The 54,341-nt window shown below is 71.5% G+C and carries 56 protein-coding genes, 3 pseudogenes and 1 riboswitch (1 of these 60 running past the window's edge); of the genes and pseudogenes, 31 read left to right on the top strand and 28 right to left on the bottom strand.

The genetic code is table 11. The annotated features are described in order from the left end of the window. The coding region (locus IG90_RS0123780; RefSeq protein ID WP_030588053.1) for an HAD-IC family P-type ATPase at nucleotides 1-771 on the top strand (771 nt) is incomplete at its 5' end. 52 nt (nucleotides 772-823) lie between these two features. Here the strand turns inward: IG90_RS0123780 and IG90_RS0123785 are convergent. The 3 genes from IG90_RS0123785 to IG90_RS0123795 are packed head-to-tail and all read right to left on the bottom strand — an operon-like array spanning nucleotide 824 to nucleotide 3,221. Continuing rightward, nucleotides 824-1,690: a 5-oxoprolinase subunit C family protein gene (locus IG90_RS0123785; protein ID WP_030588055.1), complete on the bottom strand. Its 867-nt coding sequence runs from the start codon at nucleotides 1,688-1,690 to the stop codon at nucleotides 824-826. After that, nucleotides 1,687-2,475: a 5-oxoprolinase subunit B family protein gene (locus IG90_RS0123790; RefSeq protein ID WP_078585347.1), complete on the bottom strand. Its 789-nt coding sequence runs from the start codon at nucleotides 2,473-2,475 to the stop codon at nucleotides 1,687-1,689. The genes IG90_RS0123785 and IG90_RS0123790 overlap by 4 nt, the downstream gene beginning before the upstream one ends. Then, nucleotides 2,472-3,221, bottom strand: coding sequence for a LamB/YcsF family protein (locus IG90_RS0123795; RefSeq protein WP_033894625.1), 750 nt, complete (start codon nucleotides 3,219-3,221; stop codon nucleotides 2,472-2,474). The genes IG90_RS0123790 and IG90_RS0123795 overlap by 4 nt, the downstream gene beginning before the upstream one ends. A 116-nt stretch (nucleotides 3,222-3,337) precedes the next feature. Here IG90_RS0123795 and IG90_RS0123800 point away from each other — a divergent pair, with 116 nt between their 5' ends. The 3 genes from IG90_RS0123800 to IG90_RS0123810 all read left to right on the top strand — a co-directional run bounded on the left by IG90_RS0123800 (nucleotide 3,338) and on the right by IG90_RS0123810 (nucleotide 6,995). Further along, nucleotides 3,338-4,039 carry an HD domain-containing protein gene (locus tag IG90_RS0123800; protein ID WP_030588065.1) on the top strand — a complete coding sequence of 234 codons (702 nt, stop codon included), beginning with the start codon at nucleotides 3,338-3,340 and terminating at the stop codon, nucleotides 4,037-4,039. A 216-nt stretch (nucleotides 4,040-4,255) separates the two neighbouring features. Beyond that, a complete protein-coding gene (locus tag IG90_RS0123805; RefSeq protein ID WP_030588070.1) occupies nucleotides 4,256-5,494 on the top strand; it encodes an outer membrane protein assembly factor BamB family protein in 1,239 nt (412 codons plus the stop codon). Nucleotides 5,495-5,627: 133 nt separating this feature from the next. Beyond that, a complete protein-coding gene (locus tag IG90_RS0123810; RefSeq protein ID WP_233436051.1) occupies nucleotides 5,628-6,995 on the top strand; it encodes a Cmx/CmrA family chloramphenicol efflux MFS transporter in 1,368 nt (455 codons plus the stop codon). On the opposite strand, the gene IG90_RS0123815 is transcribed toward IG90_RS0123810, so the two are convergent. Continuing rightward, nucleotides 6,971-7,261 (bottom strand): DUF4031 domain-containing protein, encoded by a 291-nt coding sequence (locus tag IG90_RS0123815; RefSeq protein ID WP_030588077.1) that lies wholly within the window; start codon nucleotides 7,259-7,261, stop codon nucleotides 6,971-6,973. The two genes, IG90_RS0123810 and IG90_RS0123815, sit on opposite strands and share 25 nt — an antisense overlap. Continuing rightward, nucleotides 7,258-7,626, bottom strand: a complete 369-nt coding sequence (locus IG90_RS0123820) for a hypothetical protein (RefSeq protein ID WP_030588080.1) — start codon at nucleotides 7,624-7,626, stop codon at nucleotides 7,258-7,260. The genes IG90_RS0123815 and IG90_RS0123820 overlap by 4 nt, the downstream gene beginning before the upstream one ends. A gap of 109 nt (nucleotides 7,627-7,735) precedes the next feature. Between IG90_RS0123820 and IG90_RS0123825 the strand changes: the two genes are divergently transcribed. The 4 genes and pseudogenes from IG90_RS0123825 to IG90_RS46090 form a co-directional block, all read left to right on the top strand. Beyond that, entirely contained in the window at nucleotides 7,736-8,653 is a 918-nt protein-coding gene (locus IG90_RS0123825) for a MurR/RpiR family transcriptional regulator (RefSeq protein WP_030588082.1), read from the top strand. Between the two features lie 59 nt (nucleotides 8,654-8,712). Continuing rightward, nucleotides 8,713-9,687, top strand: coding sequence for an N-acetylmuramic acid 6-phosphate etherase (gene murQ / locus IG90_RS0123830; protein WP_030588085.1), 975 nt, complete (start codon nucleotides 8,713-8,715; stop codon nucleotides 9,685-9,687). A 51-nt stretch (nucleotides 9,688-9,738) separates the two neighbouring features. Then, entirely contained in the window at nucleotides 9,739-11,313 is a 1,575-nt protein-coding gene (locus IG90_RS0123835; RefSeq protein WP_030588089.1) for a PTS transporter subunit EIIC, read from the top strand. 169 nt (nucleotides 11,314-11,482) lie between these two features. Next, nucleotides 11,483-11,716, top strand: a pseudogene (locus IG90_RS46090) (oxidoreductase); the annotation flags it as partial. On the opposite strand, the gene IG90_RS0123840 reads toward IG90_RS46090, so the two are convergent. Further along, nucleotides 11,713-12,327: a Uma2 family endonuclease gene (locus IG90_RS0123840; RefSeq protein ID WP_030588092.1), complete on the bottom strand. Its 615-nt coding sequence runs from the start codon at nucleotides 12,325-12,327 to the stop codon at nucleotides 11,713-11,715. The pseudogene IG90_RS46090 and the gene IG90_RS0123840 overlap by 4 nt on opposite strands. Before the next feature lie 375 nt (nucleotides 12,328-12,702). Between IG90_RS0123840 and IG90_RS0123845 the strand changes: the two genes are divergently transcribed. After that, a complete protein-coding gene (locus tag IG90_RS0123845; RefSeq protein WP_030588095.1) occupies nucleotides 12,703-13,056 on the top strand; it encodes a PRC-barrel domain-containing protein in 354 nt (117 codons plus the stop codon). A gap of 283 nt (nucleotides 13,057-13,339) precedes the next feature. After that, complete coding sequence (locus IG90_RS0123850) at nucleotides 13,340-13,654, top strand: hypothetical protein (protein WP_051860180.1); 315 nt, start codon at nucleotides 13,340-13,342, stop codon at nucleotides 13,652-13,654. A gap of 415 nt (nucleotides 13,655-14,069) precedes the next feature. Here IG90_RS0123850 and IG90_RS0123855 read toward each other — a convergent pair whose 3' ends face one another. Genes IG90_RS0123855 through IG90_RS0123865 form a run of 3 tightly spaced genes read right to left on the bottom strand, consistent with a single transcriptional unit; the run spans nucleotide 14,070 to nucleotide 15,220 of the window. Next, on the bottom strand, nucleotides 14,070-14,711 hold the full coding sequence (locus IG90_RS0123855; protein ID WP_030588101.1) for a hypothetical protein: 642 nt from the start codon (nucleotides 14,709-14,711) through the stop codon (nucleotides 14,070-14,072). Nucleotides 14,712-14,751: 40 nt separating this feature from the next. Next, nucleotides 14,752-14,988, bottom strand: a complete 237-nt coding sequence (locus IG90_RS0123860) for a hypothetical protein (RefSeq protein ID WP_030588104.1) — start codon at nucleotides 14,986-14,988, stop codon at nucleotides 14,752-14,754. Then, nucleotides 14,978-15,220, bottom strand: coding sequence for a hypothetical protein (locus IG90_RS0123865; protein WP_030588107.1), 243 nt, complete (start codon nucleotides 15,218-15,220; stop codon nucleotides 14,978-14,980). Before IG90_RS0123865 ends, IG90_RS0123860 begins: the two co-directional genes overlap by 11 nt. A gap of 271 nt (nucleotides 15,221-15,491) precedes the next feature. Between IG90_RS0123865 and IG90_RS0123870 the strand changes: the two genes are divergently transcribed. Next, a complete protein-coding gene (locus IG90_RS0123870; protein WP_030588110.1) occupies nucleotides 15,492-16,535 on the top strand; it encodes a LacI family DNA-binding transcriptional regulator in 1,044 nt (347 codons plus the stop codon). A 237-nt stretch (nucleotides 16,536-16,772) separates the two neighbouring features. Here the strand turns inward: IG90_RS0123870 and IG90_RS0123875 are convergent, their stop codons facing one another. After that, nucleotides 16,773-19,604 carry a glycosyl hydrolase gene (locus IG90_RS0123875; protein ID WP_030588114.1) on the bottom strand — a complete coding sequence of 944 codons (2,832 nt, stop codon included), beginning with the start codon at nucleotides 19,602-19,604 and terminating at the stop codon, nucleotides 16,773-16,775. Nucleotides 19,605-19,838: 234 nt separating this feature from the next. Between IG90_RS0123875 and IG90_RS0123880 the strand changes: the two genes are divergently transcribed. From IG90_RS0123880 to IG90_RS0123890, 3 genes are all read left to right on the top strand, one after another. Further along, nucleotides 19,839-21,143 (top strand): ABC transporter substrate-binding protein, encoded by a 1,305-nt coding sequence (locus IG90_RS0123880; protein WP_030588117.1) that lies wholly within the window; start codon nucleotides 19,839-19,841, stop codon nucleotides 21,141-21,143. A 116-nt stretch (nucleotides 21,144-21,259) separates the two neighbouring features. Beyond that, complete coding sequence (locus IG90_RS0123885) at nucleotides 21,260-22,180, top strand: carbohydrate ABC transporter permease (RefSeq protein WP_030588120.1); 921 nt, start codon at nucleotides 21,260-21,262, stop codon at nucleotides 22,178-22,180. Beyond that, nucleotides 22,177-23,094, top strand: a complete 918-nt coding sequence (locus IG90_RS0123890) for a carbohydrate ABC transporter permease (RefSeq protein WP_030588122.1) — start codon at nucleotides 22,177-22,179, stop codon at nucleotides 23,092-23,094. Before IG90_RS0123885 ends, IG90_RS0123890 begins: the two co-directional genes overlap by 4 nt. A gap of 79 nt (nucleotides 23,095-23,173) precedes the next feature. On the opposite strand, the pseudogene IG90_RS0123895 reads toward IG90_RS0123890, so the two are convergent. Next, nucleotides 23,174-23,377: pseudogene (locus IG90_RS0123895) on the bottom strand (helix-turn-helix domain-containing protein); the annotation flags it as partial. A 126-nt stretch (nucleotides 23,378-23,503) separates the two neighbouring features. Here IG90_RS0123895 and IG90_RS0123900 point away from each other — a divergent pair. Both IG90_RS0123900 and IG90_RS0123905 read left to right on the top strand, forming a co-directional pair. Continuing rightward, nucleotides 23,504-24,931 (top strand): GH1 family beta-glucosidase, encoded by a 1,428-nt coding sequence (locus tag IG90_RS0123900; RefSeq protein WP_030588128.1) that lies wholly within the window; start codon nucleotides 23,504-23,506, stop codon nucleotides 24,929-24,931. A gap of 806 nt (nucleotides 24,932-25,737) precedes the next feature. Continuing rightward, entirely contained in the window at nucleotides 25,738-26,331 is a 594-nt protein-coding gene (locus IG90_RS0123905; RefSeq protein ID WP_030588131.1) for a DUF417 family protein, read from the top strand. A 75-nt stretch (nucleotides 26,332-26,406) separates the two neighbouring features. On the opposite strand, the gene IG90_RS0123910 is transcribed toward IG90_RS0123905, so the two are convergent. Further along, on the bottom strand, nucleotides 26,407-26,637 hold the full coding sequence (locus tag IG90_RS0123910; protein WP_030588133.1) for a hypothetical protein: 231 nt from the start codon (nucleotides 26,635-26,637) through the stop codon (nucleotides 26,407-26,409). Nucleotides 26,638-26,843: 206 nt separating this feature from the next. Between IG90_RS0123910 and IG90_RS0123915 the strand changes: the two genes are divergently transcribed. Then, a complete protein-coding gene (locus IG90_RS0123915; RefSeq protein WP_233436049.1) occupies nucleotides 26,844-28,187 on the top strand; it encodes a TrkH family potassium uptake protein in 1,344 nt (447 codons plus the stop codon). Further along, nucleotides 28,180-28,869 (top strand): potassium channel family protein, encoded by a 690-nt coding sequence (locus tag IG90_RS0123920; protein WP_051860179.1) that lies wholly within the window; start codon nucleotides 28,180-28,182, stop codon nucleotides 28,867-28,869. Before IG90_RS0123915 ends, IG90_RS0123920 begins: the two co-directional genes overlap by 8 nt. A 175-nt stretch (nucleotides 28,870-29,044) precedes the next feature. On the opposite strand, the gene IG90_RS0123925 is transcribed toward IG90_RS0123920, so the two are convergent. Next, complete coding sequence (locus IG90_RS0123925; protein WP_030588141.1) at nucleotides 29,045-29,491, bottom strand: anthrone oxygenase family protein; 447 nt, start codon at nucleotides 29,489-29,491, stop codon at nucleotides 29,045-29,047. A 91-nt stretch (nucleotides 29,492-29,582) separates the two neighbouring features. On the opposite strand from IG90_RS0123925, the gene IG90_RS0123930 reads away from it, so the two are divergent. The 3 genes from IG90_RS0123930 to IG90_RS0123940 all read left to right on the top strand — a co-directional run bounded on the left by IG90_RS0123930 (nucleotide 29,583) and on the right by IG90_RS0123940 (nucleotide 31,496). Then, a complete protein-coding gene (locus IG90_RS0123930) occupies nucleotides 29,583-30,161 on the top strand; it encodes a TetR/AcrR family transcriptional regulator (protein ID WP_030588144.1) in 579 nt (192 codons plus the stop codon). Between the two features lie 464 nt (nucleotides 30,162-30,625). Beyond that, nucleotides 30,626-30,895 carry a hypothetical protein gene (locus IG90_RS0123935; RefSeq protein ID WP_030588146.1) on the top strand — a complete coding sequence of 90 codons (270 nt, stop codon included), beginning with the start codon at nucleotides 30,626-30,628 and terminating at the stop codon, nucleotides 30,893-30,895. Next, the gene (locus tag IG90_RS0123940) at nucleotides 30,888-31,496 is read left to right on the top strand and encodes a DUF6879 family protein (protein WP_030588148.1); all 609 of its coding nucleotides are present in this window, start codon (nucleotides 30,888-30,890) and stop codon (nucleotides 31,494-31,496) included. Before IG90_RS0123935 ends, IG90_RS0123940 begins: the two co-directional genes overlap by 8 nt. Nucleotides 31,497-31,548: 52 nt before the next feature. Here the strand turns inward: IG90_RS0123940 and IG90_RS0123945 are convergent, their stop codons facing one another. The 3 genes from IG90_RS0123945 to IG90_RS0123955 form a co-directional block, all read right to left on the bottom strand. Beyond that, the gene (locus tag IG90_RS0123945; protein WP_030588150.1) at nucleotides 31,549-32,790 is read right to left on the bottom strand and encodes a mannosyltransferase family protein; all 1,242 of its coding nucleotides are present in this window, start codon (nucleotides 32,788-32,790) and stop codon (nucleotides 31,549-31,551) included. A 129-nt stretch (nucleotides 32,791-32,919) separates the two neighbouring features. After that, on the bottom strand, nucleotides 32,920-33,411 hold the full coding sequence (locus tag IG90_RS42340) for a hypothetical protein (protein WP_078585346.1): 492 nt from the start codon (nucleotides 33,409-33,411) through the stop codon (nucleotides 32,920-32,922). Continuing rightward, nucleotides 33,404-33,904, bottom strand: coding sequence for a SigE family RNA polymerase sigma factor (locus tag IG90_RS0123955; RefSeq protein ID WP_030588154.1), 501 nt, complete (start codon nucleotides 33,902-33,904; stop codon nucleotides 33,404-33,406). Before IG90_RS0123955 ends, IG90_RS42340 begins: the two co-directional genes overlap by 8 nt. 467 nt (nucleotides 33,905-34,371) lie before the next feature. On the opposite strand from IG90_RS0123955, the gene IG90_RS0123960 reads away from it, so the two are divergent. After that, the gene (locus tag IG90_RS0123960; protein ID WP_030588156.1) at nucleotides 34,372-35,190 is read left to right on the top strand and encodes a hypothetical protein; all 819 of its coding nucleotides are present in this window, start codon (nucleotides 34,372-34,374) and stop codon (nucleotides 35,188-35,190) included. Nucleotides 35,191-35,246: 56 nt separating this feature from the next. Continuing rightward, on the top strand, nucleotides 35,247-35,834 hold the full coding sequence (locus tag IG90_RS0123965; protein WP_030588160.1) for a Uma2 family endonuclease: 588 nt from the start codon (nucleotides 35,247-35,249) through the stop codon (nucleotides 35,832-35,834). A 68-nt stretch (nucleotides 35,835-35,902) separates the two neighbouring features. Here the strand turns inward: IG90_RS0123965 and IG90_RS0123970 are convergent, their stop codons facing one another. The 11 genes from IG90_RS0123970 to thrC form a co-directional block, all read right to left on the bottom strand. After that, nucleotides 35,903-36,157: a hypothetical protein gene (locus IG90_RS0123970; protein ID WP_030588164.1), complete on the bottom strand. Its 255-nt coding sequence runs from the start codon at nucleotides 36,155-36,157 to the stop codon at nucleotides 35,903-35,905. Between the two features lie 74 nt (nucleotides 36,158-36,231). Continuing rightward, nucleotides 36,232-38,088: an ABC transporter ATP-binding protein gene (locus tag IG90_RS0123975; RefSeq protein WP_030588167.1), complete on the bottom strand. Its 1,857-nt coding sequence runs from the start codon at nucleotides 38,086-38,088 to the stop codon at nucleotides 36,232-36,234. Then, a complete protein-coding gene (locus IG90_RS0123980; RefSeq protein WP_030588169.1) occupies nucleotides 38,039-38,512 on the bottom strand; it encodes a lasso peptide biosynthesis B2 protein in 474 nt (157 codons plus the stop codon). Before IG90_RS0123980 ends, IG90_RS0123975 begins: the two co-directional genes overlap by 50 nt. Next, nucleotides 38,509-38,760 (bottom strand): lasso peptide biosynthesis PqqD family chaperone, encoded by a 252-nt coding sequence (locus IG90_RS0123985; protein ID WP_030588172.1) that lies wholly within the window; start codon nucleotides 38,758-38,760, stop codon nucleotides 38,509-38,511. Before IG90_RS0123985 ends, IG90_RS0123980 begins: the two co-directional genes overlap by 4 nt. Then, nucleotides 38,757-40,676 (bottom strand): asparagine synthase-related protein, encoded by a 1,920-nt coding sequence (locus IG90_RS0123990; protein WP_033894612.1) that lies wholly within the window; start codon nucleotides 40,674-40,676, stop codon nucleotides 38,757-38,759. Before IG90_RS0123990 ends, IG90_RS0123985 begins: the two co-directional genes overlap by 4 nt. A gap of 50 nt (nucleotides 40,677-40,726) precedes the next feature. Further along, nucleotides 40,727-40,849: a keywimysin-related RiPP gene (locus tag IG90_RS43740; protein WP_106972961.1), complete on the bottom strand. Its 123-nt coding sequence runs from the start codon at nucleotides 40,847-40,849 to the stop codon at nucleotides 40,727-40,729. 524 nt (nucleotides 40,850-41,373) lie between these two features. Next, on the bottom strand, nucleotides 41,374-41,508 hold the full coding sequence (locus IG90_RS46710) for a hypothetical protein (RefSeq protein ID WP_267958694.1): 135 nt from the start codon (nucleotides 41,506-41,508) through the stop codon (nucleotides 41,374-41,376). Nucleotides 41,509-41,654: 146 nt separating this feature from the next. Further along, on the bottom strand, nucleotides 41,655-43,277 hold the full coding sequence (gene groL / locus IG90_RS0124005) for a chaperonin GroEL (RefSeq protein WP_030588178.1): 1,623 nt from the start codon (nucleotides 43,275-43,277) through the stop codon (nucleotides 41,655-41,657). A 394-nt stretch (nucleotides 43,278-43,671) separates the two neighbouring features. Next, a complete protein-coding gene (locus tag IG90_RS0124010) occupies nucleotides 43,672-43,878 on the bottom strand; it encodes a cold-shock protein (RefSeq protein WP_003967346.1) in 207 nt (68 codons plus the stop codon). Between the two features lie 445 nt (nucleotides 43,879-44,323). Next, entirely contained in the window at nucleotides 44,324-44,602 is a 279-nt protein-coding gene (locus tag IG90_RS0124015) for a MoaD/ThiS family protein (protein ID WP_003967347.1), read from the bottom strand. 35 nt (nucleotides 44,603-44,637) lie between these two features. Continuing rightward, on the bottom strand, nucleotides 44,638-45,939 hold the full coding sequence (thrC, locus tag IG90_RS0124020; protein WP_030588181.1) for a threonine synthase: 1,302 nt from the start codon (nucleotides 45,937-45,939) through the stop codon (nucleotides 44,638-44,640). Nucleotides 45,940-45,958: 19 nt separating this feature from the next. After that, nucleotides 45,959-46,086: riboswitch (SAM riboswitch) on the bottom strand. Between the two features lie 153 nt (nucleotides 46,087-46,239). Between thrC and IG90_RS0124025 the strand changes: the two genes are divergently transcribed. Together IG90_RS0124025 and IG90_RS0124030 are read left to right on the top strand one after the other, a co-directional pair. Continuing rightward, nucleotides 46,240-47,190: a glucosyl-3-phosphoglycerate synthase gene (locus IG90_RS0124025; protein WP_030588184.1), complete on the top strand. Its 951-nt coding sequence runs from the start codon at nucleotides 46,240-46,242 to the stop codon at nucleotides 47,188-47,190. A 183-nt stretch (nucleotides 47,191-47,373) separates the two neighbouring features. Then, complete coding sequence (locus IG90_RS0124030; RefSeq protein WP_030588187.1) at nucleotides 47,374-48,783, top strand: alpha,alpha-trehalose-phosphate synthase (UDP-forming); 1,410 nt, start codon at nucleotides 47,374-47,376, stop codon at nucleotides 48,781-48,783. Nucleotides 48,784-48,847: 64 nt separating this feature from the next. Here the strand turns inward: IG90_RS0124030 and otsB are convergent, their stop codons facing one another. Beyond that, nucleotides 48,848-49,699 (bottom strand): trehalose-phosphatase, encoded by an 852-nt coding sequence (gene otsB, locus IG90_RS0124035; protein WP_030588190.1) that lies wholly within the window; start codon nucleotides 49,697-49,699, stop codon nucleotides 48,848-48,850. Between the two features lie 183 nt (nucleotides 49,700-49,882). Here otsB and IG90_RS42345 point away from each other — a divergent pair. The 6 genes and pseudogenes from IG90_RS42345 to IG90_RS0124065 all read left to right on the top strand — a co-directional run. After that, nucleotides 49,883-50,041, top strand: a pseudogene (locus IG90_RS42345) (LuxR C-terminal-related transcriptional regulator); the annotation flags it as partial. Between the two features lie 107 nt (nucleotides 50,042-50,148). After that, entirely contained in the window at nucleotides 50,149-51,093 is a 945-nt protein-coding gene (locus IG90_RS0124045) for an ABC transporter ATP-binding protein (protein ID WP_030588196.1), read from the top strand. Continuing rightward, nucleotides 51,090-52,070, top strand: a complete 981-nt coding sequence (locus IG90_RS0124050) for an ABC transporter permease (protein WP_030588199.1) — start codon at nucleotides 51,090-51,092, stop codon at nucleotides 52,068-52,070. Before IG90_RS0124045 ends, IG90_RS0124050 begins: the two co-directional genes overlap by 4 nt. Before the next feature lie 46 nt (nucleotides 52,071-52,116). Next, the gene (locus tag IG90_RS0124055; protein WP_030588202.1) at nucleotides 52,117-52,521 is read left to right on the top strand and encodes a GntR family transcriptional regulator; all 405 of its coding nucleotides are present in this window, start codon (nucleotides 52,117-52,119) and stop codon (nucleotides 52,519-52,521) included. Between the two features lie 383 nt (nucleotides 52,522-52,904). Next, nucleotides 52,905-53,531 carry a protein kinase family protein gene (locus IG90_RS0124060; RefSeq protein WP_051860177.1) on the top strand — a complete coding sequence of 209 codons (627 nt, stop codon included), beginning with the start codon at nucleotides 52,905-52,907 and terminating at the stop codon, nucleotides 53,529-53,531. Nucleotides 53,532-53,634: 103 nt separating this feature from the next. Beyond that, nucleotides 53,635-54,341 carry the 5' portion of a PP2C family protein-serine/threonine phosphatase gene (locus IG90_RS0124065; protein ID WP_030588208.1) on the top strand. Its footprint extends 565 nt past the window's final position, so the window shows 707 of its 1,272 coding nt (coding positions 1-707); its start codon is at nucleotides 53,635-53,637; its stop codon lies off the right edge, out of view.

A 54,341-nucleotide genomic window follows, 5' to 3' on the forward strand; every position in this document is an offset into this window, starting at 1 on the left:
GACGCCACCGGACCCCTCCCCACCCCCGAGGACTTCCAGAACATCCCCGGACTCGGCGTCCAGGGCATCGTCGAGGGCCACGCCCTCCTCGTCGGACGGGAGCAGTTGCTGGCCGAGTGGGAGATCCGTCTCCCCGACCGCCTCGCCGAGGCGAAGCAGGCCGCGGAGGCCGCCGGCCGTACGGCGATCACCGTCGCCTGGGACGGCGAGGCGCGCGCGGTGCTGGAGGTGGCCGACGCGGTGAAGGACACGAGCGCCGAGGCCGTCCGCCGGCTCCGCGCCCTCGGCCTGACCCCGATCCTCCTCACCGGCGACAACCGGGCCGTGGCGGAGTCGGTCGCGGCCGAGGTGGGCATCGACGAGGTGTACGCGGAGGTCATGCCGCAGGACAAGGTCGATGTGGTCAAGCGCCTTCAGGCCGAGGGCCGGGTCGTCGCCATGGTCGGCGACGGGGTCAACGACGCCGCCGCCCTCGCCCAGGCCGACCTCGGTCTCGCGATGGGCACGGGGACCGACGCCGCCATCGAGGCCGGCGACCTCACCCTGGTCCGCGGTGACCTCAACGCCGCCGCCGACGCGATCCGCCTCGCCCGCCGCACCCTCTCCACCATCCGCACCAACCTCTTCTGGGCCTTCGCCTACAACGTCGGCGCCCTCCCGCTGGCCGCCGCCGGACTCCTCAACCCGATGATCGCCGGGGCCGCGATGGCCTTCTCCTCGGTCTTCGTGGTCGGCAACTCCCTGCGGCTGCGCACCTTCAAGGGCGCGTGAGTCCCCGGGCACGAAGTCGGAGCGCGGCGGGGCCCCTGCGGTCCCGTCGCGCTCAGGCGCGTACGAAACGCAGCCGGGTCCCCGGCACCGCCTGCGCCGCCGCGGCGAGGGACCGTTCGGGGACGACGCCGACGACCGGGTAACCGCCGGTCGTCGGATGGTCGTTGAGGAAGACGACGGGCCGGCCGTCCGGCGGCACCTGGACCGCCCCCAGGACCATGCCCTCGCTGGGCAGTTCCCCCGTACGGGACCGCTCCAGCACCGGGCCCTCCGTCCGCAGGCCGATGCGGTTGCTGTGCGCCGAGACCCGGTAGGCGGCGGTGTGCAGCGTGCGGAGCGCGGCGTCGGTGAACCAGTCGTGCCGGGGCCCGGGGTGGACCGGGAGCACCAGCTCGGCGGGGGCGCCGGGCCAGGGGACGGGACCGGCGGGCGGCGGCGGGCCGCCCGGATCACCCAGCGGGAGTGCGTCGCCCTCGCTCAGCGGGGCGGGGCCGAGACCCGAGAGGAGGTCCGCCGAGCGGCTGTCCAGCACCGCTTCCGGCTCCAGCCCGCCCGCGAACGCCAGGTAGCCGCGCAGGCCGCCGACGGCGGGGCCCGCGTCCAGCACCGCGCCCGCGGGCACCCGCACCGGCGCGCCCCACGCCACCGGCCGCCCGTCGACCGTCACCCGGCAGCCCGCCCCGCCGACGACGGCCACGACCGGCCGGTCCGGGCGGACCGCGCACCCGGTGAGCGTGGTCTCCAGGACGGCGGCGTCCGGCGGGTTGCCCACCAGCCGGTTGGCCAGCCGGGCGGCGGGCGCGTCCAGGAACCCGGAGCGTCCGACCCCGAGGTGAGCCCAGCCGGGACGGCCCGCGTCCTGCACGGTGGTCAGCGCCCCGGCCCGGACGACGCGCAGGCGGGAGCCGGCGGGCGTCATCCGCTCCTCCGGAAGTCGCCCGCCCGGGGAGCCCCGGCCCGGGAACCGCCCGCCCCGGAACCTCCCGCCTCGGGCTCGCCCGCCCGGGGACTCGGCACCGCGCCGCCCTCCGCCCCCACCGCCACGAAACTGACCGGCGTCCCCGGCTCCAGCAGCGCCGCCGGTTCCCGGGCCGGGTCCCACAGGGCTCCCGGGTCCGGCATCCGACCGACGATCCGCCAGCCGCCGGGCGAGGGGCGCGGGTACACCCCGGTGTAAGGGCCGGCGAGGGCCACCGCCCCGGCCGGAACCCGGGTGCGCGGGGTCGTGCGCCGGGGCACGTGCAACGGCTCGGGCAGCCCTGTGAGGTAGCCGAACCCGGGGGTGAACCCGCAGAACGCCACCCGGAACGCGGTACGGGAGTGCAGGACGGCCACCTCGGCGGCCGGGACGCCCCAGAGCGCGGCGACCTCGGCGAGGTCGGGGCCGTCGTAGACGACGGGGATCTCCACCGCGTCGCGGCCCTCGCGGAGCAGCGGCGGCGTCCGCCACGCGGCGAGGTCGCGGGCGAACCGGTCCCGGGCGCCGGGCGCGCTCTCCGCGATCCCGTCGAGCAGGACGGTACGGGCGGCCGGGACGATCTCGCGTACGGCGGGGAGTTCACCGCGCTCGCGGCGGCGGAGCAGTTCGGCGTGGAAGGCCTCGGCGTGCTCGCCGTCGGCCAGCTCGACGAGCAGGGCGTGCGGCCCGGCGGGAAGGACGCGTATCTCCCGCACGCCGCCGGCGCCACCGTCGGAGCCGCTCACGCGAACGCCCGTACCGTGACGCCCGCTTCCTCCAGCGCGGCCCGCACCCGGCGCGCGAGGGCCGCCGCGCCCGGGGTGTCGCCGTGGACGCAGAGCGAGCGCGCCGAGACGGGTATCCGGCTGCCGTCCGCCCCGGTCACGGCCCGCTCGACGGCCATGCCGACGCTCCGGCGTACGACGTCGTCCGGGTCGTGCACCACCGCGGCCGGTTCGCCGCGGGGCACGAGGGTGCCCTGCGGGGTGTACGCGCGGTCGGCGAACGCCTCCTCGACCGCGGGCAGTCCGGCGTCGGCCGCGTGGGCGAGCAGCCGGGATCCGGGCAGCCCGAGCACGGCCAGGCTTCCGCCCGCGAGCCGGACGCCCGCGACGACGGCGGCGGCCTGGTCGTCGTCCCAGACGGCCCGGTTGTAGAGCGCGCCGTGCGGCTTCACGTACGAGACGACGGACCCGGCGGCCTCCGCGAAGACCCGCAACGCGCCTATCTGGTAGGCGATCTCGGCGGTCAGCTCGGCCGGCGGCACGTCCATGGACCGGCGTCCGAACCCGGCCAGGTCCCGGTAGGAGACCTGCGCTCCGATCCGTACTCCGCCGGCCGCCGCCGCATCGCAGACCCGCCGCATCACGGAGGCGTCGCCCGCGTGGAAGCCGCAGGCCACGTTGGCGCTCGTGACGCAGGCGAGGAGAGCGTCGTCGTCGGTCAGGGTCCAGTTGCCGAAGCCCTCGCCGAGGTCCGCGTTGAGATCCATCATCACGGGCGCACGGTAATGACAGTTCAGCGGAGCGACAAGGGGTGGTCCAGGGGGCGGTCCGGGGGCCGTCCGAAGGGCACAGGGGCGCGGCCCCCACGTCCTAGAGTCGTCCCATGACGGACAGTCCACGCCCACACGAAGCCGCTTCCCGGGACGCCGCTCCTCCCGACGCCGCCCTCCGCGACCGCTGGCACGACACGCTGCTGGCCGCGCGCGCCGGGGCGGACGGGCCCGATCCACTGCCGTACGCCGAGAACCTCCTCGCCCGCTGGGCCGAGCCGCAGCGCCGCTATCACACGACCGCCCACCTGATCACCGTCCTGGACCGCATCGACACGCTGGCCGGCCACGCCGACGACGTGCACGCGGTACGCCTGGCCGCCTGGTTCCACGACGCGGTGTACCGGCCCGACCGGACGGAGAACGAGGAGCGCAGCGCGGCCCTCGCCGAACGCGCGCTGCCCGAGGCGGGGGTGCCGGAGGCGGTGGCGGCGGAGGTCGCCCGGCTGGTCCGCCTCACCGTCACGCACGACCCGGCGGACGGCGACCGCAACGGCGAGGTGCTGTGCGACGCCGACCTCGCGATCCTGGCGGGCGACCCGCAGGAGTACGGGGCGTACGCGGCCCAGGTCCGGGAGGAGTACGGCTTCGTGCCGGACGCGGCGTTCCGGGAGGGCCGGGCGGCGGTGCTGCGGCAACTCCTTGGCCTGCCCAGGCTGTTCCGTACCCCGTACGGCGTGGCGGAGTGGGAGACGCGGGCGCGGCACAACCTGGCGACGGAGCTGGAGCTGCTGACGTCGTCCGGACCCCGCTGACCGGTGGCCGGTACTCCCTCCGACCGGTACTCCCGCTGACCCGCACTCCCGCCGACCGGTAAATGTTCCGGTTCGTTCACGGTGTCGTCCCGGTCGAGCCCTGGCCCGACCGGTGAAGGGCGATGAGCGCTAACGTCTCGCATCGCAGATGCACACACTCCGCAAAGGCAGCATGTGCGTCTTTCCGCTCACACGACTCCACGGGGGTACGGCTAGATGTCCAAGGGATACGGCAGCACGACGGTCGGCAGGTCTTCGCGGCGGCGCGTACTGCGGCTGGCCGGGGGCGGTCTCACGATGGCGGTGCTCGGAGCCGGCCTGACCGGCTGCGAGGACGAGCTCGCAACCGGCGGTGCGGGCGGCACTCCGTCGCCGCGCGGCGCTTCTCCCGAGGACGGCAAGGCCCCCGAGGACGGCCGGGCCCCCGAGCCGCTGTGGACGAGGACGACGTCGGCGCAGACCTACGGGGACAACGACGAACTCGTCACCGTGGACGGCGTGGTGATCGCGAGCGGTGATCCGCTAGCCGCCCTCGACGCGGCGACCGGCGAGGAGCGGTGGTCACTGCCCGGCGGCGCGGTGCCCGGTGCGCCGTTGCTGCTCGGCGCCGGCACCCTGTACCTGGCCAGCGGAGAGTACGACGGCAACGTCATCGGCTACGTACCGGGAACCGGCGAGGAGGCCTGGCGCAGCCACCTGGGCAAGGAGTACCGGCAGCCGAGGCCGGTCGCGGTGGACGCGGAGCAGGTCTACGTCATCGCGGAGATCCTCGAGGCCGACCACTCGTCCCACACCAACGTGATCGCCGCGCTGAACAGCAGCACGGGCAAGGTCGTCTGGAAGGAACAGCGCGACCTCGGCACCCAGCAGAACGGCGTCCACGCCGTCGTGCAGGGCCGCTACCTCGTCTACACCGACTTCAAGAAGAACCTCACGGTCCGCGACACCGCCACCGGCCGGCAGGTGTGGACGCACAAGACCACGAAGACGAGCTACGGCCCGTTCGCCGTCCACAAGGACCTGGTGATCGTCCCTCAGGGGCAGCGGCTCCAGGCGTTCGCCCTGTCCGACGGGTCCGAGAAGTGGTCCGTGGAGACCGAGCGGTTCACCTCCTTCCGGGAGCCGGCCCTCCTGGAGGACGTGCTCTACATCGCGGACAGCGGCCGGACGCTGTGGGCCGTCGAGCCGGGGACCGGCAAGAAGATCTGGCAGTCCACGGCCCTCAAGGACACGGGCGCGCACGTCCCGCGGCAGTTCGTCACGGTGGGCGGCACCCTCTACGGAGCCACCGAGCTCGACGAGAAGGGCGGCGTCCACGCCTTCGACGCGAAGACCGGCGCCCTGCGCTGGACGTTCAACGACAAGACCGGCGACTACCACGCGTGGCTGATCGCCACCGACGGCAAGCGCGTGTTCGCCCTGCACGGCAAGAAGCTGCACGCCCTTCCCGCGTAACGCGGACGCCCCGGGGCCGGGGACGTCGCAGCGGGCGTGCTTCAGCCTCCGGATTCCCCGGCGCCGAGGAATGCGGAGGCGTTCCCCGGCGTTGGGACGAGTCATGCCCGACTCTCTCGCCCGCCGCGCCCCCATGCCGCCGGCCGTATACGTTCTCGGTCTCTCGGTCTTCGCACTCGGCACCAGCGAGTTCATGCTGTCGGGCCTGCTCCCGCCGATCGCCGACGACATGAACGTGTCGATCCCGCAGGCCGGACTGCTCATATCCGCGTTCGCGATCGGCATGGTGGTCGGCGCCCCGCTGCTGGCCGTCGCCACGCTCCGGCTGCCGCGCCGCACCACGCTGATCGCGCTGATCTCGGTGTTCGGCCTCGGCCAGCTCGCCGGTGCGCTGGCTCCGACGTACGAGGTCCTCTTCGTCTCCCGGGTGGTGAGCGCGCTCGCCTGTGCGGGCTTCTGGGCGGTCGGCGCGGCCGTGGCCATCGCGATGGTCCCGGTGAACGCGCGGGCGCGGGCGATGGCCGTGATGATCGGCGGTCTGTCCGTCGCGAACGTGCTGGGCGTGCCGCTGGGGGCCTTCCTCGGCGAACACCTCGGCTGGCGTTCGGCGTTCTGGGCGGTCGGCGCGGCCTCGGCGGTGGCCCTGGCCGGCGTCGCCACGCGCATCCCGCACATCCCGCTGCCCGAGGCGAAGCCCGAGCTGAAGCGGGAGCTGGCGATCTACCGGGACCGGCAGGTCTGGCTGGCCATCGTGATCACCGCGCTCGCGGCGGGCGGCGTGTTCTGTGCGTTCAGCTACCTGGCGCCGCTGCTCACGGACGTGGCGGGGCTCGACTCGGGCTGGGTTCCGTGGATCCTCGGCCTGTTCGGAGTGGGCGCGCTGATCGGTACGGTGATCGGCGGCCGGGTCGCGGACGCGCACCTCTTCGGGGTGCTGCTGAGCGGCATCACGGCGTCCACGGTGTTCCTGGTGGCGCTGGCCCTGTTCGCCTCCAGCCAGACCGCGGTCGTCGCGCTGGCGTTCCTGCTGGGCCTGTCCGCCTTCTTCACGGCCCCCGCGCTGAACGCCCGGATGTTCAACGTGGCCGGGGCCGCCCCGACGCTGGCCGGGGCCACCACGACGGCGGCGTTCAACCTGGGCAACACGAGTGGCCCGTGGCTCGGCGGCACCGTGATCGACCTGGACTTCGGCTTCGCGTCCACGGCCTGGGCGGGCGCGGCGATGACGGCCCTGGCCCTGGCGGCGGTGGGGGTGGCGCTGCACCTCCAGCACGGCGGCGGCGAGGGCGGCCGGTCCCGCTCGCGGCTCATCGCGAAGAGCGCGGCGGCCCCTGAGAGCCTGTCGGGTGGCCTTCGACCGGAAAGCGGACGCGGCCCGGTGCGTACGGTTCCAAGGCGCCGAGATGCCCTGGTAGCTCCGCTACGAGGGCATTTCGGCAACGCCGGAAGCGTGCGTGCCAGGGCGTGGCCGCCCGATCAGAGGTCGCCCGACAGGCTCTGAGGCGCCGGCCGCCCCTTCGGCCTCCTCAGCCCCGCGTCCGTAAGACGCCTGACCAGCTCCTTCGAGCCGATCTCCCTCGCCCCGGCCCGCACCGCGTCCGCGTAGTGCGCCTCCGGCACGTCGTAGTGATCGCGCTCGAAGGCGCGGGGCGGGCAGCCGATCGCGGTGGCGAAGGCGTGCAGCTCCTCGAACGACACATCGCTGACCAGGTGCGACCAGAGGCGGCCGTGTCCGGGCCAGGTGGGCGGGTCGATGTAGAGGGTCACCGCCGCAGCACCCCGCCCAGCGCCCCCACCGGCGCCACCGCCACGGCCGCCTTGGTGCACACCCAGTGCGGGTCGGGCCCGAGCTCCGGCTCCACGTCGAGCGCGTGCGGCTCCTCCTCGGTGCAGACCGGGCACAGCGGCCACCGCCCGTACCGCTCCAGCAGCGCGTCCTGCACGTCCTGGGCGACCAGCCCGGCCACGAACTCCGCGCCCTCGGGCCACTGCTCCACCCACCACCGCCGGTGGGTCACCGCGTCCTCGACCAGCGAGACGATGTCCGCCTCTGCGACATCGCCCGCCGCCAGATCGGCCATGACGAGCGCGCGGGCGGTGTGCAGGGACTGCTCCAGGGGGTTCAACTCCATGCCCCCCATTGTGCGCGCCCGCGTGAGGGAACCACCCCCTGGAGGCGCCGCCTGAGGTCGGGACCGGAGGGGGGTTGACGCACCCCCGGGTTGAAAATATCTTTCAGATGTGACCCATGATGTGAAGGAAATTTTCAGCGGCGAATCCCCGCCGGCCCCCGCGGCCCTCGCCGCCAAGGTCCGGACCCTCGCCCCCTCCATGACCCGCTCGATGCAGCTGGTCGCCGAAGCCGTGGCGAGCGACCCGGCCGGGTGTGCCGCCCTCACCGTCACCGGTCTCGCCGAGCTCACCGGCACCAGTGAAGCCACCGTCGTCCGCACCGCGCGCCTCCTCGGCTACCCGGGATACCGGGATCTGCGCCTCGCCCTGGCCGGCCTCGCCGCGCACCAGGAGTCCGGCCGGGCCCCCGCCGTCACCGCCGACATCGCGGTGGACGACCCGATCGCCGACGTGGTCGCCAAGCTCGCCTACGACGAGCAGCAGACCCTCGCCGACACCGCCGCCGGGCTCGACACCGTACAGCTGGGGGCCGCCGTCGCCGCCGCCTCCACCGCCCGCCGCATCGACATCTACGGCGTCGGGGCCTCCTCCCTCGTCGGCCAGGACCTCGCGCAGAAGCTGCTCCGGATCGGGCTGATCGCCCACGCGCACACGGACCCGCACCTCGCGGTGACCAACGCCGTGCAGCTGCGCAGCGGCGACGTGGCCATCGCGATCACGCACTCCGGCTCCACCGGCGACGTCATCGAGCCGCTGCGGGTCGCCTTCGACCGCGGGGCGACGACGATCGCGATCACCGGACGGCCCGACGGGCCCGTATCGCAGTACGCGGACCATGTGCTGACCACGTCCACCGCGCGCGAGAGCGAGCTGCGGCCCGCCGCCATGTCGAGCCGCACGAGCCAACTGCTCGTCGTGGACTGCCTGTTCATAGGCGTCGCGCAGCGGACGTACGAGACCGCCGCGCCGGCCCTGGCCGCCTCCTACGAGGCCCTCGCCCACCGCCACAACCCCCGCACCCGCTGACCGCACCGGCCACGCACCACCCGTACGCGTACGCGACCGAGAAAGCAGAGCTGCCCCCCATGACCTCCACCACCGACGCGAACACCGACGGCTCCACCGGCTCCGCCGGGAGCTACGGCGAACTCCGCGCCCAGCTCGCCACCCTCACCACCGAGGCGTTCCGCCCCGAGCTGGCCGAGATCGACCGGCTGGCCACGCAGGAGATCGCCCGGATCATGAACGGGGAGGACGCCACCGTCCCGGCCGCCGTCGCCGAGCGGCTGCCGCAGATCGCCGCGGCCATCGACGCCGCCGCCGAGCGCATGGCCCGCGGCGGCCGGCTGATCTACGCCGGTGCGGGCACCGCGGGCCGCCTCGGGGTGCTGGACGCCAGCGAGTGCCCGCCCACCTTCAACACCGACCCGTCCGAGGTCATCGGCCTGATCGCGGGCGGCCCCTCCGCCATGGTCACGGCCGTCGAGGGCGCGGAGGACAGCAAGGAGCTGGCCGCCGCCGACCTGGACGCGCTGAAGCTGGGCGCCGACGACACGGTGGTCGGCATCTCCGCCTCCGGCCGCACCCCTTACGCGATCGGCGCGGTGGAGCACGCACGCGCACAGGGCGCCCTGACCATCGGACTCTCCTGCAACGCCGGCTCCGCGCTCGGCGCCGCCGCCGAACACGGCCTGGAGGTCGTCGTCGGCCCCGAGCTGCTCACCGGCTCGACCCGGCTGAAGGCGGGCACGGCGCAGAAGCTGGTCCTCAACATGATCTCCACGATCACGATGATCCGGCTCGGCAAGACGTACGGGAATCTCATGGTCGACGTCCGCGCTTCCAACGAGAAGCTGCGGGCCCGCTCCCGGCACATCGTGTCCCTGGCCACCGGCGCGTCCGACGCCGAGATCGAGGCCGCGCTCGCCGCCACCGACGGCGAGGTCAAGAACGCGATCCTCGCCGTCCTCGGCGGGGTCGACGGCCCCACCGCCACCCGGCTCCTCGCCGAGTCCGGCGGCCACCTCCGCGCCGCCCTCGCGGCCGTACGCACCACCTGACCCACCCGGGTACCCCAACCCCACCCCCCGCACAGCAAGGCACCGAGCACCATGGCCACTGAAGACAAGAACCGCGCCACCGCCGCCGCGATCCTGCCGCTCGTCGGCGGCGGGGCGAACGTCGCCTCCATCGCCCACTGCATGACCCGGCTCCGCCTCGGGCTGCACGACCGGTCGCTCGTCGACGACGAGGCGCTCAAGGCCCTGCCCGCCGTGATGGGCGTCGTCGAGGACGACACGTACCAGATCGTGCTGGGTCCGGGCACGGTCGCCCGGGTCACCCCGGAGTTCGAGCACCTGGTCGCGGAGGCTCGCGAGGCCGCACCGACCCCGGTCCCCGAGCCCGGTGCGGCGGCCGTCTCCGCCGAGGAGCTGGCAGCCCAGGGCGCGGCGATCAAGGCGCAGCGGAAGGCGAGGAACGCCACCCCGTTCAAGCTGTTCCTGCGCAAGATCGCCGACATCTTCGTGCCGCTGATCCCCGCGCTCATCGGCTGCGGGATCATCGCGGGCCTGGGCGGTCTGCTGGTGAACCTTCAGTGGCTGCCCGCCGTGACGCCCGCGCTGGCGGCGATGGCGTCCGGCTTCATGGCGCTGATCGCGGTGTTCGTGGGCCACAACACGGCGAAGGAGTTCGGCGGTACGCCGATCCTGGGCGGAGCGGTGGCGGCCATCATCGTCTTCCCGGGCGTCGCGAACATCGAGGCCTTCGGCCAGACGCTCTCCCCGGGCCAGGGCGGTGTGCTCGGCGCGCTGGGCGCGGCGGTCCTCGCGGTGTACGTGGAGAAGTGGTGCCGCCGCTGGGTGCCGGAGGCGCTGGACGTCCTGGTCACCCCGACCCTGACGGTGCTGATCTCCGGCCTCGTGACGATCTTCGGCCTGATGTACGTGGCGGGCGAGGTGTCCTCCGCGATCGGCACGTTCGCGGACTGGCTGCTGTCCAACGGCGGCGCGGGCGCGGGCTTCGTTCTCGGCGGCCTGTTCCTGCCCCTGGTGATGCTGGGCCTGCACCAGGCGCTGATCCCGATCCACACCACGCTCATCGAGCAGCAGGGCTACACGGTCCTGCTCCCGATCCTGGCGATGGCCGGGGCGGGCCAGGTGGGCGCGGCGACGGCCGTCTACTTCCGCCTCCCGCGCAACGAGTCGATCCGCCGCACGATCAGGTCCGCGCTCCCGGCGGGCCTGCTGGGCGTCGGCGAGCCCCTGATCTACGGCGTCTCGCTCCCGCTGGGCCGCCCGTTCATCACGGCGTGCGTCGGCGGCGCGTTCGGCGGCGGCTTCGTCGGCCTCTTCAACCAGCTCGGCGACACGGTCGGCTCGACGGCCATCGGCCCGTCCGGCTGGGCCCTGTTCCCGCTCCTGGACGGCAACCACGGCCTGGGTTCGACGATCGCCATCTACGCGGGCGGGCTGCTCGTCGGCTATCTCGCCGGGTTCGTCGCGACGTACTTCTTCGGCTTCGGCAAGGACCTGCTCGCCGAGTTCAACGTCTCCCAGGAACCGGCCTTGTCCACGGTCGCCGCCACCGGCGGCACCCAGCCCCGTCCCACGACGGCCTCCGGCGCACCCGACACCACGGACGGCCCCGGCCCCTCGCCGTCCAAGGCGCCGGCTGCCGTGGAGTGAACCGGGGCCTCCTGACGTCAGGAACTCCTCACGTGTCCGGTGGCCGCCGATCGACGGTGCGGCCCCCTTGTGCCCGCCAGGCACATGGACGAGGCAGGCGCGGATGCCGCCGTGGAGGCCTGTCATGCCGCGTTCCACGAGGCCGCCAGGACCGTGAGGGGTCTCGAAGCCGAACTGGGTCTTCCTCTCGGGCGACGACGCCGAGGCCCAGGCCGAGCGCACCACCGGCCGGCTGTTCACGGGCCTGGGCCGGCCCGCGTCCTCCCAGCTCGACATCGGCGGCATCACCACCGCCCGCGGCCAGGAACACTTCGCGTTCCTCTTCACGGGGATCGCGGGCGGGGTGGGGTCCCACACCTTCAACATCAAGGTGGTCACCCGCCCGCAGCCGAAAGCCCTCTAGGCAGCGGGCCCCGGGAACTCTTCCGTCGGAAGCCGCACATCGAACGGGGACGGCACGGCCAGCGGTTTGCCGAACGGCACCGCGTCCGTGTGCTTGTACGTGCCGTCCTCGTTCGGTTCCGTGAACAGCGTGACCAGCGGTCCCCGGGTGTCGAACCGGTCGATCAGCAGGTACATCGGAACGCCCGCGCGGGCATACGCGCGGTACTTCTTGGTGCGGTCCTCCCGGGCGTTCCCCCTGGACGTGATCTCGACGACGAGCAACGCCTCCGAGGCGTCCATCGGATCGCTGGTCTCCGGATCCGCGCCGGTGATCAACTCCTTCGGCATGACCACCAGATCGGGGACGTACAGCTTGCCGAGCGGGGCCACGTGGACGCCGAGGGTCTGATAGATCCCCAACCCGTCGGGAAGGCCCCGGTAAAGGCGGCTCTGCACCGCCTCGGCGATGCCGTTGTGGTGCGCGTGCGGCGGTGGTACCAAGACGATCTGCCCCTCGTCGATCTCGGCGCGCCACCCCTCGGGCACGTCCAGTTCACGCCATGTCTGCAGGAGGTAGTCCCACTCGCGCCCATCCGAAGCCTGGCCGTTCTCGACGAACGCTGCGGTCATCGCGGGTCCCTTCTTCCGTGGCCTTGCCGAGAAGCTAGATCGGGGGGTTCGCGGCTGTCAGCCGTTCCTCCCAGCGTCCCACGAACGGGTGGCCCGCACAGGAAGAGCGCGCGGCGGACGCCCGTCACGGATGATCCGCTGCCGGACGGAGGGAAATTGCCGACGCCCAGTCCGTCCCGCCGCGGGCGGTGGCCGACGGGGCCGGGTGTATCGCTGGTAGCCACTTCGGACCAGCAGTCGCTTCTGACCAGCGAATGCGGGGCCTCTCCCTGGGCACACGGAGTTCAGCGGAAATATCGCTCGGTGGACATGCCCGTAACGCATCGGTGATCCGCCGTGAGAATGGCCTGGGCGACGTTCGTGAAAGGAGCCACAATGAGCGATTCCCTGTGGGACTATCAGCCGTCGAGCGGCCTCACCGCGGGCGCCGATCTGACCGGTTATTCGGTGGAGGCGACCGACGGCAGTATCGGAAAGGTCGACAAGCACTCCGACGAGGTGGGCTCGGCCTATCTGCTCGTCGACACCGGAGTCTGGATCTTCGGCAAGGACGTCCTGCTGCCCGCGGGCACGGTGAAGCGCATCGACGCCGAGAACCGGAAGGTCTACGTCGACCTCACCAAGGAACAGGTCAGGGACTCCCCGGAGTTCGACCGCCACCGCCAGGCCGACGACCCGGGGTACCACGAGCAACTGTCCGCGTACTACCTGGCGTTCCGCATCATGTGACCCGGTGTACGCCCCCGAACGGCGGCGGGCCCGACCCCGAGGAGGGGCCGGCCCCGCCGCCTCACGGGTGGCGTCCTGTAGATGTGCGGCACCTCTGTCCGGCAAATGGGCGTGCGACCGAGGCAAGCCACTCCCATCCGGCCGGGGGTGCGAGTCAGCGCACGGCCAGGAGAGCGCATTGTGGCGCCTGTTCGTATGAACCAGCGTGTCCCGGCCCGCTGAGGGAACCGGGCACTGGTGAAGTCTGCTGCGTCCCTACCCTCCACTTCCTGGAAGGAAAAGCATGCTGTCTTTCCGTAAGACCTTCGCGGCCGTTGCTCTGGCCGCTGCCGCGCTGATGACCGGCCCCGGTATCGCCTCGGCCAACGACTACTCCGAGCGGGGAGAGGCGCCGACGCGCTACGTGCAGTGCAACGACTTCACCACACAGCACGGCGCGGTGAACGTCAACCAGGGCCCGGTCTGCGTCGACTTCGGTTCCTCCCACCGGCAGGAGGGGCACATGCACGGCGGCGGGATGAACTTCTCCTGCAACGCGGCCGTCAAGCAGTTCGGCGTGGTGAACGTCAACCAGGGCCCGGTCTGCGTCAAGTTCTGACTCGCGCACCGACGGGCGTGCTGCCCTGGACGCGACCCGAGGACGGCCGCCCGGGTGCGGCCGGGAAGGGCCGGCACTCACCGCTCATGCCGCTGCGGCCCACCCCACAAGGCAGCACCCGCTGATGAAGCCGGACACGTGCCGGGCCCGGACCTCGCGTGGAGGACCGGGCCCGGTGGCCTGTTCACCGTAGAGCGGTGACGACGTCCTTTGATGACGCGGCCGGGCCGAAGCGGCGGCGGGCAGTGGATTTCACTCCCTCAGGAGATCGTGGTGCGCACCGTGCCAGGTGACGGAAGAGCGTCGAAGAGGACCTTCGGGGCCACGGCACTGCGGGTGAACACGGTGAGCGCGGCCAGCGGGAACGCCGCCGAGCCCGCCCTCCGGGCGGACGGCGCTGCTTTCGAAACCCGCCCTAGACCACCAGGTCCGACCAGAACGGCACCCGGTCCCCGGCCGCCGGCTCCGGCCACCCGGCCGCCTCCCCCGCGCCTCCCGCCTCCACCGCGTCCGGGTCCACGAACTCCAGCTCCACCCACTCCTCCAGGTTCCGCCCGTAGTGGATGGTGTCCGCGCCGGCCACCGACAGCACCGGGCCTCCGAAGGCCCCCACTCCTGACGCCAGATACCGGTGCGCGTAGAGCGGGATCAGCTTCGGTACGGAGGCGAGTGCGGCACGCGCCGCCGCGACGGCCTCCGCCGGGTCCGCCGGGCGCGGCCCCCACCGGCCACCGGGAGGCCACCAGCCGTGCTCCACCGAGAACAGCAGCCCGTCCACCGGCCCCTCCAGCCGCCGCCGGATCAGGGCCGGGTCGCCGTCCCGCCAGTCGTTCCACGGATTCCGCGGCGACTCGTCCTCCTCGGGCGGCGCAGCCCGGTCCACCGGCAGCGCGGCCGCCAGGAAGCCCCGGTGGTCGTCGGCGAACACGATGCCGTACTCCGCCTCGATCCGGTCGAACTCCGCACCGCTCAGACCCGGCGCCAGCTCGCACACGCCCAGCTCCGCCAGGCGGCGCGCCGCCCGCGCTCCCGCCCGCATTCCCTCGTCACCGGTCATCGGGGCAGCGTAACGAGTTGCGACCGCACCCCGCCCGGCCTCAACGCGGCAGCTGCCCCTCCCTGTTGATCTCGGTCACCCGGGCCCGCAGCACCACTCCCGGTGACGCCGGCCGCACCGACTCCGGCGGGCATTCCCACTCCGGCCCGCCGCCGGGCGGCCGCAGCCGCACGTTCGGTCCCGACCTGCCCGCCACCCGGCCGACCCGACCGTCCCGCGCGTCCACCGCGAACGCGCCCGGCTCGGGCGTACCCGGCTCACATCCCTCACCCGTCATGGCCGCTCTCCTTCTCCGCCAGCACGGCGCACAGCCGCAACGCGGTGTCGATGTTGCAGCGGCCCAGGTCGACCAGGGGCGCCGGCTCGTCACCCGCACACGAGACCGGATCGATCCGCAGGGACGGCAGCTTCACTCCGAACTCCGCAAGCCCTTCCTTCAGCCGCTCCACGGCGTGCTCCGCCGTCCGTACGCGGTCCGCCGCCGCCCTGCGCCGCTCGATCGCTTCCATGCCGCACACCTTCCACTCTGAGTGATGGCCATGCATACCCAGCGTGTCCAACGCTCAGTTGGCCCGGAAGAGGCGCGGTTCCGGCGACCGTTCCATCGCCACCGATGGTCACCGCGCTCCCACCCCTCTACTGGAAGCGCTCTCAGGCCTGTCGGTGCCCGGCGTTAGGCTGTAGACGATCCGGCGGCGACACCGAGCACGCACACAGCGCGACGCGCACCCCGCGCACCAGCCCGCGTCTCGCCGCCCCTGTCGACGAGGAGCGACCGCCTTGCCCGAGCAGTCCCCCGGGTCCCGGCCCACCCTGGAAGCCGTCGCGGCACGTGCGGGTGTTTCCCGGGCCACCGCCTCGCGGGTCGTCAACGGGGGCGACGGCGTCCGCAAGCCGCTGGTGGACAAGGTGCTCCAGGCGGTCGAGGAGCTGGGCTACATCCCGAACCACGCCGCGCGGACGCTGGTCACCCGGCGGACCGGGGCGGTGGCCGTCGTCATCGCGGAGCCGGAGACGCGGTTCTTCTCGGACCCCTTCTTCTCCCAGCAGATCCGGGGCATCAGCAAGGAGCTGACCGCCCACGACACCCAGCTCGTCCTGCTGCTGGTGGAGGGGCCCGGCGACTTCGACCGGATCGCGCGGTATCTGTCCGGCGGGCACGTGGACGGGGCGCTGGCGTTCTCGCTGCACACCGACGACCCGGTGCCCGCGATCACCCGGCGGGCGGGGATCCCCGCGGTGTACGGGGGGCGGCCCAGCTGGACCGCCGACCCGGGCGACCAGGCCGTTCCGTATGTGGACGCGGACAACCGGGGCGGGGCGCGGCTGGCCGTGCGCTATCTGAAGGACCTCGGGCGGGAGCACATCGCGCACATCGGCGGGCCCTTGGACCAGACCTCGGCGATGGACCGGCTGGACGGCTATCGGGACGTGCTGCTGGACGTGGACCCGACGCTCGTCGCCGCCGGCGCGTTCACCGTGGAGAGCGGGGCGCGGGCGATGGCGGAGCTGCTGGACCGGCGGCCCGACCTGGACGCGGTGTTCGTCGCGAACGACCTGATGGCGTCGGGTGCGCTGCGGGTGCTGCGCGAGCGCGGGATTCCCGTGCCGGAGCAGGTGGCGCTGGTGGGGTTCGACGACATGGAGTCGGTGGCCGAGCTGACCGATCCGCCGCTGACCACCGTCAGCCAGGAGATCGAGGAGCAGGGACGGCTGATGGCCCGCCTGCTGCTGCGCGCGCTGGACCGCGACCGTACGGGCAGCGGCGACGTCCCCGAATCGGTGATCACCCCGACCACGCTGGTGCGGCGGGCCTCGGCGTGAGTCCGGCACCGGCGACGCATGAGTCGTGACCCCCGGGACCGGGGACGCGTTGGGTCGTGACTTCCTGAACCGGGGGCGCACGAGTACGGCGGGCCTCCGCCCTGAGGAGCCGGAGACCCGCCGCACGGATCACGCCCTTACGTCAGCGCCCTGCACGCGGGCGCTCAGCACGTAGGTGTCCTGTACGCAGATGTCCTCCGCGTCCGCGCCCTGCGCTTACAGGACTGTGCGTCCTGCTCACACGTACGGGATCCTCAGGACCGCCGCGTCCGTGCCGGTCTGCACCTGGGACGTGCCGTTGCCGAGCGCGTTCCAGATCTCCAGCCGGACCGTGCCGTTCCTGAGTTCGCCCAGGCTCCCGGTGGTCGTCCGCGCGCCGGCCGCCTGTGTGTACTCCTCCCAGCCCGCGACCGGGTCGGTCGCGAAGTAGCGGAAGGTCTCGGCCCGGTCGAACGTGCCGTCGCCGGTGAGGTCGTAGCTGACCCTGACCTGTGGGGCGAGCCCGACCTTGGTGCCCGCGTCCACCCGGAGGCGGAACGCGGTGGCGGCCCCGGCGGAGACCTTGCCGTCGACCTGCCTCACCTCGTAGACGGTCGGGCGGTACGGGGTGCCGTCCCGGTTCACACCGTCGGCCGAGGCGATGGTGTCCGCGCCGGCCGGTCCGGTGGTGGACGTGGTGAGGACGCCGCCGGTCTTGAGGCGGAAGGTGTTGCCGGTGGACGGGTCCGGCTCCCCGGGCTCCTCCGGGTCGGGGTCGCCGCCGCCGGGCCCCGTACTCGTGGCCGCCGAACGGGCCGGTACGGGAAGGGTCTTGCCGTCGGAGAAGGTGACCGTACGGGCGGTGGAGCCGTGGTTGTGGGCGGTGTAGGTGCGGGTGCCGTCCTTCGAGAAGACGGCGGAGGTGGGCAGGTCGCCGCTGACCGTCATGTCGGGCGCGCCGACCGTGTTCAGGGTGTTGATCCAGTGGTAGGTGTGCGCCCTGGACTCGCCCTGCTCCGGCTCGTAGTTCCCGTTCGCCCCGTCCCACTTGGCCTTCGCCGCCGCCGGGTCGGACAGCGACTCGAACTCCCAGAGCAGGTCGCGCCACTCCTGGGCGGGCCCGCCGTTCTCGCGCTCCATCTCGGCGATGTTCCGCTTGATGGCCGCCTTCTCGCGGGCCAGGTGGAGTGAACCGCCGGTCACCGGGAGGACGTTGATGCCGTGGATCTCCTCCGGGTTCGCGGTCCACCAGGTGGAGTACGCGCCGCCGCTGCCCCAGACCATGCCGACCGTGTCATGGCCGAAGGAGGCGGGGAAGACCTGCTGCGAGGCGTCGAACCAGTACTGCGTGATGGCCTCCGACTCCGTCGTCAGCAGGAAGCTGCCGAGGTCGCGGAGGGAGGTGTCGCCGGTCGCCGCGCCCCAGAGGACGAGCCCCGCGCTGAGGTTGACGGACTCCGAGGACGACTCCTGGTTGTTGCCCGCCGCGAAGCCCTGGTGGCCGGAGGCCCAGCTGTGGCCCGCGTAGACGTCGAAGCCGCGCAGGAAGGGGTAGGCGGAGTCGGTGCGGCTGGGGTTGGCGGCGTCGCGGATCAGGTGCTTGACCATCGTGCCCCAGGCCGGGTCGGCGGCCCAGGCCTGGTCGTACTGGGCGATGATCGCCGCCGCGTAGACGTAGTAGCTGTAGTGGAAGTGGTGGTCGTTGAGCTCGGTGTCGCTGCCGTACGAGGCCGGGTAGCCGGTGAGGGTCTTCCAGTCCTTGTCGTAGCTGAACTCACTGGCCCCGCCCGCCGTGAACCACTCCTGCAGCCGGCCCTTCATCAGGCCGAGGAGCTTGTCGCGGGTGGCGGTCTCGCCGATCTGGTCGGCGACGGGCACCAACTGGGCGAGGCGGCCGAGCGCCTTGCCGGTCCAGTAGGTGTCCGAGGCCCCCGAGAACGGGTCGGAGGCGTTCGCGACCTCGTCGAGATAACCCGTCAGCCGGGCCTTGTCGACGCCGCTGGATGCGGGCAGCGCGGGCACGACGCCGTTGCTCTTCTGGCTGGTGCTGAAGGACGCGGACTCGCGCACCTTCATCGTGCCGCGCGGCGAGACGTACGTGTACGGGGTCAGCGCGTCGGTGGTGTGCAGCCACTGGTGGCGGTAGAGGGCCTGGAGCGTGCCGCGCTCGGTGCCCTCCTTGGCCTCGGTCGTCAGGCTGTAGGTCGCCTTCACCGTGCCGCCGGTGGACTGCCAGGCCACCTGGGAGCCGGTGACGAAGCTGAAGGCGTACTTCCGGTAGGTCGCGAGCGCGTCCGTGGAGGGCAGCACGGCGAGCGAGAAGTAGTCCTTCCCGCCGAGACCCGCGGTGATCGTGGAGCCGGAGATGTTCCAGTCGCTGCCGGTGGGCGCGAAGAGGGCGTAGTGGTGCCCGGCGACGGTGATGCCGAGGACGTTGCCGTCGTCCGAGAAGACCGTGGGCGCGGAGGCGGTCGTGATGCGGGCGTCGCCGCCGGAGCCCTTGGCGTACACGAAGGGCATGCCGTGGCCGATGGTGGCCCGGAAGGTGCGGGAGCCGTCGGCCCAGTAGGGCGTGACCGTCCAGTCGGACCAGGCGTCGGCCTTGGTGTCGGGAGAGTTCAGGCCGCTGAGGCCGACGGTCAGGTCGGCCTTGTGGGCGTACTCGTACTGCCGGCCGTCGCCGACGATCGCGGGCGTGGTCGGGTAGCCGACCTCCAGTCCGCCGGAGGTCGCCTGGTAGGTGAGGGGGTGGCCGTACATGGGGGTGCTGTACGGGTTGTCGCCGTAGCGCTGGTAGGCGAGCGAGGACCACCAGTCGTTGGTCGGGACCGGCTTGTCCCGTGCGGCGGTGGTGAGCTTGGGGGTGACGGGGGCGCCGGTGTTGGTGGTCGGGCCCGACGTACCGGCGGGGCGGGTGTCGGTGTAGCTGCCGGCGCCGGCGGGGATGGTGGCGGCGGCAGCGGGCGACGCGGCGGGGCCCAGGCCCACGGCGGCCACGGCGATGGCGAGGAGCGTCGCCGCGGCGGGCCTGGGGGTGACTCTGGAGAAGAGTCCGGAGAGGGAGGTTCGCACGAGCAGCACCTCGATCATGGGGGGCGAAGAGCGCCTTCGAGAGCGCTCTCAAGTGTCAAGGAACGTAAAACTCCTGAAACGTGAGTGTCAAGGGAACGGACACGGAAGGCAGTTGGACGGGCGTTGCGCGTGACCCAAGCCGTTATGCGTTCGAGTCTTGACGGGGCGAGAGAGGTGGGGGACGCTCCAGACGCAGGTTTTGAGAGCGCTCTCAAGGCGCTCGGTTCATCCCGAAGCCAAGGGAGGCTTCCCATGCCCATCGCCCTAGCCGCCAAGAGAGCCACCGCCCGCCTCGGCGCGGTCGTCCTCGCCGGGGCCCTCCTCGCCGCCTGCGGATCCAGCGACTCGTCGGACTCCTCCGACAGCGCGGGCGGAAAGGTCACGCTCACCGTCGACATCTTCGGATCCTTCGGCTACGAGGAGGCCGGGCTGTACGAGGAGTACCAGAAGCTCAACCCGAACGTGACGATCAAGCAGAGCGACACCCAGGACGAGGCGGACTACTGGAAGTCGCTCCAGACCCGGCTCGCGGGCGGCGGCGGTCTCGCGGACGTGCAGGGCGTCGAGGTGGGCCGCATCGCGTCGGTCACCCAGCAGCAGGCCGACAAGTTCCAGGACCTGAAGGAGTTCGGGGCCGACAAGCTCAAGGACGAGTTCGCCGAGGCCAAGTGGTCGGCGGCGACCACCAAGGACGGCAGGATCCTCGGCCTCGGCACGGACGTCGGCCCCGAGGCGATGTGCTACCGCACCGACCTCTTCAAGCAGGCCGGGCTGCCCACGGACCGCGAGGAGCTCGCGAAGAAGTGGGCCACGTGGGACGGCTACCTGGAGCTGGGCAAGCAGTACAAGAAGAAGGCCCCCGCCAAGAGCGCCTGGCTGGACAGCGTCGGCTCGCTCTACGGGATCATGATCGGCCAGGAGAAGGAGCGGTACTACGACGCCTCCGGCGAGCTGATCTACGAGAAGAACCCGGCGGTCAAGGAGGCCTGGGACACCTCCGTGGAGGCGGCCGAGGCGGGCCTGAGCGCCAAGCTCGACCAGTGGTCCCCGCAGTGGAACCAGGCGTTCGCGGCCGGTTCGTTCGCGACGATCCCGTGCCCGGCCTGGATGCTCGGCTACGTCAAGGGCCAGGCAGGCGAGGCCGGCAAGGGCAAGTGGGACATCGCCAAGCTGCCCGGCGGGGCGGGGAACTGGGGCGGCTCGTACCTCTCCATCCCGCGTGCGGCCAAGCACAAGAAGGAGGCGTACGCGCTCATCGAGTGGCTGACCGCCCCCGAGCAGCAGGCGAAGGTCTTCCAGAAGCAGGGCAACTTCCCGTCCTCGACCGGTGCCATCGAGACGATCGCGGACGCCGAGGACGAGTACTTCTCGGGCGCCCCGATCGGCCAGATCTTCGGTGACGCGGCCAAGGAGTCCCCGGTCCAGGTGCTGGGTGTGCACGACCAGAACGTGATGCAGCAGATCACGAACGCGCTGAGCGAGGTCGAGCGCAAGGGGACGTCGTCGGACAAGGCGTGGCAGACGGCGAAGAAGGGCGTGGACAACGTGATCGGCTGACGCCGCTCCGTTTCCCTCCTCCCCTCCTCGCAGGGGCCGGTCCGCCCGCGCACAGCGGATGGGCCGGCCCCGGCCCCCGTACCCCTGGCTCCCCCGCCAGTCCGCCCCCCGTACCCCTGGCGCCCCCCGCCACTCCGTCCCTCCGGCGCACCTGGCGCAAGGCCTCCCCGTACGCCTATATCGCCCCCTTCTTCACCCTGTTCCTGGCCTTCGGGCTCTTCCCGCTCCTCTACACGGCGTTCGTCTCGCTCTACCGGGTCGAGCTCCAGACGAGCGGCGAGATGGAGTGGCGGGGCATCGCCAACTACACGGCGCTGTTCACCGACGAGTACTTCTGGATCTCGCTGCGCAACACGTTCACCATCGGCGTGCTGTCGACGGTCCCGCAGCTGGCGATGGCGCTGGGCCTCGCCCACCTGCTCAACTACAGACTCCGCGGCCGGACGTTCATCAGGACCGCGATCCTGCTCCCGTACGCGACGTCCGTCGCCGCAGCCACGCTCGTCTTCGCGCAGCTCTTCGGCCGCGACTTCGGGCTGATCAACTACGTGATCGGGCTGGTCGGCCTCGACCCGGTGGACTGGCAGACGGGGACGGTCGCCTCGCAGATCGCCGTATCGACCATCGTGATCTGGAGATGGACGGGGTACAACGCGCTGATCTACCTGGCGGGCATGCAGTCGATCCCGCACGAGCTGTACGAGGCGGCGGAGATGGACGGGGCGTCACGCTGGCGCCAGTTCATCCACGTGACGCTGCCCGGCCTGCGCCCCACCATCGTCTTCACGGTCATCATCTCGACCATCGGGGCGACCCAGCTCTTCGGTGAGCCGCTGCTGTTCGAGGGGTCGATCTCCGGCGGTATCTCGCACCAGTACCAGACCCTCGGCCTGTACATGTACGAGCAGGGCTGGGGCTTCTTCCACCTGGGCCGGGCCGCGGCCATCGCCTGGGTGATGTTCGTCCTGATCGTGGTGCTCGTCGGGGCCAACGCCCTGATCGCGCGCCGCCGTGCACGCAAGGAGGCCGGCCGATGACCGCGCTCGCCGCACCGCCGACCGCGCCCGGGAAGGGCCGCCCGCCGCAGGACCCGCCCCGCCGGCGGGCACGCAAGGGGGGCGGCGGGGCCGGCCGGACGATGAAGGGCGGCTGGCTCTCGTACGTGATCCTCGGCTTCGCCCTGCTCATCTCGGCGTTCCCGTTCTACTGGACGATCGTCGCGGCCAGCCGGTCCAACGCCGACCTGGCGCAGGTGCCGCCGAGCCTGCTGCCGGGCCCGAACCTGATCAGGAACTTCGACGCCGTCCTCGAAGAGGCGGACATCGGCAAGGCGCTGCTGAACTCGCTGATCGTGTCGGGGTCCATCACGCTCGGCACGGTCCTGTGCTGCACGCTGGCCGGATTCGCCTTCGCCAAGCTGAAGTTCCGGGGCCGGGGCGCGCTGCTGACGCTGACGATCGGGACGATGATGATCCCGCCGCAGCTCGGTGTGATCCCGCTGTTCATGCTGATCGCCGAACTCCAGTGGGTGAACCAGCTGCAGGCGGTGATCCTGCCGGGTCTGGTCTCGGCGTTCGGCGTCTTCTTCATGCGCCAGTACCTGGTGCAGTCGCTGCCGGACGAGCTGATCGAGGCGGCCCGGGTGGACGGGGCGTCGACGGCGCGGATCTTCTGGTCGATCGTGATCCCGATCGCGCGGCCGGGGATGGCGGTGCTCGGGATGCTCACGTTCATGACGGCGTGGAACGACTTCTTCTGGCCGATCATCGCGCTCTCCTCGCAGGAGCCGACCGTGCAGGTCGCGCTGCGTCAGCTCGGCGGCGGCTACGTCAACGACCAGTCGGTGATCATGGCCGGCACGCTGCTCGGCACGCTGCCGGTGCTGCTCGTCTTCGGCCTGCTGGGCCGGCAGATCGTCGGCGGCATCATGCAGGGCGCGGTGAAGGGCTGAGGCCCGTCCGCCTCACGCCCCGGCCTCCCTCCGTACGCCTCCGCCATCACGCCGTACGGAAAGCCGGTTCCTCGGTCTACTTCCACGAGGTGAGCATCGCGGAGGTGGCGTTGCAGTCGACCCGCTCCCGACGGAGCGTCCACGCCTCCGACCGCGCGGCGAGCGCCAGGTTGTAGACCTTCCGAGCGCACCCGAACGGGCGCGACAGCTCCGCTGCCTGCGCATCGGTCGGACAGAAGCGGTACGTGAACGCCCGCTTCACCTGGCTCACGGTCACGCTCACCGGCAAACCTGCGGGTCACAGCACTGCGATCCGCCCTGGCGGCGAATCCCAGCTCGTATCCCTGCTCCGCAGGAGCAGTGTTTCCTCCCCGAGCCAAAGCGCGGGGTATCCACACAGGAGGAAAAGATGACCGCTGTCGATGCCCGCCCGGCGACCTCCGCAGGCGTCGGCCCCGAGACCGGGGCGGGGCTCCGCTTCCCCACCGGATTCCGCTGGGGCACGGCCACCGCCGCCTACCAGATCGAGGGGGCTGCCACCGAGGACGGCCGTACCCCGTCGATCTGGGACACCTTCAGCCGCCTCCCCGGCAAGGTCCGCAACGGCGACACCGGTGACATCGCCGCCGACCACCTGCATCGGATGCCGGACGACGTACGCCTGATGAAGGAACTGGGCGTCACGGACTACCGGTTCTCCGTGTCCTGGCCCCGGGTCCAGCCGACGGGCCGGGGCCCGGCCGTGGAGCGCGGCCTGGACTTCTACCGCCGCCTGGTGGACGAGCTGCTGGGAGCCGGCATCAGGCCGGTCGCCACGCTCTACCACTGGGACCTGCCGCAGGAGCTGGAGGACGCGGGCGGCTGGCCGGAGCGGGACACGGCACAGCGGTTCGCGGAGTACGCGGGCCTGGTGGCGGGGGCGCTGGGCGACCGGGTGGAGACCTGGACGACGCTCAACGAGCCCTGGTGCGCGGCGTTTCTCGGCTACGGGAACGGGGTCCACGCCCCCGGCCGGACCAGCGACCTCGCCGCCCTGCGCGCCGCCCACCACCTGAACCTGGCGCACGGCGCGGGAGCCCAGGTCCTGCGTGAGGGTCTGCCGGACACCGCCGAGATCTCCCTCACCCTGAACCTCCACGCGCTGCGCCCGCTGACGGACACGGCGGCGGACCGGGACGCGGTGCGCCGGATCGACGCGGTGGCGAACCGGATCTTCCTCGACCCGGTCTTCCACGGCCGGCTGCCGCAGGACCTCGTCGAGGACACGGCGGCGGTGACGGACTGGTCGTTCGTGAAGGACGGTGACCTGGAGGTGACGTCCACCCCGATCGACTCGCTGGGCATCAACTACTACTCCCCCACAGTGGTCTCGGCGGGCACGTCGGAGTCCCCGTCGCCGTGGGCGGGCGCCGAGCAGCATGTGGCGTTCACCCCGGCGGCCGGCCCGCGCACGGCGATGGACTGGCCGGTCGACGCCGACGGCCTGTACGAGCTGCTGACCCGCCTCCGCGACGAACTCCCCGCCCTGCCGCTGCTGGTGACGGAGAACGGGGCCGCGTACGACGACTACGCCGACCCGGAGGGCGAGGTCCACGACCCGGAGCGGGTGGCGTACCTGGACGCTCATCTGACGGCGGTGCACCGGGCGATCGCGGACGGGGTGGACGTACGCGGGTACTTCCTGTGGTCGCTGCTGGACAACTTCGAGTGGGCGTACGGGTACAGCAAGCGGTTCGGCATCGTGCACGTCGACTTCGCGTCGCAGCGCCGCACGGTGAAGGACAGTGCGCGGTGGTACGCGGAGGTCATCGGGCGGGGAGGGCTGGAAGGCCGGTGACCGGGTGACCGGCTTACGGCTCCGTCGGGGCCCCGGGGCGCGCACCCCGGGGCCCCGACGCATGCCCGGCACGAGCCCGGAACGAACCCGGCCGCACCATACGGGCGATGCGCGCTTCCTCCCGGAATCGGTCAGGCTGCTTTCGGCCGGATGAATCACCGGTGGCACCCCCCGCACCGACGAGTAACGAGCCCGGTGGGCGACAGGTCGCCCACATGGCCCGAAGCGGCCGTTGGAAGTGGCGGCCGGCGTACGCCCCCGAGACACCCGGCCCCGGCATCGGCGGAACGGGGCTGCTCAGCCGAGGGGCGGGGAGGAACCCGGCGGGGCCGGTGAGCCGGATGACGGCCCGCGGGACCCGACGAGGACGCCACCGGTCGCCGCACGATCCACCGCACCGCACCCAACGCCCTTCACCCCGCTGCAACTTGGCGCGAATGCGTCCCCTCCGGCACGGGCCGCTCCGCAGGCCTCTTGACCTCCGGACCCCCGCCCGTATGGTCTAGACCAAGCAGTGAGCGGCGGTCGGCGGTGGCGGAGAAGCGCCGCCCCTGCCGCGCCCACGTACCCGGCCGGGCGCGTCAGACCTCCCATCCCCAGAACCGCAGCCGGCGTCCCGTGCACCGCGGATCGCCGGCTGCGGCTGACCACCGCCCCAGGAGCGGGCCCGAGCGAGAAGCCCCGTCGCCCCGTGCGCCGAAGCGACAGATCCGATGCTTCCCGCACCTGCCCCACAGGCGCCCGCGTACCCGCGCGGGCCGCCCATGCACGCTTTCCCACCCCCACGGACACAGCGGGAGACCGACATGAGGAGCCACACCGCCGAACCGGGCCTGCCCCCGCCCGGCAACTCACCCGGACCCCGGGCCCACCAGGCCGGTTTCGGCCGCGAGCACCACCCGGCACCCGATGCGCGAGCCCTCCAGCGGCTGGCCGTCCACGTCGACAAGCGCGCCCTCGTCCTGCTGAGGGGGACGGTCGGCATCGTCTTCGTCGGCTTCGGCGTCCTGAAGCTGTTCCCCTCGGCCAGCCCCGCGGAGCAACTGGCCGTCGAAGCGGCGACGAAGATGACCCTGGGCCTCGTACCGGAGACGGTCCTGCTGCTCTCCCTCGCCGCACTGGAGACGGCCATCGGCATCGGTCTCATCGTCGGCCGCCGCCTGTTGCGTCCCGCCCTCGTCGCGTTCTTCCTCCACATGGGCGGCGTGTTCTCGACCCTCTTCCTCCTCCCCGACGCGATGTGGCAGCCCCACTCGCCCGCCCCGACGATGGAGGGGCAGTACGTCGTCAAGAACGTGGTCATGGTGGCGGTGTGCCTGGTCGTGGCCGCGGACGCGTGGGGACGCGGGTCCAAGTCGTCACGGCGTCCGGACGGGGCGGACCGGACGACGGCCGGATGAGTGGAGCGCTGCCGCCCCGGACCGCTCCGGCCGGGGCGGCAGCATCACCAGCACCAGCGACATCACCGGCACCGGTCAACCGACGTGGGCCGGCACCTCGGCGAGCTGTCGCGGGGTGTCTGCGGGGCGAGGGCCGCGGAGCATGGTCGCTGCGATGACCGCCGCGACCACCAGGGTGACGGCGGTGGCGAGGAACACCGCGGAGTAGCCGTCGGTGAGGGCGGTCGCCCGGCCGGCGCCGGTCCCCTCGGATCGTTCGACGGCGCCGAGGTAGATCGTGGTGACTACGGCTGTGATCCGTCTCATAGTTCCAGTGCGGCGCTCCTGGTCCGCGCAGGGTTTCCGTCCCCGGCGCCGAGCGACGAGAGCGAGCCGGCCCGGTAGCGCATGGAGCAATCCTGGACCCGGCGGGGGCAGCAGGGAGGGTCCGGTGTCGAGAACGACACCCGTGGTCTCTATCGTCTCCCCGTGCGAAGAATCGATGCGCCTGTCCGCAGAGCGGGGGACTTGTTGTGGTGACGCGCCGGCGGCCGCTGCTCCGGCATCCGGCCCAGGTGGTGGTGGCCGGTTTCGCCTCGGCCGTCGCGGCGGGGGCGGGTCTGCTGATGCTGCCGGTGGCCAAAGCGGGGCCGGGCGGCGCCGGCGCGTTGGAGGCGTTGTTCACCTCCACATCCGCGGTGTGCGTGACCGGTCTGATCGTGGTGGACACCCCCGGCTACTGGAGCGGGTTCGGGCAGGCCGTGATTCTGGCGCTCATCCAGGTGGGCGGCTTCGGCATCATGACCTTCGCGTCACTGCTGGTTCTCCTGGTCTCCCACCGCATCGGCCTCAAAGCGCGGATGACGGCAGCCGCGGAGACCAAGACGCTCGGGCTCGGTGACGTCCGCGCGGTCGTGGTCGGCGTGGTCAAGGTCAGCCTGCTGCTGGAAGCGGTCACCGCCCTGGCACTGACCATGCGGTTCGCGATCGCCTACGACGAGCCCTGGCCACGAGCACTCTGGCTGGGCGTCTTCCACGCCATCTCGGCCTTCAACAACGCCGGGTTCGCCCTGTACCCCGACAGCCTGATGGGTTTCGTCACCGACCCGTGGATCTGCCTGCCCATCGCGCTGGCGGTCATCGCCGGCGGACTGGGTTTCCCCGTGCTGTTCGAGCTGCGCCGCCGGTTCAGGAAGCCGCGTGGCTGGTCCCTGCACACCAAGATCGTGCTGTGGGCCTCCTGCGTCTTCCTCGTGGGTGGATCCGCTTTCGTCACCGCGATCGAATGGTCCAATCCAGCCACCCTGGGGCCCCTCGACGTACCCGGGAAACTCCTGGCCGGATTCTTCCAGGGCGTCATGCCGCGCACCGCCGGGTTCAACAGCCTCGACACCGCTCAGATGAACCCCGCGAGCTGGCTGGGCACCGACGTGCTGATGTTCATCGGCGGCGCCAGCGCCGGCACCGCCGGCGGCATCAAGGTCACCACCTTCGCCGTGCTGTTCTTCGTCATTTACGCGGAGATCCGCGGCGAAGGCGCGGTCACCATCTTCCACCGCCGCCTGCACGGTGACCTCCAGCGCCAGGCCCTGACCGTGGTGCTGCTGTCCGTGGCCGCCGTCGCCACCACCACCGTGGCCTTCATGGTCTTCTCCGACCACAGTCTGGACCGGTCGCTGTTCGAGGTCACCTCGGCCTTCGCCACCGTCGGCCTGTCCACCGGCATCACCGCCGACCTCCCGGCCGGCCTGAAACTCATGCTGATAGCGCTGATGTTCATCGGACGGCTCGGGCCCATCACCGTCGCGTCCGCGCTGGCCCTGCGCACCCGCGTCCGCCTGTACGACCTTCCCGAGGAGCGACCCGTCATTGGCTAGGAAGACCGCCCCCAAGAAACGGCGCACGCGCCCGGAGAGCTCCGTCGTCGTCATCGGCCTGGGCCGCTTCGGCCGTGCGCTCGCCCTGGAACTCGTCGACGAGGACACCGAAGTCCTCGGCATCGACGAGCAAGCCGAAGTGGTCCAGTCCCTCGCCGGCTCCCTCACCCATGTCGTGCGGGCCGATTCCACCAAGGAGGACGCCCTGCGCCAGCTGGGCGTCCACGAGTTCGACCGCGCCGTCGTCGCCATCGGCACCGACCTCGAAGCCAGCATCCTCACCGCCTCGCTGCTGATCTCCTTCGGCATCAGGAGCGTCTGGGCCAAGGCCATCAGCGAAGCCCACGGCCGCATCCTCGCCCAGCTCGGCGTCCACCACGTCGTCTATCCCGAACATGACATGGGCCAACGCGTCGCGCACCTCGTGCGGGGGCGCATGCTCGACTACATCGAGTTCGACGACGACTTCGCCATGGTCAAAACCGCACCGCCCGCCGGCATCATCGGCCTGCCCCTGGCCGACACCGCCGTCCGCTCCCGCCACGGCGTCACCGTCGTGGCCATCAAGCGCCCCGGCGAAGGCTTCACCTACGCCACACCCGAAACCGTCGTGAGAGCAGAGGACACGATCATCGTGGCCGGACGCACCCGGGCGACCGAGCGCTTCAGCGAACTGCAGTAGACCGGCACACGCCCAGGTACGCCGCCGTCCGGAACCACGGACGGCGCGGGTTCGACCCTGCCCGGGCCCAAGGCGCCGAGATGCCCTCGTAGCGGAGCTACCAGGGCATCTCGGCAACGCCGGAAGCGTGCGTGCCAGGGCGTGGCCGCCCGATCAGAGGTCACCCGACAGGCTCTCAGGCGAGGGCGGCGACCAGCACGGTGAAGGCGGCGATGAGGACGGCTACGCGGACGTAGTGGTAGCGGTCCCAGCGGTTCATCTGCTCCTTCCAGTCCTCGGGCCGGTTCGCAGGGGTCCACGTCTTGCCCAGGTTGTTGATCGGAACGAGCAGCAGCACCGACATGACCACGCTGAGCAGCAGCAGCGCGCCCGCGGCGACGACCAGGGCGCTGCCGCCCTCGTGCCGTCCGGCGACGGCCCAGACCGCACTCAGGGCGAGCGAGCCGACGTACCAGAACGGCATGACGGCACCGAGCATCCGGCCCCCGTGGCTTCGGCCGAGCTGGGCGCTGTCGTCGGGCAGGGCGTCGAGGATCCGGTTGATGACGAAGGCGACGGAGAACTCCACCCCCACCAGCAGTCCGACGACCACGGTGGTGACGATCTCAAGTGCGTCGAGCATGATGACCCCTCCTGGAATCTAGCGGCGCTAGATGTTGATGCAACGCTAGCGCTGCCGCCGCTCGATTGTCTAGCAATGCTAGGATCGATTTATGTCAGTACAGGAACGCAAGGAGCGGGAACGGGCGGGACGCGAGCGGCTCATCGTGGCGACGGCCCGCGAACTCGCCGAGCAGCAGGGCTGGGAAGCGGTCACCACCCGTCGGCTCGCCGAGCGCATCGAGTACAGCCAGCCCGTCCTCTACAGCCACTTCCGCGGCAAGCGCGAGATCATCGGCGCCGTCGCCCTCGAAGGCGCCGCCGAGATGGCAACGGCACTGCGCGCCGCGACCTCGGCCACGGACGGCCCTCGCGCCCGGGTCGCCGCCCTCGCCCGCGCCTACCTGGAGTTCGCCGCACGCAACCCGGCGGTCTACGACGCCATGTTCCAGCTCGACGGCGGCCTGGCGTTCGCCGACGAGGCCACCCCGGAGCCGCTCAAGGACGCCTTCGCCGCCCTGCTGGAGACTCTCGGCGAGGTCGCCGGTGACGACGTCCACCCGGGGCTGTTCACCGAGCTGTTCTGGGCGGCCCTGCACGGCCTGGCCACCCTGACCCGGGCGGGACGGCTGCCGCCGGAGGACAGCGAGCGGAGGGTGGAACTGCTGGTGGACCGGCTCGCCGTGCTCTGACACGCGGAGTCAGGACACTCTGAGCAGCTGCGCCTGTTCGGTCATTCGCTGCGAACCCGAGTGCTTCACGCAGGGGTTCCGAGGTTGAACTCGTTGCGTTCTCAGCAGAGTGGACGTGATGGCCGATGAGCCTCTTCATGGAACACGATCCCCACGCGCAAGAGCCCTGCTTCATGAAGACCGTGCCAGGACGTGCCCGAATCAGGTCCCCAACTCCTGGTGCGCGTTCATCGACGCGCCCGTACAGCCGCGTCAGCAGGGACGGCTGCGGTTCCTCACCGGTCCTGCCTCCGCGTGGCGTGGCAGGACCGGGCCCCGACAAGCGCCCGGTGAACATCCTTCCCCAGGCAGAACACCAGACCCCATACAACTCACTCCAACAGTCCAAATCCCCTACTTGACACAGGTCTTGAGCAGATCGTCACTGGTAGGTTGGCCCGCTCAGCCAGAAGAAGGGCGACAGCATGGGCAGACCCTGGGAAGCAGATCCTGAAACTGGCTTCAAGAGACGTCTCGGAAAGTCGGCACTGGAGCTGGGCGCGACCAGCACCGGGCCCGAGTGCCCGGATATCTGGGAGTTGGAGAACGGCGACATCGCCGTGATCGGACGCGACCTGACCGACTCCCTGGGGACGCGCCTGCCCGACGGGGTCTCCATCAGTCGCGATGAGCGCCTCGTGGTCATCCCCCGGAGGATGCTCATCGCAGCGAAGGCGGACATCCCCCATGTTTGAGTGCTTCCGCAGCGGTGCCGGCGAAGTCCTCAAGAGGGCTGACTACCTTGCCGACTTCAGCCGGGTCTACGAGAGCAGCATCAGCCTGCTCGCCAAGATCGAGCGCGGTCAGACCTTCAGGGAGCCGGGTTCTCCCAGTTGGGAGGCCTTCGCTTCCGGCGACTGGGCCGGGGCCCTCCGGCTGATCGAGGACGAGCGGGAATCGGTCGCCGCGTACTTCCAGGACGCCACTCGACGCGGCCTGGTTTTCCGCAGACTTCGTGTCATCGAGTTTCCCGTGTCTCCCTACCTGCAGTGGGAGATGAACCTCTTCCGGCTCAGGTCGGAGCTGGGCGAAGAGATCCGTGTGCTGGACGCAGGAAAGATCTCCGACCTGGAACGTGACGCGCACGTGCCCGAGGTTGTCATCCTGGGAAGTTCGGTGATGTATGTCGTGCTGTACGACGACGACCTGAAGGGTTCAGGAGCACGCCGTTTCACCGACCCGGGCCAGGTCAGGAAAACGACCATGGAGTTCGAGGCCCTGTACACCCAGGGCGAGGAGTTCGCTGACTTCTTCGAGCGGGAGATCGCGCCGCTTGAGCCGCCCACCGTCCGCTGACGATGGGAACGCTGACCGCAGCAGCCGACGCACGGCCGCAGCCAGGATGGACTCACCCCGCCCACCGCCCCGTCAGAAACGTCAGCGCGACGACCGTCGTCACCGGCGCGGCCACGCACAGATACGCCGTCCTGAACCACGGCCGGCGCAGGCTCAGCGCCGCCAGGCCGATCCACAGCGGCCACCACAGCAGCGTCGCGCGCGGGATGGACGTGTACCAGTACGAGGTCCCCAGGGCCGACAGGCTGAGGGCCACGTACACCGCCTCGGGCCAGCGGCGGTGGCGTACCAGCAGCGCCACCAGCACCAGGCCCACCAGCATCGCCGCCAACTCCGCCTGGAACATGAACGCGTACCCCGTCGACTGCGTACGGTCGAACGCCCCGTGCCACGTGTTCGCCCACGCCTCCCAGGGGGTGTGGAACGTGCGGTACCAGCCCCGTTCCTGCGCGTGCTTCCAGGCCATCCAGTCGCCGGTGTGCGCGTGCAGATACCAGCTGTACGCGGCCGGGGGCAGCGCCGGAAGCACCGTCCAGCCCGCCGCCCGCCAGTGCTTCTCCGTCCGGGCCGACATGACGAACAGCAGCGCGATCGCGGCGGCCAGGAACAGGCCGCTGACCCGCACCGTCGTCGCCGCCGCCGTCAGTACGGCGGCGAGCGCCCAGCGGTGCCGCATGGCCGCGAGCCAGGCGGGCAGGGCGAACGCCAGGAACAGCGCCTCCGTGTAGCCGACGGCCAGGAACACCGCGCAGGGCGAGAGCAGGAAGAGGGCAACCGTACGGCGCCCCGCCGCGTCCTGCGGCAGATACGCCCGCGCGATGCGGGCCAGGGCCAGTACGGCCACCGCGCCCGCGACGAACGAGATCAACAGCCCGGCCGCCGTCCAGTCCGGGACGACCGTGTGCACGGCGCGGAGGAGGAGGGGGTAGCCCGGGAAGAACGCCTCCCGGTTGTCCCAGCCGCTCGTCCACGGACCCGCGCCGACGGGGAAGTAGCCGTCGCGCGCTATATGGAGGTAGTGGTTCGCGTCCCACTGCTGGAAGGGCGCGAGGACGGGCGCCGCCTCCCGCGTGCCGGGGCGGGCCGGAAACAGCCAGCGGGCGAAGTGGGCCGTGATCCCCAGGGACATCCGGGTCAGGAGGTAGAGCCACAGGACGGTGCGGTCGGCCGGGGTCAGGCGGTCGGCCGCCCGTCGAAGCCGCCCCGCCCGGGGCTCGGGCGGAGCGGACGCCCGGGGCTCAGGTGATGCGGGGCGGGCGGGAGAAGGCCGCAGCCCGCGGGAAAGTGTGGACAAACTCAGGCACCTTTCAGGCACGCCTCGTGGACTCGTCGAGGCATACGGAACCGCCCGGTGAGCCCGCCGGGGCACGGAAGGAGAAGAGGGATAGGAGGGGCGGGAAGGAGAAGGGCTACGGGGTGTGCGTCATCGCATCGTCGTGATCGCGTCGGTCGGCGGCGCGGTCGTCGCCGGTGGCGGCTGCGTCGTGTCCGCGCCCGTGCCCGTACCCGAACTCGTACGCGTACTCGTCGGCAGACCGCCCGGCGCGGTGGACCCGCCCACCGAACCGTGGGTCCCCCCGGTCTCCGCGCCCCCCGGCACCGTGGTGCTCGGCGTCGGCGGCAGTGACGGCGGATCCGTCGGCAGCCGGTCCGACGGTGCGGGCGACGGGTAGCTGGGCGACGGGCTCGTGGCCGGGGCGACCGGGTCCGGCCGTACCGGCAGCAGGCCCACCGCGACCGCACCGCCCCCGCCGACGACCAGGCACACGCCCACGGCGACCACGGCCATCCGCCGGCGCTGCGCCCGCATCCCGCGTTCGGTGATCCTCGACGCGGGGTCCGCATCGGATCGGGCCTGCCCGAAGTCACCGGCCTCCCGGAACAGGGACCGCAACGGATCCCGCGGTTCAGACATCAGGAGCCTCCTCGATGCGGGGGTCCCGCAGACGGTGCGCGAGCGCAGCCCGTCCACGGACCAGATGCGTCTTGATCGTGCTGGTGGAAAGCCCGGTCTCCCCGGCGATCTGCTCGACCGTGAGGTCGCACAGGTAGTGCAGGGTCAAGGTCCGCCGCTGCTGGCCGGGCAGGTCCCGGAGCGCGTCGACCAGCACCACGTGGTCCGGATCCGGCGGCGCGACGTGCTCCGCCGCACCGCTCCCCCGGCCCCAGGCATCCGCCGACCGCCGCCGGAAGCGCCACCGGCTCACCGCCAGCCGCCACGCGACCGTACGGATCCACGCCTCGGGCTGCCCGTCACGCTCCAGCCGCCCACGCCGGACCCACGCCTTGACGAACGCCTCCTGCACGACGTCCTGCGCCTCCTGGAGGTCGCCGGTCATCACGTACAACTGGCCTGTGAGACGCGCGACCGCCTGGGCGTAGAACTCTTCGAACTCCTCGACGGTCAAAAGTTGCTCCCGGATCTTTCGCTTCACCGGGTATACGCCCGGCACGCGGCATCCGGTCGACACCGCCAGCCATAAACACGAAGTGACGGTCGTCACAGAACCTGAACGACCCCGGAGCCATCGCTTCCCCACGCGCTTCCCGAAGCTCAAGCAGCGAGATCCGAGCGCTCTTAACAGTGATGGGGTGGATGGGTCAGTTGTCCCACCCGCCCACCCTGGCTGCGAAGTTGACAACTTGTGATCGAGTTGCGACGCACGGTCGTCAGGCTCTAGCGTGCGGGAAGACCACGACCAGGCAAAAGGACGACCCCCACCGGTGCTCCAACACCGATAGGGGTCTAGCCACCGAAGATCGGATCGGAACGACCTCCATGGCTGACAGCCAGCTTAGTGATGCCCCCCGCGCCCCGCACGGGACCCCGCCCGCGCGCCCTCCGGCCGCCCCCACGAGCCCGCCGCCGCACCCCATGGCCAACCCCGGCTACGGCAAGCGCTCCGCCCCCGGTGAACGTCCCCGTACCGAGCGGGACTTCGCCCATCTCCTTCCCCGTGACGCCGCCGTCGCCGCGTACATCGACCGGCTGCCCGACGGCTCCGACGTCTCCGTGAAGACCCTCGCCAAGCACCTCCCGTACGGGCAGTGCGCCCTGCGCACCACCCTCAACCGGCTCCAGGACGCCGGGCATCTGCGGCGCGGCAGCGAGTGCGTGATCACGGACGAGGTCATGCTCTGGGTGACCCGGACCTTCTTCTCCCGCACCGCACGCGAGGACGAGTGGTGGAACGCCTACACACGGGGCGACGCTCCGCCGGACGAACCCCGACGGCCCACCCGCTCACGGGCGTTCATCCTCCTCGCCGCCCTGGGGCGGACGGCCCCCGCGCTGACGCTGTCCGCCGCCGACTGCGTACACCTGGAACCACGGGTCGGCGAGTGGCTCGCGCGGGGTGCGACGGAGGCGGAGTTGCTGAACGCGCTCACCGCCGGGCTGCCGTCGCGCGTCCACCACCCCGCCCGCCTCGTCGAGCAGCGCCTGCTCGACAAGCTGCCGCCCGAGCGGATCCTGCCGGGGCCCCGGACCGTCCTGCGCACCCTCGAATGCGGCGAGTGCCAAGTCCCCGGCCCGCCCGAAGCACTCCTCGGAGGGCTCTGCCGACCGTGCCGGGGGCCGTCCCCGGAGCCGCCGATCGGCCCGCCGGGGGCCGTACAGCCGCCCGGCGTACGGGACCGGATGAACGCGGTCCGGGCCGGGCTCGTTCCCCGGTCCGAAAGGACATACCGATGACCGTCCAGCTCGTCCGCAGATCCGACGGGGCACGATGGAGGGGAGGAGGCGACGCCATGACCCCCAGCTCCGCCGATCACGCACCGCACGCCCAGATGTCCGTCGAGGAGTTCGAGCAGCTTGCCCGGACGGCCCCCGAGACCGTGACGCTTGAGCTCATCAACGGAAAACTAGAGGTCAAGCCCGTGCCTGACGGGGATCACGACGAGATCATCATGTGGGTCGCGATGCAGTGCATGCAGCAGCAGCCGGAGCTGCGGCTGTACCGCGAGCGCGGACTTCGGATCGGTGGATACCGCAACGGTCGCGCACGGCCGGACGGCACACTGGCCCAGGCTGGTCGCTTCGCCGGGGACGGCGAGTGGTCGGACCCTGACCGCGTACTCATGACCGTCGAGGTCACCTCGCACGACCACGACACCGACAGCCGCGACCGCGCGGAGAAGCGGGACGGATACGCGTCGGCATCCATTCCCGTCTACCTGCTCATCGACCGCGACGACGACACCCTTGTCGTCCACAGCGAGCCGGAGAAGGGCCGGTACAGGCAGCGGACGACCTTCGGGTACGGCGACACCGTTCGGCTCCCCGGTCCCGTCGACATCACCCTGGACACGGAGGAACTCAAGAACTACAGCGGCTGACCCGTCACTCGTGGCAAGCGCGCAGGGCCACGAGGGCCGAACCCTGAGGCCTCTGAGGCGTGAAGCGGTCAGAAGCCACCGGTGAAGGCGAAGAGGAAAGAGAGCGGGAAAAGCACACCAACGGCGCCCATGGACAGGCCGGCGATGCACTGACTGCGGTTGAACCTGCTGATCAGTCCGAGGACACCGAAGGTGATCGCGAGACTGCCGGCCAGGATGGCGAAGATGCCGAAGAAGAACGCGGCGATCAGCGCGAGGACCCCGAGGCCGAGCGAGACGGGCCCGTAAAGGGTTGCGGGGCTTTCGTCGGTTCCGGTTCCCATGTCTCCATCATGGCATCCGGCGTCCGAACCACCCCGAGCGGGCGCACTCATGCCGCCCCGCACCGCCCGGCCCCTCACCGCGCGTCCGCCGCCAGTTGCGTCGTCGCCAGCTCGCGGTACAGCTCGTCCCCGGCCATCAGCTCTTCGTGCGTGCCCGCCGTGCGGACCCGGCCGTCCTCCAGGACCACGATGCGGTCCGCGTGGCGGACGGTGGACAGGCGGTGCGCGATGACCAACACCGTCGTCTGATCGGCCATTTCGAGGATGACGTCGCGCAGCGCCTGCTCGTTGACCGCGTCCAGTTGCGAGGTCACCTCGTCCAGCAGGAGCAGACGGGGGCGGCGCAGCAGGGCGCGGGCGATGGCGATGCGCTGGCGCTCGCCGCCGGAGAGGGTGACGCCGCGGTGGCCGACCGCCGTGTCCAGACCGTCCGGCAGCCGGTCGACCAGGGCGTCCAGGCGGGTACGGGCCACCGCGGCCGCCAGCGCCTCGTCCTCGGCGTCCGGGGCGGCGAAGAGGAGGTTCTCGCGGAGCGTCCCGGCCAGGACCGGCGCGTCCTGTTCCACGTACGCGAGCGAGGCCCGCAACTCGGCCAGCGGCCAGTCGCGGATGTCCCGGTCGGCGACCGTGATCGTGCCGCCGTCGTGGTCGTAGAACCGTTCCAGCAGGCTGAACACCGTCGACTTGCCCGCCCCCGACGGGCCCACCAGCGCGACCAGGCCACCCGTCGGAACGTCGAACGTCACCCCCTTGTGGGCGGGGGCCCGCTCGTCCCCGTACCCGAACGTCACGTCCTGGAAAGTGACGCCCAGCGGGGTGGCGTCAGGCGGTACGCCCCCGAAGCCCGTCGCCGCTTCACCCGGCAGCGACTCCACCTCGTCGATCCGGCGCACCGCCGCGAGGCCGCTCTGCAAGCCCGTCCAGCCCTCGACCAGGCCGCCGATCGGGCCCATCAGATAGAAGAGGTAGAGCAGGAACGCGATCAGCGACGAGATCTCCAGCGAGCCGGAGGCGACCCGCGCGCCGCCGACGCCCAGCACCGCCAGGAACGCCAGCTGGATCGACATCATCATCGTGACGTCGGAGACCGACGACCACCGCGCCACCGAGACCCCCCGGTCGTGCGCGTGCCGGGCCGCCACCGCGACGGCCGCCGTCTCCCGCTCCTCCGCCCCGCTCGCCTTGACCGTGCGGAACGCCTGGAGCACCCGGTCCAGGGCCGCGCCCATCGCGCCCACGGACTCCTGGGCTCGGAGCTGGGCCCGCTGGATGCGCGGCATCAGCAAGGCCGTCACGGCTCCGATGCCGACGATCACCACCAGCGTCACGCCGAGCAGCGTCAGGTCCATGTAGGCCATGAAGCCGATCGTCCCCAGCAGCATCAGCACACTGTTGAACGACTCGACCAGACCGCTGGAGAGGACGGTTCGCAGGAGCGTCGTGTCGCTGGTGACGCGGGCCTGAAGGTCGCCGGGGGTGAGCCGGTCCACCGCCGGGACCTTCAACCTCATGATGCATCCCACCAGTTGGTCACGCGCACGGAGGACGACGCCTTCTCCCGTACGGGACATGAGGTAGCGCCCGTACGCGGAGAGGCAGGCCCCGGCCAGCACGAGGGCGGTCAGCGCGACGAGCGGGGCCACGGGCGAGCGGTCGGCCGCGAACGCGTCGACGGCGTACTTCGCCATCAGCGGCATCGCCAGCCCGGCCGCCGACCCGGTGAGCGAGAGGAGGCCCGCGCGGACCAGTACGCCCCGGTGGGGGCGGACCCGGGCGAGGAGCAGGCGCAGGGGGGACGGGCCGGACTCCGCCCCGGCGCCCTCCCCGGGGGGCGCCGGCTTCCCGGCGGGCCCCGGCCCCGCCGCCGGTGTCGCCGCGCCCTCAGGCGCTCTGCCCGCTTCCGCCTCCGTCGTCCCCGCCACCGCGCTCACCCGGAACCCCCTCGCCTACCGTCACCATCACCAAGGGACGCAGATCCGCCGGTTCCGCCTGCTCCCCGACCGTACGGCCCTCCGCCTGCACCCAAGCATGCGGCGAGAACGGCGGAGCCGCCCGCACCCCCGCGCACCAGTCGGGCCAGACGCCGGACATCCGGCAGGCCAGGGCGACGGCGACCGAGCGGGGCAGACAGCCGTAACGTCCAGCGCAGCGGCGGCTGGTGGCGACGACCGCCTCGATCACCTCCAGCGTCTCCGCGTACGAGGCCGGCCGCGCGCCCCGGGAGCACCTGGTCAGCACCCGGCGCAGCCGGCCGGGCTTCAGGCGGGCCAGGACGAACGCGGCGGCGACGGCCGTGCGCAGCCGCACCCCGCCCACTCCCGCGCCCCGGCGCGGCATCGTCATCTCGGTGGTCACGGGCGCAGGATCCTCGCCTCGACGAGCTGCCGGGTCAGCTCCGCGACGTCCGACTCCGCCTCGGCCCGCTCCACGTCGAACGCGGCGAGGATCCGCTCCACGGCGACCTCGGGGGTGTGTCCCGCGGCGAGAGCGTCGACGACGATGACGCTGGTGTCGTTCAACTGCCAGTAGCTGCCGTCCTTCTCGTCGAGGAGGACGCCGCCGTACTCGGTGGTCGTGACGGCGATGCCTTTTCTGAGCTTCACAGGGATGCCTCGCTGGTAGAGGGCCGATGGGGGGCGGGCCAGGCGTTCTCGGCCGTGCGGAGCCAGGTCTCCCCGGCCACGGTCGGGGAGATGGAGTGCTCGGCCAGGACCGGGGAGAAGGGCTCGGCGGCGAGCCTGAGCAGCCGGCCGGAGTCGACCAGGCCGTGTGCGGCGAGCCGGGAGTCCGTCCACAACTCCGTCAGTTCCGGGGCGTGTTCGCTCAGGCCCTGGTGTTCGTCGGAGGACATGTGGTCCTTCGTCGTCCGGGCCAGCAGCGCGTTTGGCACCACCCCGCGCATCGCCTCGGCGAGCAGCGGCTTGTAGCGCCAGGGGCTGACCCGCTCCGGCAGACGCACGGCGAGGGTCGCCTCCAGCACCCGGTCGTCGTAGAACGGCGCGGCGACCGGCAGCCCGATCGTCATGCCGACGTCCTCCATCGCCTGGAAGTGCCGGGCCCCCATCCGTACGGCGTCGATGTCCACATGCCGCCCGCGCCACGGGTCGATCGGCTCGGCGTGCTCGGCAGCGGCCCGGAACTCCTCGGTGATCAGGGCGCATCCGTGCTCGGTGAACCAGGGCCGCAGGGACTGCCGTACGCCCCAGGAGAGCAGCGGGGTCCGGGCGACGGGCTGGGGTTCGGTGCTGACCGCCCCCGCGATCCAGCGGGGGAACGTGGAGCGGGCCAGCAGGGCCTTCACCGTGGGCAGCAGAGGCCAGCCGAGCTGGTGGCGCAGGCCGCTGAGGTGGTTCCAGGCGGTGAGGGGGTTGCCGTGGAAGAGGTCCTGGTAGGCGTGGGGCAGGCCGAGGAAGAGTTCGTCGCCGCCGTAGCCGGTGAGGTGGTAGCGGGAGCCGGTGGCGTGGGCGCGGCTCAGGAGCAGGTGTGCGCGGGCGCGTCCGGGCGCGACGGGCAGCGGTTCGTCGTTCAGCTCGGCGGAGGTGGCGGCGAGGTCGGCGTAGAAGTAGGGGGCGTCGCCGGCGGGGATGACGTGGTGGTCCAGGGCGGTGGCTGCCGGCGTGCTCAGGTGGGCCGCCTCGACCGCCCTCCGCGCCCATGACTCGTCCTCGCTGTAGCGGTCCCGGGCGGCCACCGTCAGCAGGGACAGCGCCGCCGGTCCGGTGTCCCGGGCGGCGAAGGTGAGTGCCGTGGAGTCCATGCCGCCGGAGAGCTCGCAGCTGATCCGGTCCACGCCGCCGACGTGGGCCCGTACGGAGGCGGCGACGGCGTCACCGAGTCTTCGGGCCCCTTCCGCCAGGGAGAGTTCGCCGGGCGGCGGCTCCCACCAGCGGTACTCCGTGGGCCCGGGGGCAGCGGCCGTGCCCGGTGCTGCGGCGGGCAGGGCCAGGCCGTACCCGGCGCCGGTCTCGTGCACGCCACGCCACACGACGCGGCGGCTCAGGGGGTGCGGCACGAAGTCCAGCAGCCTCAGCGCCAGCGCCCCGTCGTCCAGGGGCGCGTCGGTCAGGCGGGCCAGGACCGCGGGGCGGTCGGACGCGAGGGTTCCGGCATCCGGGTGCCGGGCGTGGTAGATCCGGCGCAGTCCGGAGGCGGTGCCCCGGATCCACGTCTCCCCGGAGAGCCGGGCGACGACGTGGTACAGCCCGGGCAGCCGGGCGAGGCGGCGTTCCAGCCCGGCCCGGTCCCGGGCGCCCTCCAGGAGCCCGGCGAGCACCGCGTCGGGGACGCGGTCCGGGCCGATGAGGACGAGGGCGTCCGCGCCCCGGGCGAGGTGGCTGACCTTGCGGTGCAGCGGGCGGGCGACGACCCAGGGCCGGCCCGAGGGATGGGCGACGGTCAGGGCGTCGCCCGCCCGCGGGGCCGGCCCGGTCGCTTCCGGTGCGGGAATCCGCCCGGCCACCGCCGCTCCCGCCACGCTGTCCGGCAGGACGACGAAGTAGTCACGCAGCTGGCCGGGCATCTTCACCTTTCGGAAGTTCTCACACGGTGCACAGGAGACAGACCGGCGGATCAGACGATGCGCCGGGTCCAGTACTCCTTGTACGAGCCGACGAAGTAGCCGGCGGTCTTCTTCGAAAAGTCGCCCTGCTTGAACAGCGACGGCTTCACATAAGCCTTCTTCTGCAGCTTCATGACACCTTCCCTTCTGTACGGTTGACGACCGTTATGCCCAAACAACCTCTGCATAACTGACGTTACTCATGCGACTGGTGTTCACCACGTGAACACCCAGAGCCATCATGTCCCGCTGCTGAACCGGTACGCATGATTCCGACTTACCGTGCGAAGTTGGCTGGATAGCACGAGCGGCGAGATCCGGAGCGGGCCGCTCCGGGAGGTCTCCACCGGGGCCGGGACACCGGACGGCCGCCATGTGCAGTCGCACACCACCGTGGCACGGAGGGGCAGTGGACCGAACCAATGGCCGGCTGCGGTCACCGGACCGGGCAGTGAGCTGCCAAGAGAGGGAGCGGCCTGCGGGCGAACCGGCGAACCAGCCGGAACGGGCCACCGGGCGGCCTCACGTCCGCATTACCTCAGGAACCCGCGGGCGCGCCACCGCCATCGGCATCACCGGACCGACACGTGCTGCCGCACGGGCAAGGGCACGGCAAGTAGCCATTCGGCCACGCCGGCCGCGCGCAGCCACCCCGTGGCTACCGCCGGCGCGGCCGACAGCCGGCCCAGGCCGCCGTGCCCGCGCCCAGCAGCAGCAGCAGCAGCAGCAGCAGGATCATGCCGTAGCCGACGACCGTCGGGGAGTGGGCGTACCACCCTCCGCCGTCGAACACCTGGGTCGCGGTGATGGTTTCGGGGTCGGCCCGGCCGTCGTGGCCGGGAACGCCACAGGGGCGGCACCTCCGTGAAGGAGGTACCGCCCCTGTGGGACGCACTGCGACGTACTGGGACGTACGCAGAACTTCGATCGGCAGGCCGATCAGAAGTCCATGTCACCGCCCGGCATGCCGCCCGGAGCGGCCGCGCCGGCCTTCTCGGGCTTGTCGGCGATGACGGCCTCGGTCGTGAGGAAGAGCGCGGCGATGGACGCGGCGTTCTGCAGAGCGGAGCGCGTGACCTTCGCCGGGTCGATGATGCCCTCGGCGATCATGTCGACGTACTCACCGGTCGCGGCGTTGAGGCCGTGACCGATCGGCAGGTTGCGGACCTTCTCCACGACGACGCCACCCTCGAGACCACCGTTGACGGCGATCTGCTTGAGCGGGGCCTCCAGCGCGAGCTTCACGGCGTTGGCGCCGGTCGCCTCGTCGCCCGTGAGGTCGAGCTTCTCGAAGACGGCCGAGGCCTGGAGCAGAGCCACGCCACCACCGGCGACGATGCCCTCCTCGACGGCGGCCTTGGCGTTGCGCACCGCGTCCTCGATGCGGTGCTTGCGCTCCTTGAGCTCCACCTCGGTGGCGGCGCCGGCCTTGATGACGGCCACGCCGCCGGCCAGCTTCGCGAGGCGCTCCTGGAGCTTCTCGCGGTCGTAGTCCGAGTCGGAGTTCTCGATCTCGGCGCGGATCTGCTTGACGCGACCCTGAACCTGGTCGCTGTCACCGGCACCGTCGACGATCGTCGTCTCGTCCTTGGTGATGACGACCTTGCGGGCACGGCCGAGCAGGTCCAGGCCGGCGTTCTCCAGCTTGAGACCGACCTCCTCGGAGATCACGGTGCCACCGGTGAGGATGGCGATGTCCGCGAGCATGGCCTTGCGGCGGTCGCCGAAGCCCGGAGCCTTGACGGCGACGGACTTGAACGTGCCCTTGATCTTGTTGACGACCAGGGTGGAGAGCGCCTCGCCCTCGACGTCCTCGGCGATGATCAGCAGGGGCTTGCCCGACTGCATGACCTTCTCCAGCAGCGGGATGAGGTCCTTGACGCTGCCGATCTTCGAGTTGACGATCAGGATGTACGGGTCGTCGAGCGACGCCTCCATACGCTCCATGTCGGTCGCGAAGTACGCCGAGATGTAGCCCTTGTCGAAGCGCATACCCTCGGTGAGCTCGAGCTCCAGACCGAAGGTCTGGGACTCCTCGACGGTGATGACGCCTTCCTTGCCGACCTTGTCCATCGCCTCGGCGATCTTGGCGCCGATCTCGGTGTCGGCGGCGGAGATGGAGGCGGTCGAAGCGATCTGCTCCTTGGTCTCCACGTCCTTGGCCTGCTCCAGCAGAGCGGCGGAGACGGCCTCGACGGCCTTCTCGATGCCCCGCTTGAGGGCCATCGGGTTGGCGCCTGCGGCGACGTTGCGCAGACCCTCGCGGACGAGAGCCTGAGCCAGAACGGTGGCGGTGGTCGTACCGTCGCCGGCGACGTCGTCCGTCTTCTTGGCGACCTCCTTGACCAGCTCCGCACCGATCTTCTCGTACGGGTCCTCGAGCTCGATCTCCTTGGCGATGGAAACACCATCGTTGGTGATCGTGGGCGCGCCCCACTTCTTCTCGAGGACGACGTTACGGCCCTTGGGGCCGAGGGTGACCTTGACGGCGTCGGCGAGCTGGTTCATCCCGCGCTCGAGACCGCGCCGTGCCTCCTCGTCGAACGCGATGATCTTGGCCATGTGAAGTGGTCCTCCCGGACAGGGGTGGATTCTCCGGACCGAGAGGCGCCCGCGACGGACGGCCTGCCTGCGTGGTGGTTCCTTGCCCCACCGCGCCTGCGGGCCTCACCGGCCCGGTCCAAGTTTCTGTCACTCTCACCTGGAGAGTGCTAACGCCAATGATTAGCACTCGACCCCTGCGAGTGCAAGCGTCCCTCGTCGGATGTGGACCGGATGTGGACAGCGGCGGGCCTCCGCGCCGGGCGCGCGGGCGCCCGGTTCCGGGGGCGTGGACAGCGGCCGGCCTCCGCGCCGGTAGCGCGGGCGCCCCCGGAACGCACGTAGGGCCCGATCCCCTGATCCGGGGTCCGGGCCCTGCGTGCGTGAGTGGTGTCGTCGGTCGACCGCGCCGAGCTCAGCCGACGGCGAGCTTGACCATGTCGGCCTGGGGCCCCTTCTGGCCCTGCGAGATCTCGAATTCAACTCGCTGACCCTCTTCGAGGGTGCGGTACCCGTCCATCTGGATCGCGCTGTAGTGGACGAAAACATCCGCACCACCGTCGACCGCGATGAAGCCGTACCCCTTCTCCGCGTTGAACCACTTGACGGTGCCCTGAGCCATGCCTAACTCCCCTATTACTGGCCCTTGCACGGGACCGCACTTCGCGGACCCGGGTCGGAACTCACCCCCCGACAGGAGAGGGTGTGCGGCGCCGCAGCGCGTCGACCGCGGCTGAATGTATCCGCCCAACTGCCCTCTGCAACAGGTCAATCGGACGAGAATTCTGGGCACAGAGGAACACGCGAATATGCGGGTTTGCTGAGATTTGCGGGCAAGTCGGGCCAGGCAAAGGGCACTTATGCCACAAGCGGCTCACGTACTTTGGCTGCTTCTTATCGGGGCCGGGCGCATTCTCATATGCGGGCGGCACGGGCAGCGGATGGGGCTTCCCCAACTGTACCGTGCTCAACCATGCAGAATTGCCCCCTCCGCTTCTCTCGCGGAGGGGGCAACCGTGGTCACACAGAGGTGCGGTGGGGCCGCCGTCGGAGCGGCCCGGGGCGGTTCAGCAGCCGCCGGCGACCGCGGGGATGATCGAGACGCCCGCGCCGTCCGGCGTGGCCGCGTCCAGGCCGCCCTCGAAGCGCACGTCGTCGTCGTTGACGTACACGTTCACGAAGCGGCGCAGCTTGCCCTGGTCGTCCAGGACGCGGGCCGCGATGCCGGGGTGGTCCTTCTCCAGGGACTCGATGACCTCGGAGAGCTTCGCGCCCTCCGCCGGGACCTCGGCCTGGCCGCCCGTGTACGTACGGAGGATGGTGGGGATGCGGACCTTGACGCTCATGGTGGATGCCCTTCTCTTCCTGCGGTCTGGGGTGGTCAGGCGGAGCCGAGGCCCGCGGCGCGGAAGGCGTCCAGGCTCGGTTTGATCGTCGCCGTGGCCTGCGAGGTCGCGGAGACCGCGTCGAGCGTCTTCAGGCCGTCGCCGGTGTTCACCACGACGGTGGTGAGCGACGGGTCGATGACGCCGGCCTCGATCAGCTTCTTGGCCACGCCGAGCGTCACGCCGCCCGCCGTCTCGCCGAAGATGCCCTCGGTCCGCGCCAGCAGCTTGATCGCGTCGACGACCTGCTCGTCGGTGACGTCCTCCACCGCGCCGCCGGTGCGGCGGGCGATGTCCAGGACGTACGGGCCGTCCGCCGGGTTGCCGATCGCCAGCGACTTGGCGATGGTGTCCGGCTTCTGGGGCCGTACGACGTCGTGACCGGCCTTGAAGGCGGCGGAGACCGGGGAGCAGCCCTCGGCCTGGGCGCCGAAGATTTTGTACGGCCTGTCCTCGACGAGGCCGAGCCTGATCAGCTCCTGGAAGCCCTTGTCGATCTTCGTGAGCTGGGAGCCGGACGCGATCGGGATGACGATCTGGTCGGGCAGCCGCCAGCCGAGCTGCTCGCAGATCTCGTACGCCAGGGTCTTGGAGCCCTCGCCGTAGTAGGGGCGGAGGTTGACGTTGACGAAGCCCCAGCCCTCGCCGAGCGGGTCGCCGATGAGCTCGGAGCAGAAGCGGTTGACGTCGTCGTAGTTGCCCTCGATGCCGACCAGCTCACCGCCGTACACCGCGGCCATGACGACCTTGCCCTGCTCCAGGTCGTGCGGGATGAAGACGCAGGAGCGGAGTCCGGCGCGGGCGGCGGCGGCGCCGACGGCTCCGGCCAGGTTGCCCGTGGAGGAGCAGGAGAGGGTGGTGAATCCGAAGGCGCGGGCGGCCTCGACGGCGATCGCGACGACGCGGTCCTTGAAGGAGTGCGTCGGGTTGCCGGAGTCGTCCTTCACGTACAGGCCGCCGGTGACGCCCAGCTCACGGGCGAGGTTGTCGGCCTTGACCAGCTTGGTGAAGCCGGGGTTGATGTTGGGCTTCTCCGCGACGTCGGCGGGCACCGGCAGCAGCGGGGCGTAGCGCCAGATGTTGTCCGGGCCGGCCTCGATGCGCTTGCGCAGCTCCTCCGGGGAGCCGGTGGGCAGGTCGTAGGCCACTTCCAGCGGCCCGAAACAGGACGCACAGGCGAAAAGGGGGCCGAGCTCGAAACGCTCGCCGCACTCGCGGCAGGAAAGCGCCGCGGCGGGACCGAGATCGACGGCCGGGGCGGAAGAAGTGGTGCTACCTGCAACGGTCTGAACAGCCATGATGGCGGAGGTCCCTTTCTCCTCATCTTCCCTGCGACGCATTTCGCCGCAAGACGGAATTGGCACCTTCCCCACCGTGACCTCGCGGTCGGCAGGAGGGTTGCCGGGACTTCAACGGGCCGTTCCCTCAGTCCCTCTGGATGAGCTCTATGGCGCTGGATCTTCGATCCAGGCGTTTATGTGCGGTCCGACCCCGACATGCGACGGCCATACGCGTTGTTCAAGACTGTAACCGAAGCACCGGACCGTCGAGATGGCCGTCCGAACCGCGAGATGGATCACACACAGGGAGTGCCGACCGTGCTCGAAGAGGTGGAACGCTGGCTGACCAGGCGTTCCTGGTCGTCCGGCGACCGCCCGCTGAACCGGCTCATCGAAGCCCGGGACGCCGACCCGCACCGCACGTCGGTGAGCGTCGTACTGCCCGCGCTGAACGAGGAGGCCACGGTCGGGGCGATCGTGGCGACAATCCGCCGCGAGCTGATGGAGAAGGTCCGGCTGGTCGACGAGCTCGTGGTGATCGACTCCGGCTCCACCGACGCCACCGCCACCGTGGCCCGGGCGGCGGGCGCCCGGGTGGTCCACCGGGACGCGATCCTGCCCCGGATCCCGGCCCTGCCCGGCAAGGGCGAGGTGCTGTGGCGGTCGCTCCTGGTGACCGGCGGCGAGATCGTCTGCTTCGTCGACGCCGACCTGAAGGACTTCTCCGCGGACTTCGTCTCGGGCACGGTCGGACCCCTGCTCACCGACCCGGCCGTCCAGTTCGTCAAGGCGATGTACGACCGTCCGCTCGGCGACACCGCAGGTCAGGGCGGCCGCGTCACCGAACTGGTGGCACGCCCGCTGCTCAATCTGCACTGGCCGCAGCTGGCCGGCTTCGTGCAGCCGCTGGGCGGCGAGTACGCGGTGCGGCGGTCCCTGCTGGAGCGGCTGCCGTTCCCGGTCGGTTACGGAGTGGAGCTCGGCCTGCTGGTCGACGCGCTGCACACCGTGGGCCTGGACGCACTGGGCCAGGTCGACGTCGGCGTGCGCAGACACCGCCACCAGGACGGGCAGGCGCTGGGCCGGATGGCGGCGGCGATCTACCGCACGGCGCAGCTGCGGCTCTCCCGGGGCCATCTGGTGCGGCCCGCGCTGACCCAGTTCGAGCGCGGCGAGGAAGGCTTCGTGCCCCGCACCCACGCGGTGGACACGGAGGAGAGGCCGCCGATGCGGGAGATCGCGGAGTACGCGGAGCGCAACGCGGCATAGGGGCGTCGGCGGCGCGAGGCCGCCCGGGAGACGTGTGAGGGCATCGCCCCGCGGCGCAAGGCCCAGGAGACGTGTGAGGGCATCGCCCGCGGCGCAAGGCCCAGGAGACGTGTGAGGGCATCGCCCGCGGCACGAGGCCCGGGAGGCGTTTGACGGCTTCCCGAACGGGCTAGGTTCCGCTACATGGTCTCCGAGCACGCCGAACCCGAACCCGCCACCACCACCGCCACCGCCCAGGTCCTCGTCGCGTCCAACCGCGGCCCGGTCTCGTACGCACTCGGCGAGGACGGGACGCTCGACGCCAAACGCGGCGGGGGCGGTCTCGTCTCCGGGCTGAGCGCCGTCGACGACAAGCTGTGGGTCTGCGCGGCCCTCGGCGACGGCGACCGCGAGGCGGTGCGGCGCGGGGTCGGCGAGGCGGGCGTACGGATGCTCGACATCGACGCCGAGGTCCACGCCGACGCGTACAACGGCATCGCCAACTCGGTGCTGTGGTTCGTCCACCACCTGCTCTACCAGACGCCCTTCGAGCCGGTCTTCGACGCCGAGTTCCGCCGCCGGTGGGCCTCGTACGAGACGTACAACCGGGCCTTCGCCCGCGCGCTCGCCGAGGAGGCGGGCCCCGGGGCGTCGGTCCTGGTCCAGGACTACCACCTGGCCCTGGTCCCCGGGATGCTCCGTGAGCTGCGCCCGGACCTCAAGATCGGCCACTTCTCGCACACCCCGTGGGCGCCCGTCGACTACTTCCGGCTGCTGCCCGACGACATCGCCGAGCAGCTGCTGCGCGGCGTCCTCGGCGCGGACCGGGCCGCGTTCCTGACCCGCCGTTGGGCGGACGCGTTCATCGGCTGCTGTACGGAGATCCTCGGCGGGACGGGCCGGACGAGGATCGGGGTGCACGGCCTCGGGGCCGACGCCGGCTTCCTGCGCCGGCGCTCGCAGGAGCCGGACGTGGAGGAGCGGATGGCGGCGCTGCGGGAGGAGGTGGGCGAGGGCCGCAAGACCATCGTGCGGGTGGACCGCACCGAGCTGTCCAAGAACATCGTGCGCGGACTGCACGCCTACCGGGCCCTGCTGGACGCCCATCCGGAATGGCGCGAGCGCGTCGTGCACATCGCCTTCGCCTACCCCTCCCGGCAGGACCTGGCCGTCTACCGGGACTACACGGCGGCGGTGCAGACCCTGGCCACGGAGATCAACGGGGTTTACGGCACCGAGAGGTGGAAGCCCGTCGTCCTCCACGTCAAGGACGACTTCGCCCGCTCACTGGCCGCGTACCGGCTCGCGGACGTGGCCCTGGTCAACCCGATCCGCGACGGCATGAACCTGGTTGCCAAGGAGGTCCCCGTCGTCTCCGACCACGGCTGCGCGCTGGTGCTGTCGCGGGAGGCGGGGGCGTACGAGGAGCTGGGCGAGGACGCGATCGTGGTGAACCCGTACGACGTGACGGGCACGGCCGAGGCCCTGCACGAGGCGCTGACGATGAGCGGGGACGAGCGCTCCGGCCGCACGAAGCGGCTGGCCGAGGCGGCGACCGCGCTGCCGCCCCAGCAGTGGTTCCTGGACCAGCTGGAGGCGCTGCGGCAGGGGTGAGGGCTCGTGGGGCCGCGCGCGACGGACCGCGCGGCCCGGTGCCCCGCCGCCGTGGCCGTCCCGCCTACAGCCGCTCGGCCAGGGCCGCCAGGAAGTCCACCACCGCGGCCGGGCCCGGCACCGACAGGTCCGCGCGCTCGGCCAGTTCGGGCACCTCGGTGCTGCCGCTGCACACCAGGAGGCCGGGGATACCGTCCGGGCCCTCGGTCCGCAGCTTCTCCACCGCGGCGAACGCGGCGAGGTCCCCGAGGTCGTCGCCCGCGTAGATCACGGACTCGGCGTCCAGCTCGGCGACGAACGCGGCCAGCGCGACGCCCTTGTCCATGCCGGGCGGGCGCAACTCCAGGACCAGGCGGCCCGGTTCGACGATCAGCCCGTGCTTCGCCGCCAGCTCGCCGAGGGGCCCGCGCAGCGCCTCGAAGGCCGCCTGCGGGTCCTCGGCGCGCCGGGTGTGGACGGCGACGGCCTGGCCCTTCTCCTCGATCCAGGTGCCGTGCCAGGAGTCGGCCTCACGCAGGACGCGGGGGAGTTCGGCGCGCACCGCGGTGACGCCCGGGTGCGGGGCGGGGGCGTGGACGGTGCCGGTGACGGCGTCCCAGCGCTCGGCGCCGTAGTGCCCGAGCACGACGAGGTGCTCCAGGCCGGGGACGCCGGCGAAGCCTCCGTAACGCACCGCGACGCCCGCCGGCCGGCCGGTGATCACCGCGATGGCGGCGACCTTCGGCGCGAGCGCGGCGAGCGCGGTCACGGTGCCGGGGTGGGCACGGGCCTGCTCGGGGTCCGGGACGATGTCGGCGAGCGTGCCGTCGAAATCGAGGGCGACGACGGCACGGTCGGGCCGGGCGAGAACGGCGTCGAGCCCCTCGCGGCCGGCCGGGGTGGTCGGGTACGGCAGATGTGCGGAGTGGCTGCCCATGGGGCGAGCCTAAGCCCTGGACGGGTTGATCACGAGTGTGGATCACGAGCGTCGTGGGGCCGGCGCCGACTACTCACGGGTGCCCGGGAGTTCGACCGGCCGGGTCTGCAGCGCGAGCGAGGCCGGCAGGACGGCGGAGACGGCGGCCAGGAGCGCGGCGGCCGCGACGACGAGGCCGAGCCGGCGGAGGGCCGGTCCAACGCGTCCGTCGCCGAGGCCCTGCACGTCGGCGAGGGCACGGTCAGCAAGCACTTCGGGTCGGTCCTCACCAAGCTCGACCTCAACGTCTCGGACGCCACCAACCGCAGGGTGCTCGCGGTCCTGGCGTTCCTGCGCGGCTGACCCGCCACCGCACCCCGGCACACCTTCCCCGACCTGCCTCGCTTGACAGCCATTCCATCACGACACCATGATTCCATTAATTGACTAATGGAATCGAGGCGAGGCGCGTGGCAGACACGAGCACCCCGAACGCGACGTCCGGCAGCTGGGCACTGGAAGCCCGCGGCCTGGGCAAGCGCTACCGGCGCGGCTGGGCACTGCGCGACTGCTCCTTCCGGATCCCGGCCGGCCGCATCTGCGGTCTGGTCGGCCCGAACGGAGCCGGCAAGAGCACCCTGCTCGGACTGGCGACCCGGCAGGTGCAGCCGACGACCGGCGAACTGCGGGTCTTCGGCGTACCGGTCGACGACCCCGCCGTGATGCCCACATTCGCGTTCCTCGGGCAGGAGAAGCCGCTGTTCAAGCGGTTCACCGTGGCCGAGACCCTGCGCATGGGCGCCGAGCTGAACCCCGGCTGGGACGCGGTGGCGGCGGAGCGGATCGTCCGCTCGGGCAACGTCCCGCCGCACGCCCGGGTCGGCACGCTCTCCGGCGGCCAGCGCACCCGCGTGGCCTTCGCGCTCGCCTTCGGCAAGCGGCCCGACCTGCTGCTCCTGGACGAGCCGATGTCGGACCTCGACCCGCTGGCCCGCGACGAGATGAGCACCCTGCTGATGGCGGAGGCCGTCGAGCGCGGCACCACGGTGGTGATGTCCTCGCACATGCTGACCGAGCTGGAGGACATGTGCGACTACCTGCTGGTCGTCGCCGAGGGCCGGATCCGGATGGCTGGTGACGCCGACGCGCTCGTCCCGGCCCACGCGCTGGTCACCGGGGTGACCCGGGACGGCGCGCTGCCGCCCGAGCTCGACCTCCACACGGTCGTCGAGACCCGCCTCCAGGGACGGCAGTTCCAGGCGATGATCCGGCCGAAGGGCCCGCTCCCGACCGACTGGGAGACCGCCGAACCCTCCCTGGAGGAAGTCCTCCTCGCCCATCTCCGCTCCCCGGACGCACCCTCCCTCTACACCCAGGGCGCCCGCGTCGAGGCCGAAGGGACCCAGGCCGCATGAGCACCACCGTCACCGAGAAGCCCATCGAACCCGAAGCCGGCTCCCGCCGAGGCCTGTTGCACGGTCTGCCCTGGCTGGTCGTACGCCAGCACCGCACCGCGCTGGTCTGCGTCCTCGGCCTCACGCTGCTGTGCGCGCTCTGGATCGTGTACGAGCGCCACGAGCTGATCCAGCTGCTCGACGCGAGGGGCTGGCCCGAGAAGGACGCCGGCCAGCCGCTGGAGAACCACCGGGGCTACGAGTACATCACCTCCATCCTCGGCGGCCTCCCCCTGATCCTCGCCGTCTTCATCGGCGCCCCGCTGATCGCGGGCGACCAGGAGAACGGCACCGCGCAGCTCGTCACCACCCAGTCCGTCACCCGCCGCCAGTGGCTGATCGCCAAGCTGGCCCTGGCCTACACGCTCGCGCTGGTCTCCGGCCTGGTGCTCTCGGCCCTGTTCACCTGGTGGTGGAAGCCGTACCGCTCCGTCTTCCTCAGCGAGTGGATCGACGGCGTGATCTTCGACAACACCGGGCCCGTCCTGCCCGCGTTCCTCCTCTTCCTCACCGCGGCGGGCGTCACCATCGGCGTCCTGGTCCGCCGGGTGCTCCCGGCCATGGTGGTCACGTTCCTCTTCACGGCCATCACCACCATGTTCGTCTGGGACGAGGTGCGCGTACGCCTCGGCTCCACGCAGATGTTCACCTACCCGCTGGACGGCGAACTCCCGGACCGCTTCGCCGAGTCGTACGAGGTGGACCGCTGGGTCGGCAGTGCCGACGGGACCCTGTACGGCTGGGGCACCTGCGCCGAGGCGACCGAGAAGGCGCAGGACGCGTGCATCAGGGAGCACGGCATCGTCAACAGCGTCATCGAGTACCTCGACTACAGCCAGATGGCGGCGATGCAGTGGACCGCGGCGGGCCTCCTGCTCGCCGGAACGGCCCTGCTCACGGCCATCACCCTGTGGCGGGTTTCGCGCCGCCCGCTGTAGGTACGGCCCTCTCCCCCTACGTAAAGTGTCGGCAATCGAGCGGAAGGTGAAGTCCGTGGTCGTGTTCCGCATCGACCGGCGCGGTGGAGTGGCGACCTATCTCCAGATCGTCCGGCAGGTCGAGCAGGCGCTGCGCATGGGAGCGCTGGAGGAGGGCGACCGGCTGCCCACCGCGGCCCAGGTCGCCGCGACCACCAAGGTCAACCCGAACACCACGCTCAAGGCCTACCGCGAACTGGAGCGCATGGGCCTCGCCGAGGTACGCCAGGGGGCGGGCACGTTCATCACCCGCTCCCTCGCCCAGCCCCAGTCCGGCCCCGGCTCACCCCTGCGCTCCGCCCTCGCCGACTGGCTGGACCGGGCCCGCGCCGAAGGCCTCACCGGCCAGGACGTCACGGCCCTGTTCCACGCGGCGTTCGAGAACGCGTACCCGGGCGAGTCCCCGGGCTGACGGACCGCCCTGACAGGCCGCCCTGACGCACCGGGGATTCCCTCCGCTCGGGCGCGGTTGTAGCGGTGGCCGCTGCCGTGGGCGGGGCCGACGTCGTGCAGGATGCCGGACCCCCCTCGGGGGGGCCTCCACCTCCGCGTTGGAGCAGTCCCCGGGCCCGTCCGGGACCAGAACTGACGCAGTGTCCGCCCACGTACCGCTCGCGCGGCATCGGCCTCCGTCCACAGGTCGCGCCGCAGACCCCCTGGAAAATACCGCTGCCTCCTGGCCCACCAGGAGCGCGACACCGGTACCGAACCCGCACGGGTGCCGGTACCGGCCCCGCGACCGCACGGACACGTGGGTAGGCTCGTCCACGCTCATCACGGACCGGGGGAACGAGCATGGACCGTCTGCACCACGACGACCCTCCATGGGCAGGGCCGTACATCACCCTCGCCCGGCTCGCCCCGGAGTCCGATCAGGCCGTTCCGGAACGCCGCTTCATCGGCCGCAGCGCCGATGGCGACCGCACACTCCTCGTCCGCCTCCCGCTCCCCGGCGCGGACCCGGCCCGCTGGGCCACCGAGACGGAGGGCACCCGCCGGCTTTCGATGGCGGGGTTCCTCCCGGTCGAGGAGGCCGGCGTCACGGGGGACCTGCCCTGGTGCACGACACCGTACGTCCCCGCGCTTCCCCTGCCCGCAGCCCTGCGGGCCCACGGCGGCCCGCTGCCCGAGCCTGCCGTACGGGCACTGGCCACCGCCCTCGCCGGGACGCTGGTGACGGCCCACGCCCACGGCGTGACGCACGCCGGTCTGTCCCCGGCCGCCGTCCTGCTCACCACCGGGGGTCCCCTGACCGATAACGCGATGGTCGTCGGGAGCGACACTCTCCATGATCTTCCGGCCCGACCCCCGGCACTCCGGTTCCGGGCCGCTGCCGGTGACCGCCCCCGGCGGAGAATTCGACCGCCGCGGCGAAAGCAGACCAGGCCGGACGCACTGAGGGCGCGTCGCTCGACCGAGTAGGTAAGCCGTGCCCTGCGGTGGGGTAGCTTGCCTGTCGTGCTCGGCCCGAAAGTCGTGTCGCCAGGCACGTACACGCGGGCACGCTGGCGGGAAGGTCGCTTCCATGCGGGACAGTGAGAGGGACGGGCTGGGTGAGGCGCTGGCCGCGGCGGAGGCTGCGCCGCCGGTGGAGTCCGTCGACGTCATAGCCGCTTCGCTGCGAAGACAGCTGGGGGCCCGGTCGGTGTCGTTCCTGATCACCGACTTCACGGGCGCCTCCGTCGTCCGCCTGGGCAGCGCGGATGACATCGAACTGGATCGTTCCGCGGATCCGATCGCCGTCTCCGGCACCGTCTACGACGAGGTGATCCGGACCCAACGGCCGCATGTGGAGGCCGTAGAGGGCGGTACGTGGACGCGGGTGATCGCACCGGTCACCAATCGCGGGGACGCGCTCGGCCTGCTGGAGCTCCATCTGCCCCAGTACCCCGGGGCGGACACGCTGCTGAGAATCAGCCGGAGTGCCCACGCCCTGGCCTACATCATCATCGCGAACCGGCCCTTCACCGACCTGTACCAGTGGGGTCGGCGTACCTCCCCGCTGGGCCTGGCCGCCGAGATCCAGCACCGGCTGCTGCCGACGTCGCTGGCCTGCGAGGCGGCCCAGTTCGCGGTCGCCGGGGCCTTGGAGCCGGCCGAGCATGTCGGCGGCGACACCTTCGACTACGTCATAGACCGCGACTACGTCCAGCTGTCCGTCACCGACGCCATGGGGCACGACGTGGACGCCGCGCTCCTGGCCACTCTCCTCGTGGGAGCACTGCGCCGCGC

The organism is Streptomyces anulatus (assembly GCF_000721175.1).
Classification (GTDB): Bacteria; Actinomycetota; Actinomycetes; order Streptomycetales; family Streptomycetaceae; genus Streptomyces; species Streptomyces anulatus_C.

Bases quoted from the DNA above. Each gene is read 5' to 3' on its own strand.
- IG90_RS0123785 (WP_030588055.1), bottom strand. From the start codon at position 1,690: ATGACGCCCGCCGGCTCCCGCCTGCGCGTCGTCCGGGCCGGGGCGCTG.
- IG90_RS0123795 (WP_033894625.1), bottom strand. From the start codon at position 3,221: ATGGATCTCAACGCGGACCTCGGCGAGGGCTTCGGCAACTGGACCCTG.
- IG90_RS0123800 (WP_030588065.1), top strand. From the start codon at position 3,338: ATGACGGACAGTCCACGCCCACACGAAGCCGCTTCCCGGGACGCCGCT.
- IG90_RS0123805 (WP_030588070.1), top strand. From the start codon at position 4,256: ATGTCCAAGGGATACGGCAGCACGACGGTCGGCAGGTCTTCGCGGCGG.
- IG90_RS0123810 (WP_233436051.1), top strand. From the start codon at position 5,628: ATGCCGCCGGCCGTATACGTTCTCGGTCTCTCGGTCTTCGCACTCGGC.
- IG90_RS0123820 (WP_030588080.1), bottom strand. From the start codon at position 7,626: ATGGAGTTGAACCCCCTGGAGCAGTCCCTGCACACCGCCCGCGCGCTC.
- murQ (WP_030588085.1), top strand. From the start codon at position 8,713: ATGACCTCCACCACCGACGCGAACACCGACGGCTCCACCGGCTCCGCC.
- IG90_RS0123835 (WP_030588089.1), top strand. From the start codon at position 9,739: ATGGCCACTGAAGACAAGAACCGCGCCACCGCCGCCGCGATCCTGCCG.
- IG90_RS0123840 (WP_030588092.1), bottom strand. From the start codon at position 12,327: ATGACCGCAGCGTTCGTCGAGAACGGCCAGGCTTCGGATGGGCGCGAG.
- IG90_RS0123845 (WP_030588095.1), top strand. From the start codon at position 12,703: ATGAGCGATTCCCTGTGGGACTATCAGCCGTCGAGCGGCCTCACCGCG.
- IG90_RS0123850 (WP_051860180.1), top strand. From the start codon at position 13,340: ATGCTGTCTTTCCGTAAGACCTTCGCGGCCGTTGCTCTGGCCGCTGCC.
- IG90_RS0123855 (WP_030588101.1), bottom strand. From the start codon at position 14,711: ATGACCGGTGACGAGGGAATGCGGGCGGGAGCGCGGGCGGCGCGCCGC.
- IG90_RS0123860 (WP_030588104.1), bottom strand. From the start codon at position 14,988: ATGACGGGTGAGGGATGTGAGCCGGGTACGCCCGAGCCGGGCGCGTTC.
- IG90_RS0123865 (WP_030588107.1), bottom strand. From the start codon at position 15,220: ATGGAAGCGATCGAGCGGCGCAGGGCGGCGGCGGACCGCGTACGGACG.
- IG90_RS0123875 (WP_030588114.1), bottom strand. From the start codon at position 19,604: ATGATCGAGGTGCTGCTCGTGCGAACCTCCCTCTCCGGACTCTTCTCC.
- IG90_RS0123880 (WP_030588117.1), top strand. From the start codon at position 19,839: ATGCCCATCGCCCTAGCCGCCAAGAGAGCCACCGCCCGCCTCGGCGCG.
- IG90_RS0123890 (WP_030588122.1), top strand. From the start codon at position 22,177: ATGACCGCGCTCGCCGCACCGCCGACCGCGCCCGGGAAGGGCCGCCCG.
- IG90_RS0123900 (WP_030588128.1), top strand. From the start codon at position 23,504: ATGACCGCTGTCGATGCCCGCCCGGCGACCTCCGCAGGCGTCGGCCCC.
- IG90_RS0123905 (WP_030588131.1), top strand. From the start codon at position 25,738: ATGAGGAGCCACACCGCCGAACCGGGCCTGCCCCCGCCCGGCAACTCA.
- IG90_RS0123910 (WP_030588133.1), bottom strand. From the start codon at position 26,637: ATGAGACGGATCACAGCCGTAGTCACCACGATCTACCTCGGCGCCGTC.
- IG90_RS0123925 (WP_030588141.1), bottom strand. From the start codon at position 29,491: ATGCTCGACGCACTTGAGATCGTCACCACCGTGGTCGTCGGACTGCTG.
- IG90_RS0123930 (WP_030588144.1), top strand. From the start codon at position 29,583: ATGTCAGTACAGGAACGCAAGGAGCGGGAACGGGCGGGACGCGAGCGG.
- IG90_RS0123935 (WP_030588146.1), top strand. From the start codon at position 30,626: ATGGGCAGACCCTGGGAAGCAGATCCTGAAACTGGCTTCAAGAGACGT.
- IG90_RS0123940 (WP_030588148.1), top strand. From the start codon at position 30,888: ATGTTTGAGTGCTTCCGCAGCGGTGCCGGCGAAGTCCTCAAGAGGGCT.
- IG90_RS42340 (WP_078585346.1), bottom strand. From the start codon at position 33,411: ATGTCTGAACCGCGGGATCCGTTGCGGTCCCTGTTCCGGGAGGCCGGT.
- IG90_RS0123960 (WP_030588156.1), top strand. From the start codon at position 34,372: ATGGCCAACCCCGGCTACGGCAAGCGCTCCGCCCCCGGTGAACGTCCC.
- IG90_RS0123965 (WP_030588160.1), top strand. From the start codon at position 35,247: ATGACCCCCAGCTCCGCCGATCACGCACCGCACGCCCAGATGTCCGTC.
- IG90_RS0123970 (WP_030588164.1), bottom strand. From the start codon at position 36,157: ATGGGAACCGGAACCGACGAAAGCCCCGCAACCCTTTACGGGCCCGTC.
- IG90_RS0123990 (WP_033894612.1), bottom strand. From the start codon at position 40,676: ATGCCCGGCCAGCTGCGTGACTACTTCGTCGTCCTGCCGGACAGCGTG.
- IG90_RS43740 (WP_106972961.1), bottom strand. From the start codon at position 40,849: ATGAAGCTGCAGAAGAAGGCTTATGTGAAGCCGTCGCTGTTCAAGCAG.
- groL (WP_030588178.1), bottom strand. From the start codon at position 43,277: ATGGCCAAGATCATCGCGTTCGACGAGGAGGCACGGCGCGGTCTCGAG.
- IG90_RS0124010 (WP_003967346.1), bottom strand. From the start codon at position 43,878: ATGGCTCAGGGCACCGTCAAGTGGTTCAACGCGGAGAAGGGGTACGGC.
- IG90_RS0124015 (WP_003967347.1), bottom strand. From the start codon at position 44,602: ATGAGCGTCAAGGTCCGCATCCCCACCATCCTCCGTACGTACACGGGC.
- thrC (WP_030588181.1), bottom strand. From the start codon at position 45,939: ATGGCTGTTCAGACCGTTGCAGGTAGCACCACTTCTTCCGCCCCGGCC.
- IG90_RS0124030 (WP_030588187.1), top strand. From the start codon at position 47,374: ATGGTCTCCGAGCACGCCGAACCCGAACCCGCCACCACCACCGCCACC.
- otsB (WP_030588190.1), bottom strand. From the start codon at position 49,699: ATGGGCAGCCACTCCGCACATCTGCCGTACCCGACCACCCCGGCCGGC.
- IG90_RS0124050 (WP_030588199.1), top strand. From the start codon at position 51,090: ATGAGCACCACCGTCACCGAGAAGCCCATCGAACCCGAAGCCGGCTCC.
- IG90_RS0124060 (WP_051860177.1), top strand. From the start codon at position 52,905: ATGGACCGTCTGCACCACGACGACCCTCCATGGGCAGGGCCGTACATC.